Annotated in this window: 51 protein-coding genes (1 of these 51 cut by a window edge); 38 read left to right on the forward strand and 13 right to left on the reverse strand. The window is 67.0% G+C overall.

Features of this window, described 5'->3' with window-relative positions; genetic code table 11:
• The 7 genes in view from NX068_RS01685 to iscX are tightly spaced (at most 38 nt apart) and all read left to right on the forward strand, a layout consistent with a single transcriptional unit that may run on beyond the window.
• Positions 1-876 carry the 3' portion of an IscS subfamily cysteine desulfurase gene (locus tag NX068_RS01685; RefSeq protein WP_442806668.1) on the forward strand. Its footprint begins 336 nt before the window's first position, so 876 of the gene's 1,212 nt are visible here — the last part of the coding sequence; its start codon lies off the left edge, out of view; it ends in the stop codon at positions 874-876.
• Positions 877-914: 38 nt separating this feature from the next.
• Positions 915-1,298: a Fe-S cluster assembly scaffold IscU gene (gene iscU, locus NX068_RS01690; RefSeq protein WP_263459556.1), complete on the forward strand. Its 384-nt coding sequence runs from the start codon at positions 915-917 to the stop codon at positions 1,296-1,298.
• A gap of 25 nt (positions 1,299-1,323) precedes the next feature.
• Positions 1,324-1,647, forward strand: coding sequence for an iron-sulfur cluster assembly protein IscA (iscA, locus tag NX068_RS01695; RefSeq protein ID WP_263459557.1), 324 nt, complete (start codon positions 1,324-1,326; stop codon positions 1,645-1,647).
• A 4-nt stretch (positions 1,648-1,651) separates the two neighbouring features.
• On the forward strand, positions 1,652-2,185 hold the full coding sequence (hscB, locus tag NX068_RS01700) for a Fe-S protein assembly co-chaperone HscB (RefSeq protein WP_263459558.1): 534 nt from the start codon (positions 1,652-1,654) through the stop codon (positions 2,183-2,185).
• A 23-nt stretch (positions 2,186-2,208) separates the two neighbouring features.
• Positions 2,209-4,077, forward strand: coding sequence for a Fe-S protein assembly chaperone HscA (gene hscA / locus NX068_RS01705; RefSeq protein ID WP_263459559.1), 1,869 nt, complete (start codon positions 2,209-2,211; stop codon positions 4,075-4,077).
• A 6-nt stretch (positions 4,078-4,083) separates the two neighbouring features.
• Positions 4,084-4,425, forward strand: a complete 342-nt coding sequence (fdx, locus tag NX068_RS01710; RefSeq protein ID WP_263459560.1) for an ISC system 2Fe-2S type ferredoxin — start codon at positions 4,084-4,086, stop codon at positions 4,423-4,425.
• A 1-nt stretch (position 4,426) separates the two neighbouring features.
• Positions 4,427-4,621, forward strand: a complete 195-nt coding sequence (gene iscX, locus NX068_RS01715; protein ID WP_263459561.1) for a Fe-S cluster assembly protein IscX — start codon at positions 4,427-4,429, stop codon at positions 4,619-4,621.
• Between the two features lie 66 nt (positions 4,622-4,687).
• On the opposite strand, the gene NX068_RS01720 is transcribed toward iscX, so the two are convergent.
• The 6 genes from NX068_RS01720 to dapC are packed head-to-tail and all read right to left on the reverse strand — an operon-like array spanning position 4,688 to position 10,608.
• Positions 4,688-5,143, reverse strand: a complete 456-nt coding sequence (locus NX068_RS01720; RefSeq protein ID WP_263459562.1) for a response regulator — start codon at positions 5,141-5,143, stop codon at positions 4,688-4,690.
• A gap of 34 nt (positions 5,144-5,177) precedes the next feature.
• Positions 5,178-6,152, reverse strand: a complete 975-nt coding sequence (gene prmB, locus NX068_RS01725) for a 50S ribosomal protein L3 N(5)-glutamine methyltransferase (protein WP_263459563.1) — start codon at positions 6,150-6,152, stop codon at positions 5,178-5,180.
• Positions 6,153-6,189: 37 nt separating this feature from the next.
• On the reverse strand, positions 6,190-7,332 hold the full coding sequence (gene dapE, locus NX068_RS01730; RefSeq protein ID WP_263459564.1) for a succinyl-diaminopimelate desuccinylase: 1,143 nt from the start codon (positions 7,330-7,332) through the stop codon (positions 6,190-6,192).
• Between the two features lie 35 nt (positions 7,333-7,367).
• Complete coding sequence (locus tag NX068_RS01735; protein WP_263459565.1) at positions 7,368-8,540, reverse strand: PilT/PilU family type 4a pilus ATPase; 1,173 nt, start codon at positions 8,538-8,540, stop codon at positions 7,368-7,370.
• A 31-nt stretch (positions 8,541-8,571) separates the two neighbouring features.
• Positions 8,572-9,393: a 2,3,4,5-tetrahydropyridine-2,6-dicarboxylate N-succinyltransferase gene (gene dapD / locus NX068_RS01740; RefSeq protein ID WP_263459566.1), complete on the reverse strand. Its 822-nt coding sequence runs from the start codon at positions 9,391-9,393 to the stop codon at positions 8,572-8,574.
• Positions 9,394-9,414: 21 nt separating this feature from the next.
• Positions 9,415-10,608, reverse strand: a complete 1,194-nt coding sequence (gene dapC, locus NX068_RS01745) for a succinyldiaminopimelate transaminase (protein ID WP_263459567.1) — start codon at positions 10,606-10,608, stop codon at positions 9,415-9,417.
• A gap of 221 nt (positions 10,609-10,829) precedes the next feature.
• Here dapC and smc point away from each other — a divergent pair, with 221 nt between their 5' ends.
• From smc to galU, 4 genes are all read left to right on the forward strand, one after another.
• Positions 10,830-14,366: a chromosome segregation protein SMC gene (gene smc / locus NX068_RS01750; RefSeq protein WP_263459568.1), complete on the forward strand. Its 3,537-nt coding sequence runs from the start codon at positions 10,830-10,832 to the stop codon at positions 14,364-14,366.
• Positions 14,367-14,400: 34 nt separating this feature from the next.
• The gene (locus tag NX068_RS01755; RefSeq protein WP_263459569.1) at positions 14,401-15,507 is read left to right on the forward strand and encodes a cell division protein ZipA; all 1,107 of its coding nucleotides are present in this window, start codon (positions 14,401-14,403) and stop codon (positions 15,505-15,507) included.
• Positions 15,507-17,561: an NAD-dependent DNA ligase LigA gene (gene ligA, locus NX068_RS01760; RefSeq protein ID WP_263459570.1), complete on the forward strand. Its 2,055-nt coding sequence runs from the start codon at positions 15,507-15,509 to the stop codon at positions 17,559-17,561. The genes NX068_RS01755 and ligA overlap by 1 nt, the downstream gene beginning before the upstream one ends.
• Before the next feature lie 96 nt (positions 17,562-17,657).
• Entirely contained in the window at positions 17,658-18,563 is a 906-nt protein-coding gene (galU, locus tag NX068_RS01765) for a UTP--glucose-1-phosphate uridylyltransferase GalU (protein ID WP_263459571.1), read from the forward strand.
• A 77-nt stretch (positions 18,564-18,640) separates the two neighbouring features.
• Here the strand turns inward: galU and NX068_RS01770 are convergent, their stop codons facing one another.
• Together NX068_RS01770 and typA are read right to left on the reverse strand one after the other, a co-directional pair.
• Positions 18,641-21,385 carry a cation-transporting P-type ATPase gene (locus NX068_RS01770; protein WP_263459572.1) on the reverse strand — a complete coding sequence of 915 codons (2,745 nt, stop codon included), beginning with the start codon at positions 21,383-21,385 and terminating at the stop codon, positions 18,641-18,643.
• Positions 21,386-21,539: 154 nt separating this feature from the next.
• A complete protein-coding gene (gene typA / locus NX068_RS01775; RefSeq protein WP_263459573.1) occupies positions 21,540-23,357 on the reverse strand; it encodes a translational GTPase TypA in 1,818 nt (605 codons plus the stop codon).
• A gap of 115 nt (positions 23,358-23,472) precedes the next feature.
• Between typA and NX068_RS01780 the strand changes: the two genes are divergently transcribed.
• Both NX068_RS01780 and NX068_RS01785 read left to right on the forward strand, forming a co-directional pair.
• Positions 23,473-24,210 carry an S-methyl-5'-thioinosine phosphorylase gene (locus NX068_RS01780; protein ID WP_263459574.1) on the forward strand — a complete coding sequence of 246 codons (738 nt, stop codon included), beginning with the start codon at positions 23,473-23,475 and terminating at the stop codon, positions 24,208-24,210.
• A gap of 32 nt (positions 24,211-24,242) precedes the next feature.
• A complete protein-coding gene (locus NX068_RS01785; RefSeq protein ID WP_263459575.1) occupies positions 24,243-24,749 on the forward strand; it encodes a TIGR00645 family protein in 507 nt (168 codons plus the stop codon).
• Between the two features lie 41 nt (positions 24,750-24,790).
• Here the strand turns inward: NX068_RS01785 and NX068_RS01790 are convergent, their stop codons facing one another.
• Positions 24,791-27,367 carry a [protein-PII] uridylyltransferase gene (locus NX068_RS01790; RefSeq protein ID WP_263459576.1) on the reverse strand — a complete coding sequence of 859 codons (2,577 nt, stop codon included), beginning with the start codon at positions 27,365-27,367 and terminating at the stop codon, positions 24,791-24,793.
• A 30-nt stretch (positions 27,368-27,397) separates the two neighbouring features.
• The gene (gene map, locus NX068_RS01795; protein WP_263459577.1) at positions 27,398-28,219 is read right to left on the reverse strand and encodes a type I methionyl aminopeptidase; all 822 of its coding nucleotides are present in this window, start codon (positions 28,217-28,219) and stop codon (positions 27,398-27,400) included.
• A gap of 297 nt (positions 28,220-28,516) precedes the next feature.
• On the opposite strand from map, the gene rpsB reads away from it, so the two are divergent.
• The 19 genes from rpsB (at position 28,517) to NX068_RS01890 (ending at position 46,175) form a co-directional block, all read left to right on the forward strand.
• Entirely contained in the window at positions 28,517-29,272 is a 756-nt protein-coding gene (gene rpsB / locus NX068_RS01800) for a 30S ribosomal protein S2 (protein ID WP_263459578.1), read from the forward strand.
• 106 nt (positions 29,273-29,378) lie between these two features.
• Positions 29,379-30,290, forward strand: coding sequence for a translation elongation factor Ts (gene tsf / locus NX068_RS01805; protein ID WP_263459579.1), 912 nt, complete (start codon positions 29,379-29,381; stop codon positions 30,288-30,290).
• A gap of 10 nt (positions 30,291-30,300) precedes the next feature.
• A complete protein-coding gene (gene pyrH / locus NX068_RS01810; protein WP_263459580.1) occupies positions 30,301-31,014 on the forward strand; it encodes a UMP kinase in 714 nt (237 codons plus the stop codon).
• A 20-nt stretch (positions 31,015-31,034) separates the two neighbouring features.
• A complete protein-coding gene (gene frr, locus NX068_RS01815; protein WP_068637315.1) occupies positions 31,035-31,592 on the forward strand; it encodes a ribosome recycling factor in 558 nt (185 codons plus the stop codon).
• Between the two features lie 46 nt (positions 31,593-31,638).
• Positions 31,639-32,427, forward strand: coding sequence for a polyprenyl diphosphate synthase (gene uppS / locus NX068_RS01820; RefSeq protein ID WP_263459581.1), 789 nt, complete (start codon positions 31,639-31,641; stop codon positions 32,425-32,427).
• Positions 32,420-33,244, forward strand: a complete 825-nt coding sequence (locus NX068_RS01825; RefSeq protein WP_263459582.1) for a phosphatidate cytidylyltransferase — start codon at positions 32,420-32,422, stop codon at positions 33,242-33,244. The genes uppS and NX068_RS01825 overlap by 8 nt, the downstream gene beginning before the upstream one ends.
• Before the next feature lie 51 nt (positions 33,245-33,295).
• Positions 33,296-34,495, forward strand: a complete 1,200-nt coding sequence (gene ispC, locus NX068_RS01830) for a 1-deoxy-D-xylulose-5-phosphate reductoisomerase (protein ID WP_263459583.1) — start codon at positions 33,296-33,298, stop codon at positions 34,493-34,495.
• Positions 34,495-35,859: an RIP metalloprotease RseP gene (rseP, locus tag NX068_RS01835; RefSeq protein WP_263459584.1), complete on the forward strand. Its 1,365-nt coding sequence runs from the start codon at positions 34,495-34,497 to the stop codon at positions 35,857-35,859. The genes ispC and rseP overlap by 1 nt, the downstream gene beginning before the upstream one ends.
• Before the next feature lie 8 nt (positions 35,860-35,867).
• Complete coding sequence (bamA, locus tag NX068_RS01840) at positions 35,868-38,216, forward strand: outer membrane protein assembly factor BamA (RefSeq protein WP_263459585.1); 2,349 nt, start codon at positions 35,868-35,870, stop codon at positions 38,214-38,216.
• A 35-nt stretch (positions 38,217-38,251) separates the two neighbouring features.
• Positions 38,252-38,752 (forward strand): OmpH/Skp family outer membrane protein, encoded by a 501-nt coding sequence (locus NX068_RS01845; protein ID WP_263459586.1) that lies wholly within the window; start codon positions 38,252-38,254, stop codon positions 38,750-38,752.
• A 13-nt stretch (positions 38,753-38,765) separates the two neighbouring features.
• On the forward strand, positions 38,766-39,770 hold the full coding sequence (gene lpxD / locus NX068_RS01850; RefSeq protein WP_263459587.1) for a UDP-3-O-(3-hydroxymyristoyl)glucosamine N-acyltransferase: 1,005 nt from the start codon (positions 38,766-38,768) through the stop codon (positions 39,768-39,770).
• A gap of 38 nt (positions 39,771-39,808) precedes the next feature.
• Positions 39,809-40,243, forward strand: coding sequence for a 3-hydroxyacyl-ACP dehydratase FabZ (fabZ, locus tag NX068_RS01855; RefSeq protein WP_268740014.1), 435 nt, complete (start codon positions 39,809-39,811; stop codon positions 40,241-40,243).
• Complete coding sequence (gene lpxA / locus NX068_RS01860) at positions 40,240-41,010, forward strand: acyl-ACP--UDP-N-acetylglucosamine O-acyltransferase (protein WP_263459589.1); 771 nt, start codon at positions 40,240-40,242, stop codon at positions 41,008-41,010. Before fabZ ends, lpxA begins: the two co-directional genes overlap by 4 nt.
• A 5-nt stretch (positions 41,011-41,015) precedes the next feature.
• Entirely contained in the window at positions 41,016-42,167 is a 1,152-nt protein-coding gene (gene lpxB / locus NX068_RS01865; protein WP_263459590.1) for a lipid-A-disaccharide synthase, read from the forward strand.
• A complete protein-coding gene (rnhB, locus tag NX068_RS01870) occupies positions 42,164-42,781 on the forward strand; it encodes a ribonuclease HII (protein ID WP_442806669.1) in 618 nt (205 codons plus the stop codon). The genes lpxB and rnhB overlap by 4 nt, the downstream gene beginning before the upstream one ends.
• The gene (locus NX068_RS01875; RefSeq protein WP_263459591.1) at positions 42,778-43,596 is read left to right on the forward strand and encodes a TrmH family RNA methyltransferase; all 819 of its coding nucleotides are present in this window, start codon (positions 42,778-42,780) and stop codon (positions 43,594-43,596) included. The genes rnhB and NX068_RS01875 overlap by 4 nt, the downstream gene beginning before the upstream one ends.
• 108 nt (positions 43,597-43,704) lie before the next feature.
• The gene (locus tag NX068_RS01880; protein ID WP_263459592.1) at positions 43,705-44,178 is read left to right on the forward strand and encodes a hypothetical protein; all 474 of its coding nucleotides are present in this window, start codon (positions 43,705-43,707) and stop codon (positions 44,176-44,178) included.
• A 51-nt stretch (positions 44,179-44,229) separates the two neighbouring features.
• Positions 44,230-45,015: a peroxide stress protein YaaA gene (yaaA, locus tag NX068_RS01885; RefSeq protein ID WP_263459593.1), complete on the forward strand. Its 786-nt coding sequence runs from the start codon at positions 44,230-44,232 to the stop codon at positions 45,013-45,015.
• Positions 45,016-45,038: 23 nt separating this feature from the next.
• Positions 45,039-46,175 (forward strand): M14 family metallopeptidase, encoded by a 1,137-nt coding sequence (locus NX068_RS01890; protein ID WP_263459594.1) that lies wholly within the window; start codon positions 45,039-45,041, stop codon positions 46,173-46,175.
• A 48-nt stretch (positions 46,176-46,223) separates the two neighbouring features.
• Here the strand turns inward: NX068_RS01890 and hpnE are convergent, their stop codons facing one another.
• The 3 genes from hpnE to hpnC are packed head-to-tail and all read right to left on the reverse strand — an operon-like array spanning position 46,224 to position 49,232.
• A complete protein-coding gene (gene hpnE / locus NX068_RS01895) occupies positions 46,224-47,564 on the reverse strand; it encodes a hydroxysqualene dehydroxylase HpnE (RefSeq protein WP_263459595.1) in 1,341 nt (446 codons plus the stop codon).
• Positions 47,565-47,568: 4 nt separating this feature from the next.
• Positions 47,569-48,402, reverse strand: coding sequence for a presqualene diphosphate synthase HpnD (gene hpnD / locus NX068_RS01900; RefSeq protein WP_263459596.1), 834 nt, complete (start codon positions 48,400-48,402; stop codon positions 47,569-47,571).
• Complete coding sequence (gene hpnC / locus NX068_RS01905; RefSeq protein ID WP_263459597.1) at positions 48,399-49,232, reverse strand: squalene synthase HpnC; 834 nt, start codon at positions 49,230-49,232, stop codon at positions 48,399-48,401. Before hpnC ends, hpnD begins: the two co-directional genes overlap by 4 nt.
• Positions 49,233-49,488: 256 nt before the next feature.
• On the opposite strand from hpnC, the gene NX068_RS01910 reads away from it, so the two are divergent.
• From NX068_RS01910 to NX068_RS01935, 6 genes are all read left to right on the forward strand, one after another.
• Positions 49,489-50,166: an ABC transporter ATP-binding protein gene (locus NX068_RS01910; RefSeq protein WP_263459727.1), complete on the forward strand. Its 678-nt coding sequence runs from the start codon at positions 49,489-49,491 to the stop codon at positions 50,164-50,166.
• 79 nt (positions 50,167-50,245) lie between these two features.
• The gene (locus tag NX068_RS01915; protein ID WP_263459598.1) at positions 50,246-52,834 is read left to right on the forward strand and encodes an ABC transporter permease; all 2,589 of its coding nucleotides are present in this window, start codon (positions 50,246-50,248) and stop codon (positions 52,832-52,834) included.
• Between the two features lie 66 nt (positions 52,835-52,900).
• A complete protein-coding gene (locus NX068_RS01920; protein WP_263459599.1) occupies positions 52,901-54,121 on the forward strand; it encodes a lipocalin-like domain-containing protein in 1,221 nt (406 codons plus the stop codon).
• Positions 54,122-54,175: 54 nt separating this feature from the next.
• The gene (gene rfbB, locus NX068_RS01925) at positions 54,176-55,246 is read left to right on the forward strand and encodes a dTDP-glucose 4,6-dehydratase (protein WP_263459600.1); all 1,071 of its coding nucleotides are present in this window, start codon (positions 54,176-54,178) and stop codon (positions 55,244-55,246) included.
• A complete protein-coding gene (gene rfbD / locus NX068_RS01930) occupies positions 55,243-56,130 on the forward strand; it encodes a dTDP-4-dehydrorhamnose reductase (protein ID WP_263459601.1) in 888 nt (295 codons plus the stop codon). Before rfbB ends, rfbD begins: the two co-directional genes overlap by 4 nt.
• A 52-nt stretch (positions 56,131-56,182) precedes the next feature.
• Positions 56,183-57,622, forward strand: coding sequence for a mannose-1-phosphate guanylyltransferase/mannose-6-phosphate isomerase (locus tag NX068_RS01935; RefSeq protein ID WP_263459602.1), 1,440 nt, complete (start codon positions 56,183-56,185; stop codon positions 57,620-57,622).
• Positions 57,623-57,671 lie beyond the last annotated feature (49 nt).

Here is a 57,671-nt window from a genome sequence, read left to right on the forward strand (position 1 = left end):
CTCGAACGCGAAGGCTTCGAAGCAACCTACCTCGACGTGCAGGAAAACGGCCTGATCGACCTCGAGGTGCTGAAGGCGGCGATCCGTCCGGACACCATCCTGGTGTCGGTGATGTTCGTCAACAACGAAGTCGGCGTGGTGCAGCCGATCGCCGAAATCGGCGAAATCTGTCGCAGCAAGGGCATCGTCTTCCACGTCGATGCCGCGCAGGCCACCGGCAAGGTCGCCATCGATCTCGGCAGTCTGAAGGTCGACCTGATGAGCTTCTCCGCGCACAAGACTTATGGGCCGAAGGGCGTCGGTGCGCTGTACGTGCGCCGCAAGCCGCGTGTGCGCCTCGAGGCGCAGATGCATGGTGGCGGCCACGAGCGCGGCATGCGCTCGGGCACGCTGGCGACGCACCAGATCGTCGGCATGGGCGAAGCCTTCCGCCTCGCGCGCGAGGAAATGGCGGGCGAGAACGAACGCATCCTCAGGCTGCGTGACAAACTGATGAACGGCCTGACCGGGATCGAGGCGACCTACGTCAATGGCGACCTCGAGCAGCGCGTGCCGCACAACCTGAACATTTCCTTCGCCTACGTCGAAGGCGAGTCGCTGATCATGGCGATCAAGGACATCGCGGTATCCAGCGGCTCGGCCTGCACCTCGGCCAGCCTGGAGCCGTCCTATGTGCTGCGAGCCCTGGGCCGCAACGACGAACTGGCGCACAGCTCGATCCGTTTCTCGATCGGCCGCTTCACCACCGAGGAAGAAGTCGATTTCACCATCGATCTGCTGCGGAACAAGATCGGCAAGCTGCGCGAACTGTCGCCGCTGTGGGAGATGTACAAGGAAGGCATCGACCTCGACACGGTGCAGTGGGCCGCGCACTGAGCGCCAACGAATAAAGACGAAAATCCCTGGAGAAACACATGGCTTACAGCGACAAGGTCCTGGACCACTACGAAAACCCCCGCAACGTCGGCTCCTTCGGCAAGGACGAGGAAGGCGTGGCCACCGGCATGGTCGGCGCGCCCGCCTGTGGCGACGTCATGAAGCTGCAGATCAAGGTCGGCAAGGACGGCGTGATTGAGGACGCGAAGTTCAAGACCTACGGCTGCGGCTCGGCGATCGCGTCGAGCTCGCTGGTGACCGAATGGGTCAAGGGCAAGACGATCGACCAGGCGCTGGACATCAAGAACACCCAGATCGCCGAGGAGCTGGCGCTGCCGCCGGTCAAGATCCATTGCTCGATCCTGGCCGAGGATGCGATCAAGGCCGCCGTGGCCGACTATCGCAAGAAGCATCTGGCCTGAGCGGCCGCGAACAGGAGGCAAGATCATGAGCGTGACTCTGTCCGAAAACGCTGCGCGTCATGTGTCGAATTTCATCGCCAAGCGCGGCAAGGGCTTCGGCATCCGCCTCGGGGTGAAGACCTCGGGATGCTCGGGCATGGCCTACAAGCTCGAATTCGTCGACGACACCCACGATGAGGACCTGGTGTTCGACAGCCACGGCGTCAAGGTCGTGGTCGATCCGAAGAGCCTGGCCTATCTCGACGGCACCGAGCTGGATTTCGTCAAGGAAGGGCTGAACGAAGGCTTCAGGTTCAACAACCCGAACGTCAAGGATCAGTGCGGCTGCGGCGAGAGCTTCAACGTCTGACGGCATGAGCATCGATCTGAAGCAGGATCATTTCAGCCTGTTCGGCCTGCCGCGCCGCTATGCCCTGGACGAGACGGCGCTCGAGGCCGCCTGGCATGGCCTGCAGTCGCAGGTCCATCCCGATCGCCATGCCCACCTGCCGGACGTCGACAAGCGGCGGGCGATGCAGTGGGCAACACGCGTCAACGAAGGTTTCCAGACGCTGAAGAAGCCACTCGCCCGCGCCCGCTACCTGCTGGAGCTGGCCGGAGTGGATGTCGGCGCCGAAACCAACACCGCGATGTCGCCCGAGTTCCTGATGGAACAGATGGAGTGGCGCGAAGCGGTCGAGGAGGCGCGTGACGCAGGCGAAGTCGAGGCGCTGGAACACTTGCACATGCGCCTGCTGCGCCATGCGCGTGACGTGCGCGGCGAACTGGCGCGCCAGCTCGACACCGACCACGACTACTCCCAGGCAGCCGACACCGTGCGCCGGCTGATGTTCATCGAAAAACTCCAGCACGAGATCGACGAAGCGCTGCTCGCACTCGAAGGCTGAAAACAAGAGGCACGGATTCCCTGATGGCCCTGTTGCAGATCGCCGAACCCGGCATGTCCACCGAGCCGCACAAGCACCGGCTTGCGGTGGGCATCGACCTGGGGACCACCAATTCGCTCGTCGCCAGCGTGCGCAACGGCATCGCCGTGTGCCTGCCGGACGAATCCGGCCGCAGCATGCTGCCGTCCGTGGTGCGCTACCACGCCGATGGCAGCGTCGAAGTCGGGCAGGGCGCGTTGAAGGCGCAGGCGACCGATCCGCGCAATGCCATCGTCTCGGTCAAGCGCTTCATGGGGCGCGGCCTGAAGGACGTGGCCCATGTCGAGACCATGCCCTACGACTTCGAGGACGGTCCGGGCATGCTGCGGCTGCGCACTGTGCAAGGCGTCAAGAGCCCGGTCGAAGTGTCGGCCGAGATCCTGCGCGAGCTGCGCATGCGCGCCGAAGCCAGCCTGGGCGGTGCGCTGGTCGGCGCGGTCATCACGGTGCCGGCCTATTTCGACGACGCCCAGCGCCAGGCGACCAAGGATGCGGCGCGCCTGGCCGGGCTGGACGTGCTGCGCCTGCTCAACGAACCCACCGCGGCGGCGGTCGCCTATGGCCTCGACAACGCCGCCGAAGGCGTCTATGCCGTCTACGACCTCGGCGGCGGCACTTTCGACCTGTCGATCCTGAAGCTGTCGCGCGGCGTGTTCGAAGTGCTGTCGACCAACGGCGATGCTGCATTGGGCGGCGACGACTTCGACCACCGCCTGTTCTGCGCCATCCTCGAACGTGCCGCGATCGCACCGCCTTCGCTCGAGGACGCCCGCCGCCTGCAGATGAAGGCGCGCGAAGCCAAGGAACTACTGACTTCCTGCGAGGAAGCGCCGGTCCACCTGCGCCTGGGTTCGGGCGAACTGGTCGATCTCGTCCTCACCCGCGACGAATTCGCCGACATGACCCGCCACCTGGTGCAGAAGACGTTGACGCCGGTGCGCAAGGCCTTGCGCGACGCCGGACTGACGCCCGACGAAATCAAGGGCGTGGTGATGGTCGGCGGCGCCACGCGGATGCCCCACATCCAGCGCGCGGTCGCCGCCTTCTTCGGCCAGGAGCCGCTGACCAACCTCGATCCCGACAAGGTGGTCGCGCTCGGCGCCGCGATGCAGGCCAACATGCTGGCCGGCAACCGCGCCGAACAGGACGACTGGCTGCTGCTCGACGTCATCCCGCTGTCGCTCGGCCTGGAGACCATGGGCGGGCTGGTGGAGAAGGTCGTGCCGCGCAACTCCACGCTGCCGATCGCGCGCGCGCAGGAATTCACCACCTTCAAGGACGGCCAGACGGCGATGGCTGTCCACGTCGTCCAGGGCGAGCGCGAACTGGTGGCGGACTGCCGCTCGCTGGCGCGTTTCGAACTGCGCGGCATCCCGCCGATGGTGGCGGGCGCGGCACGCATCCGCGTGAGCTTCCAGGTCGATGCCGACGGCCTGCTGTCGGTGTCGGCGCGCGAGATGTCCTCGGGCGTCGAAGCGAGCGTGCTGGTGAAGCCGTCCTACGGCCTGTCCGACGACGAGATCGCCGAAATGCTGAAATCCGGCGTCGAACACGCCGGCGACGACATGATGCTGCGCGCGCTGCGCGAACAGCAGGTCGAAGCCGAGCGCGTGATCGAGGCCACCGAGCAAGCGCTGGCCAAGGACGGCCATCTGCTCGACGCCGGCGAGCGTGCCGCGATCGACGCCGCGATCGAACATCTGCGCACGCTGCGCACCGGCAGCGACCACCGTGCCATCAAGACCGGCATCGACGCCTTCGCGCGTGCCACCGACGAATTCGCCGCCCGCCGCATGGACAACAGCATCCGCAGCGCGCTGGCCGGCCACAAGGTAGACGAGTTGGAACTCTGACCCATCATGACCCAGATCATTGTCCTTCCCCATGTCGAACTCTGCCCCGACGGCAGCGTGATCGAAGCCAAACCGGGCCAGTCGGTCTGCGAGAGCCTGATCGAGAACGACATCTACATCGAGCATGCCTGTGAGATGTCCTGCGCGTGCACGACCTGCCATGTCATCGTGCGCGAGGGTTTCGACGCGTTGCCGCCCGCCGAGGAAGAGGAAGAGGACCTGCTCGACAAGGCCTGGGGGCTGGAACCGCAGTCCCGGCTGTCGTGCCAGGTCCAGGTCGGCGACACGCCGCTGGTGGTGGAAATCCCGCGCTACACGATCAACATGGCCCGCGAAGGAAAGCACTGAAATGAAATGGACCGACGTGCAGGAAATCGCCATCCAGTTGTCGGAAGCCCGGCCGGACGTCGACCCGACCAGGGTGAATTTCGTCGACCTGATGAACTGGGTGATCGTGCTGCCCGAATTCGACGACGATCCCAAGCGCTGCGGCGAGCGCATCCTGGAAGGCATCCAGCAGGCCTGGATCGACGAGGTCGACTGAATTCGTAGCTGCTCCGGGCGTCGGTGCGGCGTCCGGTTGCTGCAAGTTCCGCCTCTCCGGCTCGGCTCAATAGCCGTTGCGGGTGCTGGCGTCGCTGCTTTCGTTGACCTCCAGCCAGTAGCGGCCGAGCAGGCCGATGACCTGCACGAAGCGCTCGAAGTCCACCGGCTTGCGCACGTAGCTGTTCGCGCCGAGATTGTAGGCCTGCTGCAGATCGAGCGATTCGCGCGAAGTGGTCAGCACCACCACCGGCAGCAGCGTGGTGCGCGAATCGGCGCGGATGTGGCGCAGCACTTCCAGGCCGTCGATGCGCGGCAGCTTCAGGTCCAGCATCACCACGGCGGGCAGCGGGCCGTTGTTGCCGGCATAGCTGCCGGTGCCGAACAGGTAGTCCAGCGCTTCGGCGCCGTCATGCACCACGATCACCGGGTTGGTGATCTGGTTCTTGCTGAAGGCGTGAAGTGCGAGCGCTTCGTCGTCGGGATTGTCCTCGACGAGCAGGATCGGACGGTTGTTGCTCATCGCTCTAAGCCCTCCTGGATCGGTCTCGTGGTGCTCAGGGCTGGCCGCCGGGAAGATCTTCCCTTCTCAGCACGAACACCATGTCGTCGCCACCGCGGGTGGAGAGCCAGGTGAAGGGCAGGTCGGGGAAAGCATCTTCGACGATGTCGCGGTTATGACCGACCTCGACGGCCAGCAGACCGTTCGGGTTCAGGTGTTCGGCGCCTTCGGCAATCAGCTTGCGCACGACGTCGAGCCCATCGTCGCCGGCAGCGAGTGCCATGTGCGGCTCGTGCAGGTATTCGGGCGGCAGGGTGTCCATCGCGTCGCCGGTGACATAGGGCGGATTGCTCAGGATCAGGTCGTAGCGGCGCCCGTCGAGGGCCGAGAACACGTCAGACTGCACCAGCTCGATGCGTGCATCCAGGCCGTAGTCGCTCACGTTCTGAAGCGCGACGTCGAGCGCATCCTCGGACAGGTCCGCGGCAGTGACCTCGGCATTGGGGAAGGCGTGCGCCATCAATACGGCGAGACAGCCCGAGCCGGTGCACATGTCCAGCGCGCTGGTGATTTCTTCAGGCTCGTCGATCCATCCTGCAAGGCCGTCTTCCAACAGCTCGGCGAAGAAGGAGCGCGGCACGATGACGCGCTCATCCACGGTGAAGCGGAAATCGCCCAGCCATGCTTCCCCTAGAATGTAGGCGGTCGGCACGCGCTCGTCGGTGCGGCGTTCGATCGCTTCGAACAGGGCGATGCGCTCCTCGGCCGGAATGCAGGCGTCGAGGAAGGGCTCGAGCCGGTCAAGCGGCAGCGCCAGCGAACCCAGCAGCAGCCACACGGCTTCGTCGTAGCTGTCGTTGGTGCCATGGCCGCAGAAGATGCCGGCGCGGTTGAAGCGGGTGACGGCGTAGCGCAGCCAGTCGCGCACCGTGACCAGCTCGGCCAGCGGGCCGTGATCGTGTTCATGATCATGGTCGCAATCGCACTGCTCGTGATCGCAAGGTGCGTGATCGGTCGAATGTTGGTTCATGGATGTGTCGATTCCTTGTTTTCGTCGCTGGGCGGCTTCATGCTGCCAGCAGGGCGCGCAGGGTGCGTTCGTAGACCTGGGACAGCGGCTCGATCGCTGCGGCGTCGATGCGCTCGTCGACCTGGTGGATGGTGGCGTTGACCGGGCCGAATTCGACGACTTCGGCGCAGATGTCGGCAATGAAGCGCCCGTCCGAGGTGCCGCCGGTGGTGGAAAGTTCGGTCTCGATGCCCAGGGTGTCGGCGATGGCGCCGGACAGGGCGGCGACCAACCTGCCGCGGCCGGTGATGAAAGGCTTGCCCGACAGGTGCCAGTCGATCTCGTAGTCCAGGCCGTGGCGGTCGAGCACTTCATGCGTGCGCGCCTTGAGGCTGTGGGCCGAGGACACCGAGCCGAAGCGGAAGTTGAACATCACTTCGCAGACGCCCGGGATGATGTTGTTGGCGCCGGTGCCGGCATGGATGTTGGACACCTGCCAGGTGGTCGGCGGGAAGAACTCGTTGCCCCGGTCCCATTCGATCGCCGCCAGCTCCGCCAGCGCGGGTGCGAAGGCATGGATCGGATTGCGTGCAAGATGAGGGTAGGCGACGTGGCCCTGCCGGCCCTTGACCCTCAGCGTGCCGGACAGCGAGCCGCGGCGGCCGTTCTTGATCATATCGCCGAGCGTGCGCACCGAGGTCGGTTCGCCGACGATGCAGTAGTCGAGCCGTTCGCCGCGTGCCGCCAGGGCCTCGACCACCTTGACCGTGCCGTGCGTGGCGATGCCTTCCTCGTCCGAAGTCAGCAGCAGGGCGATGCTGCCGTCGTGGTCCGGATGGGTGACGACGAAGCGCTCGATCGCGGTGACGAAGGCGGCGAGCGAGGATTTCATGTCGGCTGCGCCGCGGCCGTGGAGCATGCCGTCGATGATGGTCGGCTCGAACGGCGGGGTCTTCCAGGCCTCCGCCGGCCCGGGCGGGACGACGTCGGTGTGGCCGGCGAAGCACAGCACCGGCTGCGTCTTGCCGCGGCGCGCCCACAGGTTTGAGACGCCGCCGGTGTCGATGCGCTCGCAGTCGAAGCCGGCGGTGCGCAAACGTTCGGCGAGGAGGTCCAGGCAGCCCGCGTCGTCGGGCGTGACCGAGGGGCGGGCGATGAGTTCGCAGGCGAGGGCCAGCGTGGGGGAGTCGGCGTGAGGCATTCAGCGTGTTCTTGGAGTGGGGTGGAAAATCGCGCTCAGTCCCGGTCGGCGTGCAGCGTGAATTCCTGGAACGAGGCGCCGCCGCCATCCGGGTCGAAATCGAGCAGGCTCGGCGAGTCGGGCGGCGGCGGGGCGGCGGGCGCAGCGTCGATCTGCGCGTTGTTGATCAGCCAGTGCAGGTTGGTCGGGGAGTCGGCATTGGCCAGTGCCTCCTCGAGCGAGATGATCTTGTCATTGTACAGCTCGTACAGGCATTGCTCGAAAGTCTGGCAGCCCGGTGCCAGGCTCTGCTCCATGGCCTGCTTGATTTCGTTGATTTCACCGCGTTCGATCAGTTCGGCGATATGGCGGGTGTTCATCAGGATCTCGACCGCGGGCATGCGGCTGCCGTCCGGTTTGCGCACCAGCCGTTGGGAGACGATGCTGCGCAGGGCGACGGCCAGGTCGAGATACAGCAGTTGCCGGTTCTCGAGCGGGAAGAAGTTGATGATGCGGTTGAGCGCGTGATAGGCGTTGTTGGCATGCAGCGTGGCTAGGCACAGGTGGCCCGACTGTGCGTACGAAACCGCCGCCTGCATGGTTTCCCGGTCGCGGATCTCGCCGATCAGGATGCAGTCGGGTGCCTGGCGCATCGCGTTGCGCAGGGCTTCCCGCCAGCTCAGCGTGTCGATGCCGACTTCACGCTGGTTGACCACCGACTTGCGGTGGGTGAACAGGTATTCGATCGGATCTTCCACCGTCAGGATGTGGCCGCTGCGGTTACGGTTGCGGTGGTCGAGCATCGACGCCAGCGTGGTGGATTTGCCCGAGCCGGTGGCACCGACCACCAGCACCAGCCCGCGCTTTTCCATCACCACCTCCGCCAGCACCTCGGGCAGGCCGAGATCGTGGATGGAGGGGATGTTGCTCTGGATGTAGCGGGCGACGACCGCGATCGAGTTGCGCTGCCAGAAGACGTTGACGCGGAAGTTGCCCAGGTCGCGGCGGCCGAAGGACAGGTTCAGTTCGCGCTCGCGCTCGAACTGGGCGAGCTTCTCGGCAGGCACCGCCTCTTCGACGATCCTGCGGATCATGGCCGGCTCCATGACCTGCTGGTTGATCGGCATCGTGTTGCCCTGGATCTTGATGTGGATCGGGGCGCCGGCGGTGATGAAGATGTCCGAGGCTTTCTTGTCCGCCATCAACTGGAAAAGGCTGTCGAAAATCATGCCCCGGTCATGCTCCGTCAATAAGGGTTCATCAGGCGCCGCGCAGCAGCTCGTTGATACCGGTCTTGGCGCGGGTCTGCGCATCGACCTTCTTCACGATCACCGCGCAGTACAGGCTGTACTTGCCGCAGGCCGAGGGCAGGCTGCCCGGCACCACGACGGCGCCGGCAGGCACGCGGCCGTATGTGACCTCGCCGGTCTCGCGGTCGTAGATCTTGGTGCTCTGGCCGATATACACGCCCATCGACAGCACGGCGTTTTCCTCGATGACGACGCCTTCGACGACTTCCGAACGGGCGCCGACGAAGACGTTGTCCTCGATGATCACCGGACCGGCCTGCACCGGCTCGAGCACCCCGCCGATGCCGACGCCGCCGGACAGATGCACGTTCTTGCCGATCTGGGCGCAGGAGCCGACCGTGGCCCAGGTGTCGACCATCGAGCCTTCATCCACGTAGGCACCGATATTCACATAGGACGGCATCAGCACCACGTTCCTGCCGATGAAGCTGCCCTTGCGGGCGACGGCCGGTGGTACGACGCGGAAGCCGCCTTCGCGGAACTGCTCGGGCGTGTAGTCGCCGAACTTGGTGTCGACCTTGTCGTAGAAATTGAGGCCGCCGGCCGACACGATTTCGTTGTCGCGCAGGCGGAAGGAGATCAGCACGGCTTTCTTGATCCACTGGTTGACCACCCACTGGCCGTCCTTCTTCTCGGCCACGCGCAGCGTGCCGGCGTCCAGTCCGGCGATGACGGCCTCGACCGCGTCGCGGATTTCGGCGGGCGCGGAGCTGGGCGACAGGCTGGCGCGGTTCTCGAAGGCGTCGTCGATGATCTTTTGCAGTGCTTGCATATGGTTTTCTCTCTTGGAGTTTCAGAGACTTCGGCAGAAGTCGATGATGCGCTCGGCCGCTTCGACACACTCGTGAGTGTCGGCAACCAGCGCGATGCGGATGAATCCGGCGCCCGGGTTGACGCCGCCCGACTCCCGGGCGAGATAGCTGCCCGGCAGAACCGTCACATTATATTCAGCCTGCAGACGGCGGGCGAACTCGGTGTCCGGCAGAGGCGTGCGTACCCAGTAGTAGAAGCCCGCATCCGGCAGCCGCACGGGCAGCCAGGGCGCCAGCATCGGCGTGATGCGGGCGAACTTGTCGCGGTACAGGCGGCGGTTCTCGGCGACGTGCTGCTCGTCGTTCCAGGCCACGACCGAGGCTGCCTGCACCGCCGGACTCATCTGGCAGCCGTGATAGGTGCGGTAGAGCACGAAGTCCTTCAGGATCTTCGCGTCGCCGGCGACGAAGCCCGAGCGCATGCCCGGCACATTGGAGCGCTTGGACAGGCTGGAGAACATCACGATATTGCGGAAATCGGTGCGCCCCAGCTGCCAGGCGGCCTCGAGTCCGCCGATCGGCTTCGCTTCGTCGTCGAAGTAGATCTCGGAATAGCACTCGTCGGCGGCGATGACGAAGCCGTGGCGGTCGGACAGCTCGAACAGCTGCTTCCATTCGTCCAGCGACAGCACGCGGCCGGTCGGGTTGCCCGGCGAGCAGACATAGACCAGTTGCACGTCGCGCCAGACGGCCTCTTCGATCGCATCGAAAGCGGAGCTGAAGCCGTTCTCCGGCAGGTGATTCAGGAACACCGGTTCGGCGCCGACCAGGTAGGCCGCGCCTTCGTAGATCTGGTAGAAGGGATTCGGGCACAGCACCTTGGCGCCCGGCCGGGTGCCGTCGACCACGCACTGGCCGAAGGCGAACAAGGCTTCGCGCGTGCCATTGACCGGCACCACCTGGGTGGCGGGATCGATCTTCGGCAGGCCGTAGCGACGCTCGAGCCAGTGGGCGATGGCGCCGCGCAGCGCATCGCTGCCCAGCGTCAGCGGATAGCTGGACAGGCCGTCCAGGCTGTCGGCCAGGGTCCGGCGGATGAAATCGGGCGTCGGGTGCTGGGGTTCGCCGATCGACAGGCGGATCGGGTTCAAGTCCGCAGGCGGCGTGATGCCGGCGAACAGCGTGCGCAGCTTCTCGAAAGGATAGGTCTGCAGGCGGGTGAGGTAAGGATTCACTTTGGCACAAAATCCACGCGGCAGCAGCTTGCCGCAACTGAGTCGGAAAGGCCGGAAATGGTATCATGGCGGGCCTTTCCGGCACTTCGCCGGGATGGCCCGTCCCGGCTCCGTAGCCGTTTTCGTTCCGTTCAATCCGCCGCCTCGTACCGCTTGCCGCCATGCTGGCGACGGCTGCGGCCCGGCTTCCTGCTCCCAGGCATCGATCCTCTCCTTCCGACGTGCGTCTGTCCAAGCTCAAACTTGCCGGTTTCAAGACTTTCGTCGATCCGACCACGGTACAGACACCGGGCAATCTGGTCGGCGTGGTCGGCCCCAACGGCTGCGGCAAGTCCAACATCATCGACGCCGTGCGCTGGGTGCTGGGCGAGACGCGCGCCTCGGCCCTGCGCGGCGAGTCGATGCAGGACGTGATCTTCAACGGCTCGACCACGCGCAAGCCGGTGTCTCGCGCCAGCGTCGAACTGGTCTTCGACAACGCCGAAGGCCGTGCTGCCGGGCAGTGGTCGCGCTACAACGAGATTTCGGTCAAGCGCGTGCTCGACCGCTCGGGCGAGTCGACCTACTACATCAACAACGTGCACGTCCGGCGCAAGGACGTCATCGACCTGTTCCTCGGCACCGGGCTGGGGCCGCGCGCCTACGCAATCATCGAGCAGGGCATGATCTCGCGCATCATCGAGGCCAGGCCCGAAGAGATCCGCGGCTTTCTCGAAGAAGCCGCCGGCGTCACCAAGTATCGCGAGCGGCGCAAGGAGACCGAGGGCCGGCTGCGCGACGCGCGCGACAACCTCGCCCGTCTCGACGACATCCGCATGGAGCTGGGCGAGCGCATCGGCCACCTCGAAGCCCAGGCCGAAGTCGCGGCGCGCTTCAACACCCTGAGCGCGGCCCATGTGCAGAAACAGCAACTGCTGTGGCTGCTCAAGCGCAACGAGGCCCAGGCCGAGCAGGCCCGCCTGAGCGAAGAGCTGAACGCCGCCACCTTGCGCATCGAGTCGGACAGCGCACGGCTGCAGGAGCTCGAGGCCGCCGTCGAGACCGCGCGCGAAGCGCATTTCGAAGCGTCCGAATCGGTGCATGTGGCGCAGAGCGACCTGTTCGCCGCCAGTGCCGAAGTGGCCCGGCTGGAAACCGAGCTGCAGCACCTCGGCGAAGCGCGCAAGCGGCTGGAGGCCCGTCTGGCACAGCTCGATCTCGACCGCGGCCACTGGCAGGCGCGGCGCGAGGCGCTGATCGAAGACCGCGAGCGCTGGCTGGGGCTGGCGGACAATGCCGCGATGCGTGCCGAGCAGGCCGAGGCGCGGCACAACGAGATCGCCGGGCGCGTGCCGGAACTGGAAGCGGACCGCCAGGCGGCGGACACCACCGTCGTGTCGGCGCGGCGCGAGCTGGCGCAGACCGAACAGCAGTTGCGAGTCGAGGAGGCCAACCGCGCCAGCGCGATGCGGGCGCTCGATGCCTTGCAGCAGCGCCGCGGCCGCATCGACGGTGAACGCGCCGCGATCGTCGGCCCCGACGAGCGCGAGCTGGCCGAACGCGAAGCCCGTCTCGAAGCCTTGCAGACTTCGCTCGACGAACAGCAGCAGACCCTGGCCGGGTTGCAGCAGGGGATGCCGGACGCGCAGGCGGCGCTGAAGGCGGCACTGGAGCACGAACGCGCGGTGCAGCGCCGCCTGACCGAACTGCGTGCGCGCCGCGACGCGCTGGTGCAGTTGCAGGCCAAGGTGCAGTCGCAGGGCAAGCTCGGCGACTGGCTCAAGCGCCACGGGCTGGACGGCCTGCCGCCGCTGTGGCGCAGCCTGCGCGTCGCCGAAGGCTGGGATGCGGCGGTGCAGGCGGTGCTGCGCGAGCGCCTGGCCGCGTTGCTGGCGCCCGATGCGGCAGCAGCGCACGCATTGCTGGATGAGGTGCCGCCCGAATCGCTCGCGGTCGTGCTCGGCACCGAGCATGCTGCGCCAGCGGCTGCTGCCGCCGGCGCAGAGTATGCCGGGCTGGAACCGCTGCTGGCGAAAATCGAAGTGCTCGACGCCGGCCTGCGTCCGCTGCTGGCCGGCTTCCTGCGTGGGGTCCATTGCGTCGAGCGCCTCGACGATTGGCTGCCGCGCCACCGCGAGCTGCCGGCGGAGGTGCTGCTGGTCGGCGCCCATGGCCAGATGCTGGGCAGGGGACTGCTGTCGCACTCGGCGCCCGACAGCCGCACCCATGGCGTCATCGAGCGCCAGCGCGAAATCGACCATCTCGCCGACGAGCAGGGTGTGCTGGAAGAAGAGGCCGCCATCGCCCATGAGGCCTTGCAGGCCGCCGAAGCAGCAGCGACAGCCTTGCAGGAACGGATCAACACATTGAGGCGCGACGGCCAGGGCATGCAGGCGCAGGTCCACGCGGAGCAGGTCGAAGTGCTCAAGCTCGCGCAGGCGCGCAGCCGCGCGGAAGAGCGCCACGACCAACTGGCGCGCGATCTGGAAGACCTGGTCCATCTCGAACAGACCGAGCACGAGCATCTGGCCCGCGCCGAGCGCGACCTGGCACGGGCGGAAGAGCTTGCCGAGCTGCAGCGCGAGCGCCTCGATGCCGGCATGGACGTACTGCGCGAGCGCGAGCAGGCCTTGCAGGAAGCACGGGCGCTGGAACAGGCGGCGGCGCGTGAGCTGCAGGAAGCGAAGTTCTCCGAGCGCGAATGCGCGGGCAAGCTCGACGACATCGGCCGCAACCTGCAGCTGGCCGCCGAACAGTTCGAGCGCGCCGCCGCCGAGACGCAGACGCGGACGGCCGAGCTGGAGGCGACCGACGACAGCCGCAGCTTCGATGCCTTGCAGACTGCACTCGCCCTGCGTTCCAGCCGTGAGGCTGCGTTGGCTGCCTGCCGCGACGCGCTGGAAGATGCCGCGGCCCGGCTTCGCCACGCCGAGGAAACGCGGCTGCGCACCGAACAGGAAGCCGCGCCGATGCGCAACCGTGTCGCCGAGCTGCGGCTGGCGGTGCAGGCCAGTGAACTGGCGGTCAACCAGTTCGTCGAGCGCCTGCTCGAAGTCGACGCCGACGAGGCCGCGCTGCAGCCCTTGGTGGATACAGACGTCAAGGAAAGCACCTTGCAGCGCGAAGTCTCCCGGCTGGCGCGGGAGATCGCCGAACTGGGCGCGGTCAACCTCGCCGCGCTCGACGAGCTGCGCAGCGCGTCCGAGCGCAAGGGCTATCTCGATGCCCAGACCGAGGATCTGCTGCAGGCGATCGACACGCTGGAAGACGCGATCCGCCGCATCGACCGCGAGACGCGCGAGCAACTGCAGGAGACCTACGACACCGTCAACCGCCAGTTCGGCAGCCTGTTCCCGCAGTTGTTCGGCGGCGGCCGGGCGGAGCTGGTGCTGACCGGCGAGGAGATCCTGGATGCCGGCATCCAGATCGTCGCCCAGCCGCCGGGCAAGAAGAACACCTCCATCCACCTGCTGTCCGGCGGCGAGAAGGCACTAACCGCGATTGCGCTGGTCTTTTCGATGTTCCAGCTCAATCCGGCGCCGTTCTGCATGCTTGACGAGGTGGATGCACCGCTGGACGATACGAACACCGAACGCTACGCCAACATGGTCAAGCGCATGTCCTCGCAAACCCAGTTCATTTTCATCAGCCACAGCAAGATCACGATGGAGTTCGCGCAGCAGCTGGTGGGGGTGACGATGCAGGAGCAGGGCGTGTCGCGCGTGGTGGAAGTGGACATGGAAGAAGCGCTGCGCCTGGCCGAGCCGGCGGCAGCCTGAAGAACAGCAAGGAATTCGGGAACCTCTCTTATATATGGACAGCGAACTTCAGATCGCCCTCATCGGTGCGGGTCTCGGCGTCGTGGTGCTGATTGTTGCTTATAACAAGTGGCAGGAACGCAAGCACCGCAGCAAGGCCGAAAAGGTTTTCAAATCCGAACACCGCGACGTGCTGCTCGAGCCGCGCGGCGGCGGGCAGAGCGAAGAGGCCGGAGAACGCTTCGAACGGCGCGAACCGGGCTTCGGCAACGGCGACGACGAAGCCGGGCCGCGCCCGGTGAGTGAAGCGTCGATCAAGCGTTCGGCACCCGAGCTGCCCGCGCTGCTCGACGCCCGCACCGACTGCGTGATCCGCCTCGAGGCGATCGAACCGCTCGACGTGCAGCGTGTCTGGCTGGCGCAGCTGGGGCAGCTGGAAGGCCTGTCCAAACCGGTCCGCTGGTTCGGCTTCAACGATGCCGAGAACCTGTGGTTCCCGCTCGGTCCCGAAGTCGGCGGCGCCTGCCACTGGTTCTGCGCCGCGCTGCAACTGGTCGATCGCCGCGGTTCGATCGGCGAAGCGGACTTCATGCGTTTTTCGGGTGGCGTGCAGCGTGTCGCCGACCTCGTCATGGCGCTGCCGCCGGGCTTGCCGGCGCGCGGCGAAACCTTGCACGGCGCGGCCCAGCTCGATGGCTTCTGCGCCGAAGTGGATGTACAGATCGGCGTCAATGTGATCGCCGGCGAGCGCCCCCTCGACGGCGGGGAAATCGCCCAGTTCGCCGGGCGCTACGATCTGAGCCTGGCCGGGGACGGCAGCTTTCATGCGTTGGCCGACGACGGCAGCACGCTGTTCACGCTGGCCAACCTGGAAGCGGGTGCGTTCTCCGAGGACATGGCTTCGCTGGCGACCATGGGGGTCACGCTGGTCATCGACGTTCCCTGCGTACGCGACGGCGTTGCGGCCTTCGATCGCATGATGGAGCTCGCCGGCGCGCTGGCGCAGCAGAGCAGGGGCACGGTGGTGGATGACAATCGTGCGCCTTTCGGCGCCGAAGCAGCCGGGATGATCCGCAGCCAGATCCGCCAGTTCCAGGATCGCATGGCCGAAAGCGGCATCCCCGCAGGCGGCCCGCTGGCAAGACGCCTGTTCGCGCTGTGATGGATTCGCCCGTTTCCGCGGCGCAGCGCACGCAGGCGCTGCGCGACGAGATCGCTCGCCACGACCACGCCTACTACGTCCTCGACGCACCGACGGTGCCGGACGCCGAATACGACCGCCTGTTCCGTGAACTGCAGGCGCTGGAAAAGGCACATCCCGAGCTCTGCACCCCCGATTCGCCGACCCGGCGCGTCGGCGGCAGGCCGCTCGAGCAGTTCCCGCCGGTGCGCCACCGGGTGCCGATGCTGTCGATCCGCACCGAGACCGACACCGAGGCCAGCGGCGCCCATGCCTTCGATGCCCGCGTGCGGCGCGAGCTCGGGCTGGGCGAAGGCGATGCCGAAGTCGAGTACCTTGCCGAGCTGAAATTCGACGGCCTCGCCATCAGCCTGCGCTACGAGCATGGTCTGCTGGTGCAGGCAGCCACCCGCGGCGACGGCGAAACCGGCGAGGACGTCAGCAGCAACATCCGCACGATGCGCGCGGTGCCGCTGCGCCTGCGCGGCGAGGCGCCCGCAGTGCTGGAGATCCGCGGCGAAGTCTATATGCGCCGCGACGACTTCGAGGCGCTGAACCTGCGCCAGGCCGAGGCCGGCGAAAAGAGCTTCGTCAATCCACGCAACGCCGCGGCCGGCAGCATCCGCCAGCTCGATCCGGCGATTGCCGCGCGCCGGCCGCTGTCCTTCTTCGCTTATGGCCTGGGCGAAACCGAAGGCTGGGCGCTGCCGGCGACCCATGCCGAGGTGCTCGACGCCATCGCCGCCTTCGGCCTGCCGGTGTGTCAGCACCGCGCGGTGGTGCAGGGCGCGGATGGGCTGGCGGCTTTCCACGCGCGCATCGCCGGCCTGCGCGAGACGCTGCCCTTCGACATCGACGGCGTGGTGTACAAGGTCAATTCGCTCGAACTGCAGCGCCAGCTCGGCTTCGTCACGCGCGAGCCGCGCTGGGCGGTGGCGCACAAGTACCCGGCGCAGGAGGCGGTGACGCTGCTGCGCGGCATCGAAGTGCAGGTCGGCCGCACCGGCGCGCTGACGCCGGTGGCACGGCTGGAGCCGGTGTTCGTCGGCGGCGTCACCGTCACCAATGCCACGCTGCACAACCAGGACGAGATCGACCGCAAGGACGTGCGCATCGGCGACTGGGTGATCGTGCGCCGCGCCGGCGACGTCATTCCCGAAGTGGTCGCGCCGGTCGCCGAGAGGCGGCAGGGCGAGCTGCCGCGTTTCAACCTGCTCGAACGTTTCCCCGCCTGTCCGGTGTGCGGCTCGCATGTGGTGCGCGGCGAGGACGAAGTCGTGGCGCGCTGCACCGGCGGCCTGTTCTGCCCGGCCCAGCGCAAGCAGGCGCTGCTGCATTTCGCCGGGCGGCGGGCGATGGACATCGAAGGCCTGGGCGACAAGCTGGTCGAGCAACTGGTCGATGCCGCCATCGTCAAGACGCCGGTCGATATCTACCGGCTCGGCATCCTCGCGCTGGCGAACCTCGAGCGCATGGGCGAGAAGTCGGCACAGAACCTGCTCGCCGCGATCGAGAAGAGCCGGTCGACGACGCTGGCGCGCTTCATCTTCGCGCTCGGCATCCGCAACGTCGGCGAAGCCACCGCGCGCGATCTCGCGCGCCATTTCGGCAAGCTCGATGCGCTGATGGACGCCGACGCCGAGGCCTTGCAACTGGTGCCGGACGTCGGCCCGATCGTCGCCCGCTCCATCGTCGAATTCTTCGGCGAACCCCACAACCGCGAAGTCATCGAGCAACTGCGTGCCGCCGGCGTGCATTGGCCGGAGAGCGAGCCGCTGCGAACGCCCCTGGGCGGACTGGCAGGGCAGACCTTCGTGCTCACCGGCACCCTGCCCACGCTGACGCGCGACGAGGCCAAGGCGCTGATCGAGGCTCGGGGCGGCAAGGTCGCGGGCTCGGTGTCGAAGAAGACCACCTGGCTGGTCGCCGGCGCCGAAGCCGGCTCCAAGCTGGTCAAGGCGCAGGAGCTGGGCGTGGACATCCTCGACGAGGATGGACTGCGCGAGCTGCTGCGCAAAACGGATACAAATGCCTGATGCAAGTGGATGCGGCTTCGCGCATCATGCCGGGCGCGCCGTCCGGGCCGGGCATGGACGGTTTTCTCGAACGATCGAACAAGGAGTGAAGCAGGCATGAAGAAGATCACCAAGGCAATATTTCCGGTCGCAGGCATGGGGACGCGCTTCCTGCCGGCGACCAAGGCCAGTCCCAAGGAAATGCTGCCGATCGTCGACAAGCCCCTGATCCAGTACGCAGTCGAAGAAGCGGTGGCGGCGGGTATCACCGACATGATCTTCATCACCGGCCGCACCAAGCGTTCGATCGAGGATCACTTCGACAAGGCCTACGAACTCGAGACCGAGCTGGAAGCCCGCGGCAAGAAGGAACTGCTCGAGATCGTGCGCAAGACGGTGCCGAAGGGCGTCAACTGCATCTACACCCGCCAGTCCGAAGCGCTGGGCCTGGGCCATGCCGTGCTGTGTGCCGACAACATCATCAATGACGAAGCTTTCGCGGTGATCCTCGCCGACGACCTGCTCGACAACAAGGATGGCACGCCGGTGCTCAAGCAGATGGTCGACGTCTTCAGCTACCACCGCTGTTCGGTGCTGGGCACGATGAACGTGCCGCGCGCGGAAACGCGCAGCTACGGCATCGTCAGCACCGAAAGCGAGTCGGGCAAGGTGCAGCGCATGACCGGCATCGTCGAAAAGCCCAAGCCCGAGGAAGCGCCCACCACCCAGGCGGTCGTCGGCCGCTACATCCTGACGCCGCGCATCTTCGACCACATCCGCGCCCTCAAACCCGGCGCCGGCGGCGAGTACCAGCTCACCGACGCCATCGCCTCGCTGCTGAAGGAAGAGGCGGTGCTGGCCTACCAGTTCGACGGCGTGCGCTACGACTGCGGCTCCAAGCTCGGCTACCTGAAGGCCACCATCGAGTTCGGCCTGCGCCACCCGGAAACCGGCGCCGAATTCGCCGACTATCTCGGCGAGCGCTTCGGTGCGCAGCAGAAGAGCGCCAAGGCCGCCAAGTAAGAAACCGTCGATCCGGTGTTGTACGCGGGGCGGAGAGGAAGCCGGCAGGCTGCTTCCTCTCCGCCCCGCGTCGTATTTCAGGCGTGGTGCAGCCGCTTCGCCAGCGGCGTGCGGCGGATGATGAACTTCTCGATCTCCGCGACGCAGAACACCAGCAGGCCGGCAGCCAGCACCTTGGCCCACTCCAGCAGCGTCAGGTCGTCCGAGCCGAAGATGCCCTGCATCACCGGCAGATGGGTGAAGGCCAGTTGCAGCGGGATGCAGGCGGCGATCGCCAGCAGTACGTAGCGGTTGCCGCTCAGGCGGGCGGGGGCGAAGATGAAGCGGCTGTTGACCAGGTAGAACATTTCCGCCGCCACCACTGCGTTCACCGCCATCGTGCGTGCGGTCTCGATGCTGGTGCCCTGGTCCAGTTCGTACAGGAACAGACCGAGCGCCCCGGTCATCATCAGCACCGACACCATCAGCACGCGCCAGACGAAGAAGCCCGACAGCAGCGCTTCGCCGGGCGGCCGCGGCGGCCGGTTCATGATGCCGCGCTCGGCCGGCTCGAAGGCCAGCGCGAGGCCGAGCGTGCTCGAAGTCACCATGTTGATCCACAAGACCTGGGCCGCCGTCAGCGGCAGGATCAGCTCGAACAGGATCGCGGCGATCACCACCAGCGCCTCGCCGCCGTTGGTCGGCAGCATGAACAGGATGAACTTCTTGAGGTTGTCGTAGACCGCCCGGCCTTCGCGCACCGCGGTGGCGATGGTGGCGAAGTTGTCGTCGGCCAGCACCATGTCGCTCGCCTCCTTGGCGGCTTCGGTGCCTTTCATGCCCATCGCCACGCCGACGTCGGCGCGCTTCAGCGCCGGGGCGTCATTGACGCCGTCGCCGGTCATCGCCACCACCTGGCCGTGCTCCTGCAGCGCCTGGACGAGGCGCAGCTTGTGCTCGGGGCTGGCGCGGGCGAAGACGTCCACGTCCATCGCCACCTCGCGCAGCGTGGCATCGTCCATCACCGCGACCTCGGCGCCGGTCAGAGCCGGCTTGCCGACGCCGATGGCAAGCTGGGCGCCGATCGCGCGCGCCGTCTCGGCATGGTCGCCGGTGATCATCTTGACGCGGATGCCGGCATGGTGGCATTCGCCCACCGCGCGGATGGCTTCCTCGCGCGGCGGATCGATGATGCCGACCAGGGCCAGCAGCACGAAGCCGGCGTCCACGTCGGCGAAATCCAGCGACTCGCCCTGCGGCGCGGCGCGCTTGCAGGCCAGTGCCAGCAGCCGCAGCCCCTGCGCGGCGACATTGGTCGCCATGCGCCGCCAGGTGTCGATGTCCAGCGGCTCCTCGCCGTCGGCGCCCCATTGTGCGCTGCACATGTCGAAGATGCGCTCCGGCGCGCCCTTGGTGAAGATCCACGGCATGTCGTCGCTGTCGCGATGCCAGGTGGCCATGAAGCGGTGCTGGGACTCGAAGGGGATCGAATCGAGGCGGGGCCAGGCTTCGTCGCCGAGGTGCTGCGAGAAGCCGGTCTTGCCGCCCAGCACCAGCAGCGCGCCTTCGGTGGGGTCGCCTTCGACCCGCCACAGATCGTCCTCCTCGCACAGGCGGGCGTCGTTGCACAGCACGCCGGCGCGGATCGCCATCGCCAGCGCGGGGTAGTGCTCGGGGTCGATGATGCGGCCGTCCAGGCTCAGGTCGCCCACCGGCGCGTAGCCGACGCCGCCGACGTCGAAGACGTGGCCGGCGCAGACCACTTTCTGCACCGTCATTTCGTTGCGTGTCAGCGTGCCTGTCTTGTCGGAGCAGATCACCGTCACCGAGCCGAGCGTCTCGACCGCCGGCAGGCGGCGGATGATCGCGTTGCGCCGCGCCATGCGCTGCACGCCGAGGGCCAGCGTGACGGTCATGATCGCCGGCAGGCCTTCGGGAATCGCCGAAGCGGCCAGCGCCACCACCATCATGAACATGTCCGCCGGCGCGTGGCCGCGCCACAGCGTGCCGAGCACGAAGGTCGCGGCCGACAGCGCCAGGATGGTCAGCGCAAGGGCGTGGCCGAAGCGGTCGACCTGGCGCAGCAGCGGCGTCGTCAGGCTGCGGATGTCGGCCAGCATCTGGTTGATCTTGCCGAGCTCGGTGGCCGCGCCGGTCCTGACCACGATGCCGCCGGCCTGGCCGTACACCACCAGGGTGCCGGAGTAGGCCATGCCGTGGCGGTCGCCCAGCGGCGCATCGGCGGCGACGGTGGCGCCGCTCTTTTCCACCGGCAGCGATTCGCCGGTCAGCGCGGCTTCCTCGACCCGCAGTTCCTTGACCGCGACCAGGCGCAGATCGGCCGGCACGCGGTCGCCGGAGGCCAGCACGACGAGATCGCCGGGCACCAGCTCGCCGGCGTCGATTTCCCGCCGCACGCCGTCGCGCACGACCATCGCATGGGGTGAGAGCATGCCGCGGATGGCGTCGAGCGCGGACTCGGCCTTGCCTTCCTGGATGAAGCCGATGATGGCGTTGATGATCACCGCCGCCATCAGCACGCCGGTATCGACCCAGTGGCCGAGCAATGCGGTGATCAGGGCGGCGCCCATCATCACGTACAGCAGGATGTTGTGGAACTGCATCAGCAGGCGCAGCAGCGGGCCGCGCCGCTTGGGCGGCGCCAGGCGGTTCGGGCCGTAGACATCCAGGCGCCTGGCGGCTTCGGTTTCGGTCAGTCCATGCTTTCCGGTGTCCAGGACCTCTTCCACCTGCGTGCGGCTCAGCGTGTGCCAGTCGGTGGAGGACTGGAGCGCGGAAGGAGAGGGGTCGCCGGGGTGGGTGGGGCGGGAGTCTTTCGTCATGGGCGGGTCTCGATGTCCGGTCGCTTGTTGCATATTCTGACAGGCGATGTTCGACTCTTCCTGACAACGGCAGGATTGCCGTAGTTCATGCCGAAAAAGGGAAAACGCCCTTCGCGGCGATCGGGAAGGGCGTTCATGTGACGGCGGCGGCGGCTCAGACGTCGGCGGCTTTCGCCGCGCGCTTGCGCTCGTGCTCCTGCAGGTGGCGCTTGCGCAGGCGGATCGACTTCGGCGTGATCTCGACCAGTTCGTCGTCGGCGATGAACTCGATCGCCGATTCGAGCGTGAGCTGGATCGGCGGCGTCAGGTTGACCGCCTCGTCCTTGCCCGAGGCACGCACGTTGGTGAGCTGCTTGCCCTTGATCGGGTTGACGACGAGGTCGTTGTCGCGCGAATGCACGCCGATGATCATGCCTTCGTACAGTGCGTCGCCGGGGCTGACGAACATGCGGCCGCGGTCCTGCAGGTTCCACAGCGCGTAGGCGACGGCGTCGCCGTTGTTCTGCGAGATCAGCACGCCGTTGCGGCGCTCGGCCATGGCGCCGGCCAGCGGGCCGTAGTCGTCGAAGACGTGGCTGGCCAGGCCGGTGCCGCGGGTCAGGGTCAGGAATTCGCCCTGGAAGCCGATCAGGCCGCGGGCCGGGATGCGGTATTCGAGGCGCACGCGGCCCTTGCCGTCCGGCTGCATGTCCTGCAGCTCGCCGCGGCGGCGGCCGAGTTCTTCCATGACGCCGCCCTGGTGCTCTTCCTCGACGTCGACGGTCAGCAGCTCATAGGGCTCGCACCTGGTGCCGTCGATCTCCTTGAACACCACGCGCGGGCGGCCGACGGCCATTTCGTAGCCTTCGCGGCGCATGTTCTCCAGCAGGATGGTCAGGTGCAGTTCGCCGCGGCCCGACACTTCGAAGACGTCGGCGTCCTGGGTGTAGTTGACGCGCAGGGCGACGTTCTTCAGCAGCTCCTTCTCCAGGCGCTCGCGGATCTGGCGGCTGGTGACGTATTTGCCTTCGCGGCCGGCCAGCGGCGAGGTGTTGACCATGAAGTTCATCGTCAGCGTCGGTTCATCGACGGCGATCGGCGGCAGCGGATCGAGCTTGTCCGGATCGCACAGCGTGACGCCGATGTTGACCTGGTCGATGCCGGCGATCAGCACGATGTCGCCGGCTTCGGCGACCTCGGCGGCCGAGCGTTCCAGGCCCTTGAAGGTCAGCACCTGGCTGACCTTGCCCTTGCCGCGATTCTCGTCGCCGTACATCACGACCACTTCCTGGTTGGGGCGGATGCGGCCGCGCTGGATGCGGCCGATGCCGAGCTGGCCCATGTAGGTGGAGTAGTCGAGCGAGCAGATCTGCAGCCGCAGCGGGCCGTCGACGTCGATCTCGGGCGGCGGCACGTACTTGAGGATCGCCTCGAACAGCGGACGCATGTCCTTGCGTTCGTCATCCAGGCTCTCGACCGCGAAGCCGTTCAGGCCGGAAGCGTAGATGACCGGGAAGTCGAGCTGTTCCTCGGTGGCGCCGAGCTTGTCGAACAGGTCGAAGGTGTGGTTGATGACCCAGTCCGGACGGGCGCCCGGGCGGTCGATCTTGTTGATGACGACGATCGGCTTCAGCCCCAGCGCCAGCGCCTTGCGGGTGACGAAGCGGGTCTGCGGCATCGGGCCTTCCTGGGCATCGACCAGCAGCAGCACGCTGTCGACCATCGACAGCACGCGCTCGACCTCGCCGCCGAAGTCGGCGTGGCCCGGGGTGTCGACGATGTTGATGTGGGTGTCGCCGTACTGGATCGCACAGTTCTTGGCGAGGATGGTGATGCCGCGTTCCTTCTCGATGTCTCCCGAGTCCATGACGCGTTCGGCGACCTGCTGGTTTTCGCGGAAGGTGCCGGACTGGCGCAGCAATTGGTCGACGAGGGTGGTCTTGCCGTGGTCGACGTGGGCGATGATGGCGATGTTGCGGATGGCGCGGGACATGGAGGCGGGAAGTCTTTGAAAGGGCGAGGATTCTAACATGCGTTGCGGCAGCGCAGCATCCTTTGTCGAGGCCGCGTGCTAAAATCCGCGCCCATTTTTTCAGCGGAGCAAGCGGATGCTCGCGATCATCGGCGGCAGCGGCCTGACCCAGCTTTCCTCCCTCGCCATCGTGCGGCGCGAGGTCGTGCGTACCCCCTACGGCGAGCCGTCCGGCGCGCTGACCTACGGCAGCCTGTGCTCGGAGCCGGTGGTGTTCCTCGCCCGCCACGGCTATGGCCATACCATTCCGCCGCACCGGGTCAATTACCGCGCCAACATCTGGGCGCTGAAGCAGGCGAAGGTCAAGGGCATCATCTCGGTGGCCTCGGTGGGCGGCATCCGTGCCGATCTCGGCCCGGGCACGCTGGTCGTGCCGGACCAGATCATCGACTACACCTGGGGGCGCGACAGCAGCTTCTTCGAAGGCGGCGAGATGCCGGTCAAGCACGTCGATTTCACCCACCCCTACGACGCGGTGCTGCGTCGGCGGCTGCTGGCGGCGACGGCGGCGGCCGGCGAGTGCGCGGTGGACGGCGGCGTCTATGCCGCCACCCAGGGGCCGCGGCTGGAAACGGCGGCGGAGATCGACCGGCTGGAGCGCGACGGCGCCGACGTCGTCGGCATGACCGGCATGCCGGAAGCTGCGCTGGCGCGCGAACTGGAACTGCCGTATGCGGCGCTAAACGTCGTGGTCAATCACGCCGCGGGGCGCTCGGACAGCGCGCGCGGGATCGTCTTCGACGACATCGAGGCCACGCTGCAGACGGCGATGGCCCGGGTGCGCGCCATCCTCGAAATGATCTGCCAGGTATGAAACGGGAAGCGATGAATCAGGAACCGCAAGACATGAAACGGCTGGAAAACAACTTCGAGCACCTGCTGTTCTCCAGCCGCTGGCTGATGGCGCCGGTCTATTTCGGCCTGGTGCTGGCGATGGTGGTGCTGCTGGTCAAGTTCGCCAAGGAAGTCTGGGGCCTGTTCGCCCACATCATGACCGCGACCGGCGGCGAACTGATCATCGGCGTGCTGTCACTGGTCGACATCGCGCTGATCATGAACCTGCTGATCATCATCATGTTCAGTGGCTACGAGAACTTCGTCTCGAAGATGGACGACCTGCACAGCCACCAGGACCGGCCGGAGTGGATGGGGCACATCGGTTTCTCCGACCTCAAGATCAAGCTGATCGGCTCGATCGTGGCGATCTCGGGGATCGAGCTCCTGAAGGCCTTCATGAACGTGGACAACCTCAGCGACCGCCATCTGGCCTGGATGGTCGGCATCCACATCACTTTCCTGTGTTCCGGCGTGCTCTACGCGCTGATGGACCGCCTCGGCGGCAAGGGCCACTGAGGGCCAGGCTCCCCGCGACCTGGCCCTCAGAGTGGCGCGCCTCAGACCTGCAGGCGCTGCAGCAGTTCGCGCTCGATGCGCAGCAGCTGGGCGTCCTGTGCAAGCGCGGCGCCGCTGAGCAGGAAAGTATCCTCGACGCGTTCGCCAAGCGTGGCGATCTTCGCCGTGAGCAGGCGGATGCCGTGGTTGGCGAGTATTTCGGCGACGTCGAACAGCAGTCCCGGCCGGTCGGCCGCGGTCAGCGACAGGATGTAGTGCCGGCCCGCCTCGTCGGCGCGGATGCTGACCTGCGGCGTGATCGGGAAGTGCTTGACGTGGCGCGACATGCGGCCGCGCGACGGGCGGTCGAGCGCGTCCGGGCGGGCCAGGTACGCGGTAAGCTCGTGCTCGATCAGCGTGATCACGTCGCGGTAGCGGGCTTCGCCACCCGGATCCCGCAGGATGAAGCTGTCGAGCGCGTGGCCGTGGCGGGTGGTGTGCACCTTGGCGTCGAGGATGGTGAAGCCGAGGCGGCTGAAGAAGCCGGTCAGGCGGACGAAGAGCTCCCGCTGGTCGGGGGTGAATACCATCACCTGCACGCCGTCCTCGTCCTCGGTCACCCGTGCCTTGACCACCGGTTCATCGGAATCCGGGCGGAAATACAGCACGCGGGTGTGCCAGGCGATCTCCTCGGCCGAATGGCGCATGAAATACACCGCGTCCAGCTCGGACCACAGCCGCTCCTCGATGCCGGGACGCAGGCCGTGGTAGCGCAGCAGCCGGCGCGCATCCTCGAGGCGGTCGTCCATGCCCAGCGCCTGCTGGGGGGTGGCGCCGCGCAGCAGGCGCTGGGCGGCGAAGAAGAGATCCTCGAGCAATCTGCCTTTCCAGCCGTTCCAGACCTTGGGGCCGGTGCCGCGGATGTCGGCATGGGTGAGCAGGTAGAGGGCGACGAGGCGGCGTTCGCTGCCGACGATGGCGGAGAAACGCTGGATCACCTCGGGGTCGGAGATGTCTTCCTTCTGGGCGAAGTGGGACATGGTCAGGTGCTGCCCGACCAGCCAGACGACGAGTTCGGTGTCCTCGTCGTCCAGGCCGTGCAGCACGCAGAAATCGCGTGCGTCGATCATGCCCAGCCTGGAGTGGTCGCCGCCGCGGCCCTTGGCGATGTCGTGGAACAGCGCCGCGACGTAGAGCAGCCAGTGGCGGTCGAAGACCTGGATCAGGCGCGTCATCAGCGGATATTCGTGTGCATGCTCGCCCATCGTGAAGCGCCGGATGTTGCGCAGCACCGTCAGGATGTGCTGGTCGACGGTGTAGGCATGGAACAGGTCGTGCTGCATCTGGCCGACGATCCGCCGCCAGGCCGGCAGGTAGCGCGACAGGATGCCGTATTCGTTCAGGCGCCGGAATGCATGCACGATGCCGCGCTTCTGCTGCAGGATCTGCAGGAACAGGGCGCGGTGCGCGGGGTCGGCGCGGAAGGCGGCATTGATGCGGTTGCGGTTGATCCACAGCGCCCGCAGCGTGCGTGCGGTCATGCCCTTGAGTTCAGAGCGCTGCTGCAGCAGCAGGAAGCATTCCAGCAGCGCCGAGGGCTGGCGCTCGAAGAGGTCCTCGTGGCGGATGTCGAGCAGTTCGCGCACGGCCTGGAAGCGCGGGTTGATGACGATGGCGGCGCCGCGGCCAGGTAAGATCACCGTGCCGTAGTTTTGCAGCAGGATGGTGTTGAGCTGCGTCACCATCTTGGCATTGACGTAGTAGCGCTGCATCAGCACTTCGGAGGCGCGCCGGCTGGCCGTGGCCTCGATGCCCATGATGCGCGCCAGCTTTTCCTGGTGGTCGAACAGCAGGCGGTCCTCGGCGCGTCCGGCCAGGTAATGCAGGCGGATCCGCAGGTGCTGCAGGAAGCGCTCGACGCTGCGCAATTCGCTGGCTTCGCCGCCGGTGATCAGGCGGCGGCGGGCCAGATCGCGCCAGTTGCGGCCGAGCCCGGTGGCCTGTGCGATCCAGCCGAGCATCTGCAGGTCGCGCAGGCCGCCGGGGCTGTCCTTGCAGGTCGGTTCGAGCGAGTAGGGGCTGTCGTCGAAGCGCGCATAGCGCTGCTCCTGTTCGAGCAGCTTGGCCTTGTAGAAGGCGCTCACGTCCAGCGCCGCACGGTAGCGCTGTTCCAGCTCGGCGAAGAGCCGCGCATCGCCGGCGAGGAAACGGGCTTCGAGCAGGCTGGTCTGCACGGTGATGTCGTCGTCCGCGGCCTCGATGCATTCATCGACGGTGCGCGCGGCATGGCCGATTTCGAGCCCGACGTCCCACAGCGCGCCGACCATCGCGCACAGCCGGATGCGCGTCTCCACGTCCGCCGCGCCCGGCAGAAGGATCAGCAGGTCGACGTCCGAGGCGGGAAACAGCTCGCCGCGCCCGTAGCCGCCGACCGCCACCAGCGCCGCGTTGGCCGGCATGCCGCAAGCCTGCCAGAGGCCGACGACCTCGGCATCGACGAGCCGCGTGCGCCCCTTCAGCACCGTCGAGGTGCGGGGATGGGTTTCATAGGCGGCGCGCAGTCCGGCCGAACCATCGGCCAGCCGCTGCCGGGCTTCCGCGATCAGGGGTTGAAGGCGGGCGTTGAGGGCGTCTTGCATGATGGTTCGGGCCTTGCGCGAAAAGCGGGTTCAGGCGAAGCGCGAGGCGACGATGGCCGGCGGGGGCGGGCAGTGCTCGGACAGGGTCAGGACTTCGACGCCGGTCTCGGTGACCAGCACGGTGTGCTCCCACTGCGCCGACAGGCTGCGATCCTTGGTGACGATGGTCCAGCCGTCGGGCAGTTCGGAAATGGCGGCCTTGCCGGCGTTGATCATCGGCTCGACGGTGAAGATCATGCCCGGCAGGAATTCAGGCCCGGTGCCGGCCTTGCCGTAGTGCAGCACCTGCGGCTCCTCGTGGAACTTGCGGCCGATGCCGTGGCCGCAGAATTCGCGCACCACCGAGTAGCCGTTGCCTTCGGCGTGCTTCTGGATCACCGCGCCGATGTCGCCCAGATGGCCGCCCGGCTTCACCGCGGCGATGCCCAGCCACATGCATTCATAAGTGATCTGGGCCAGCCGCCGGGAAGCAATGCTGGCCGCGGCCTCGCCGCCGACCAGGAACATGCGGCTGGTGTCGCCGTGGAAACCGTCCTTGATCACGGTGATGTCGATGTTGAGGCTGTCGCCTTTCTTCAGCGCCTTGTCGCCCGGGATGCCGTGGCAGACCTGGTGGTTGATCGAGGTACAGATCGACTTGGGGAAGGGCGTGTAGCCCGGCGGCGCGTAGTTCAGCGGCGCCGGAATCGTCTGCTGCACATCGACCATGTAATCGTGGCACAGGCGGTCGAGTTCGCCGGTGGTGACCCCCGGCTTGACGAAGGGGGCGATGTAGTCGAGAACCTCGGCGGCGAGGCGGCAGGCCACGCGCATCTTTTCGATCTCTTCCGGGGTCTTGAGGACGATGCTCATGTCGGTTTCTGTCTGCTGGGGCTGGAAAGAGCCTAAAGGTATCGCAAGCGGGCAGCGGCGAGCAAACGTGAAGCGCGTCCACCCTTGAGCAGGGTAACGCCCGCATGCTAAGATCGCAGGCTTGTCTGCATGGGCAGGCAAAAATCCACACGTCCTGCGGAATGGGGTCCGGCGCGCGTACCGAAGGTGCGCAGGCCGGCAAGGTGCAAAGGGCGCGTGCGGGCCAGGTGATGGTCGGTGCGCGTGGCGGAGCACTCCCGGGGCGGAGGTCTAACCCTTTCAAATCTGGAGTTTCACATGTCAGTCACGATGCGTCAGATGCTCGAAGCGGGCGTCCACTTTGGCCACCAGACCCGTTTCTGGAATCCGCGCATGGCCCCCTACATCTTCGGCCAGCGCAACAAGATCCACATCGTCAACCTCGAGAAGACGATGGTGAAGTACAACGAAGCGATGGACTTCGTGCGCAAGCTGGCCGCCAACCGCGGCAACATCCTGTTCGTCAGCACCAAGCGCCAGGCGCGCGAGATCATCGCCGAGGAAGCCCGCCGTGCCGGCATGCCTTTCGTCGATGAGCGCTGGCTCGGCGGCATGCTGACCAACTTCAAGACCGTCAAGCAGTCGATCAAGCGCCTGAAGGAAGTCGAGGCCATGGTCGAAGACGGTTCCATCGAGCGCCTGTCGAAGCGCGAAGCGCTGACCGTGCGCCGCGAAATGGAGAAGCTGCAGAAGTCGATCGGCGGCATCAAGGACATGGGCGGCCTGCCCGACGCGCTGTTCGTCATCGACGTCGGCTACCACAAGATCGCCATCACCGAAGCCCAGAAGCTGGGCATCCCGGTCGTTGCCGTGGTCGATACCAATCACACGCCCGAAGGCGTGGATTACGTGATCCCGGGTAACGACGACTCCTCGCGCGCGATCCGCCTGTACGCCCGTGGCGTGGCCGATGCCGTGCTGCAGGGCCGCAGCCAGGTGCTGCAGGAAATCGTCGATGCCGGCGGCGACGAGTTCGTCGAAGTCGAGGAAGAGAACACCCAAGAGCAGGCCTGATCTGCGGCTTGCGAGGGCCTTGAGGGGCCCTTTTTTTGTCATCATGAATACCCGTTCCGCATCGGCCGGGCCGATGCGGGCGATAGCCGAAATTCGAGGAGTTAGCATGGCGGAAATCACCGCGAGCATGGTCAAGGAACTGCGCGAGAAGACCGACGCGCCGATGATGGAGTGCAAGAAGGCGCTGACCGAAGCGGCCGGCGACATGGGCAAGGCCGAAGAGATCCTGCGCGTCAAGCTCGGCAACAAGGCAACCAAGGCGGCAACCCGCGTGGCGGCCGAAGGCGTGGTCGGCATCGAAATCTCGGCCGACGGCAAGCTGGGCGCCATCGTCGAAGTCAACTGCGAAACCGACTTCGTCGCCAAGAACGACGAATTCCTCGCCCTGGTGCAGAACTGCGCCAAGCTCGTCGCCGACAAGAATCCGGCCGACGTCGCCGCGCTGTCGGCGCTGCCGCTGGCCGACGGCACGGTCGAATCCGTGCGCGCCGCGCTGGTCGGCAAGATCGGCGAGAACATGTCGATCCGCCGCTTCGTCCGCGTCGAAGCCAAGGGCCAGCTGTTCAGCTACATCCACGGCGGCGCCAAGATCGGCGTGCTGCTGGATCTGGTCGGCGGCGACGAGCAACTGGGCCGCGACATCGCGATGCACATCGCCGCGTCCAAGCCGAAGGCGTTGGATGCCTCGGGGGTCGCGCAGGAGCTGATCGACGCCGAGCGCCGCATCGCCATCGAAAAGGCGCGTGCCGACAACAAGCCCGAAGCGATGCTGGAGAAGATCGCCGACGGCACCGTGCAGAAGTTCCTGAAGGAAGTCACGCTGCTGGCCCAGGTCTTCGTCAAGGCCGAGGACGGCAAGCAGACCATCGAGCAACTGCTGAAGGCCAGGGGCGCTTCGGTTGGCGGCTTCACGCTGTACATCGTCGGCGAAGGCATCGAGAAGAAGGTGACCGACTTCGCCGCCGAAGTGGCCGAGCAACAGGCTGCCGCAGCGGCTGCCGCCGCAGCCAAGCAGTAAGGAGAAGCACATGTCCGCCGCCTACAAGCGCATCCTGCTGAAACTGTCCGGCGAAGCCCTGATGGGGGACGACGCCTATGGCATCAACGAGGACGTGGTGACCCGCATCGTCTCCGAGATCGCCGAGATCTCGCGCCTGGGCGTCCAGGTGGGTGTGGTGATCGGCGGCGGCAACATCTTCCGCGGCATGAAAGGCGCGGCATCCGGCATGGACCGCGCCACGGCCGACTACATGGGCATGCTGGCGACGGTGATGAACGCGATGGCGCTCGCCGACGCGATGCGCCGCATCGACGTCGAGGCGCGCGTGCAGTCGGCGCTGCGCATCGACCAGGTCGTCGAACCCTACATCCGCGGCCGGGCGATTCGCCACCTGGAAGAGGGGCGCGTGGTGATCTTCGCCGCCGGTACCGGCAACCCCTTCTTCACCACCGACACTGCGGCGGCGCTGCGCGGCTCCGAGATCGGTGCCCAGATCGTACTGAAGGCGACCAAGGTGGACGGCGTCTATACCGCCGACCCGAAGAAGGACCCGGATGCCCAGCGCTACCATCGCATCAGCTTCGACGAGGCGATCGGCCGCAACCTGGCGGTGCTCGATGCGACCGCGTTCGCGCTGTGCCGCGACCAGAAGCTGCCCATCAACGTGTTTTCGATCTTCAAGCCGGGTGCGCTCAGGCGCGTCGTCATGGGCGAGGACGAAGGCACGCTGGTTCATTCCTGACGCCCTTGGAGAATGCGCTGATGATTTCCGAACTGAAGAAGACCGCTGAACAGAAGATGCAGAAATCGGTCGAGGCGCTGAAGACCGATCTGGCCAAGATCCGTACCGGCCGCGCCCACGTCGGCCTGCTCGACCACGTCATGGTCGAGTACTACGGCTCGATGGTGCCGGTGAACCAGGTGGCCAACATAACCCTGATCGATGCCCGCACGATCGGTGTGCAGACCTGGGAAAAGCCGATGCTGCCGAAGGTCGAGCGCGCCATCCGCGACAGCGATCTCGGCCTGAACCCGGCGAACATGGGCGAGATGCTGCGCGTGCCGATGCCTGCGCTGACCGAAGAGCGCCGCCGCGACCTGACCAAGATCGTCAGGCAGGAAGGCGAGGGCGCCAAGATCGCGATCCGCAACCTGCGACGCGACGCCAACCAGCAGCTCAAGGATGCGGTCAAGGACAAGGAAATCTCCGAGGACGACGAGCGCCGTGCCGAGGAGGACGTCCAGAAGCTGACCGACAAGTACGTCGCCGAGGTCGACAAGCTGCTTGCCGCGAAAGAACAGGAACTGATGCAGATCTGATCCGCCGGATCGGCTCTTCCCTCATGGGCAGGACAGGAGGCGGACAATGACGGACAGACGATTCACGAGCTCCACGCGGGACATCCCCGAGGTGCCCGCGGTACCGCGGCACATCGCGATCATCATGGACGGCAACGGGCGCTGGGCGCGCAAGCGCTTCATGCCGCGCGTCGCCGGGCATGCGCGGGGGCTCGAAGCCGTTCGCACGGTGGTCAAGGCCTGCGTCGAGCGCGAGGTCGAATACCTGACCCTGTTCGCCTTCAGCTCCGAGAACTGGCGCCGGCCGGCGGACGAGGTCTCCTTCCTGATGCAGCTCTTCATGCGCGCGCTGCACAAGGAAGTGGCGCGCCTCGATCACAACGGCATCCGCCTGCGAGTCATCGGCGACATGTCCCGCTTCGACCCGGAGCTGGTGCGCGTCATCCGCGAATCCGAGGAGAAGACCGCCGGCAATGCCAAGCTCAATCTGTGCGTGGCGGCGAACTACGGCGGCCGCTGGGATATCGCCAATGCGGTGTCGCAACTGATGCGCGCGCATCCCGAACGCCGTGACGGCTTCAGCGAGGAAGAGCTGACGGGCGCCCTGTCGATGAGCTTTGCGCCCGAGCCCGACCTCTTCATCCGCACCGGCGGCGAGAAGCGCATCAGCAATTTCATGCTCTGGCAGCTCGCTTATACCGAGCTGTATTTCACCGACGCGCTGTGGCCGGATTTCGATGCGGCCGCGCTCGACGAGGCGATTGATTCCTACCAGGGGCGCGAGCGCCGCTTCGGCCGGACCAGCGAGCAACTCGTCGTCCGTGGCGTTCCGCAGAGCGAGAGGCCTCATGCTTAAGGCGCGGATCATCACCGCGATCGCGCTTCTCGTCGGCCTGCTCGCGGCCGTCTTCCTCCTTCCCCCGGCGGGCTGGCTGGTGTTCTGCGCGCTGCTGTGCAGTGCTGCGGCCTGGGAGTGGGGCGCGCTGGCCGGGTTCGCGCGCACGCTGCGGGTCGCGACGACGCTGGGCTTCGGCGCGCTCTGCCTGCTGCTCGGCCATCTCGCCGGCCTGAGCTCGCCTTTCCCGACCGGATACGAGTTCGGGCTGACGCCGCTCTATGTCGTCAGCGCGGCGTTCTGGCTGGTGCTGGCGCCGTCGTGGCTGGTACGCAAGTGGCAGCTGTCGGACCCGGTGCTGGCCGTGCTCACCGGTTTCGTCGTGCTCGTGCCGACCGCGCTCGCGCTGATCCAGCTTCGCGCGATGGGTCCGGGGACGATGCTCATCGCGATGGCGACGGTATGGGTCGCGGACATTGCCGCGTATTTTGCCGGCCGCGCTTTCGGCAAGCACAAGCTCGCACCCGCGATCAGTCCGGGCAAGACCTGGGAAGGAGCTGCGGGCGCGGTACTCGCGGTCATGTGTTTTGGCCTGATCGTGCACACCGTGCGGATGGGCAGTCTCCCCGACAGCATGTTTGCCGCCGTTCTCGTCCTCGTGCTGTGGACGGCGATCAGCATCGTCGGCGACCTGTACGAGTCGCTGCTCAAGCGCCAGGCCGGCCTGAAGGACAGCGGCAGCATCCTGCCCGGCCATGGAGGTCTCCTCGATCGCATCGACAGCCTCACTTCGACCTTGCCGACGGTTACCCTTCTTCTGGTGCTGATTGCCCAATGATCGGGGCGGCTCGCGCCGTTTCCGTTTTCCCCCCGTTTTTTCACGACGACAATGTCCCAACACGCCATCCAGCGCATCACCGTCCTGGGGGCGACCGGTTCGATCGGCCAGAGCACGCTCGACGTGGTTGCCCGCCACCCGGATAGATTCTCGGTCTTCGCGCTGAGTGCGCACCGCCAGGACGACAAGCTGTTCGAACAGGTGCTGCGCTTTGCACCGGAATTCGCCGTGCTGGTCGATACCGATGCCGCCGCACGCCTGCGGACGGCGCTGCGTGCGGCGGGCAGCCGCACCGAAGTGCTGTGCGGCAGCGAGGCGCTGGCCGAAATCGCTGCCGCGCCCGAAGCCGACATGGTCATGGCGGCGATCGTCGGCGCCGCCGGGCTGCGTCCCGCGCTTGCCGCCGCGCGCGCCGGCAAGAAGGTGCTGCTGGCCAACAAGGAGGCGCTGGTGCTGTCGGGGCGGCTGTTCATGGATGCGGTGGCCGCGAGCGGTGCCACCCTGCTGCCGATTGACAGCGAACACAACGCCGTCTTCCAGGCCTTGCCCGCCGGTTATGCGCGCGACCCGCAGCGCGCCGGCGTGCGCAGGGTGCTGCTGACCGCATCGGGCGGGCCTTTCCGCGCCAGTCCGCTGGAAACGCTCGCCGGCGTCACGCCGGAGCAGGCCTGTGCCCACCCCAACTGGGTGATGGGCCGCAAGATCTCGGTGGATTCGGCAACGATGATGAACAAGGGCCTCGAAGTCATCGAGGCGCACTGGCTGTTCGGCGCGTCCGCCGACATCATCGAAGTCGTCGTCCATCGCCAGAGCGTGATCCATTCGATGGTGGAGTACGTCGACGGTTCGGTGATCGCCCAGCTCGGCAACCCCGACATGCGCACGCCGATCGCCCATGCCATGGCCTGGCCCGAGCGCATCGATGCCGGCGTGCGTGCGCTCGACCTGTTCGACGTCGCCCGGCTCGATTTCGAGCGCCCGGATCTGGCCCGCTTCCCTTGTCTGGCGCTGGCATTCGCGGCACTGCGAGCCGGCGGCGCCGCGCCGGCGATGCTCAATGCGGCCAACGAGGAAGCGGTCGAGGCCTTTCTCGGCCATCGCATCGGCTTTCTCGACATCGCCCGCGTCATCGAACCCTGCCTGGAACGTACCGGCGACTTCGCTGTCGATTCGCTGGAGGCCGTGCTGGCCGCCGACGCGCAGGCGAGGGAGCGGGCACGGCTGGAAATAAACAAGCTGGCGGCAGCCTGATGAATTTGTTCGACTACCTCGTGCCTTTCGCGCTTGCGCTGGGCCTGCTGATCCTGATCCACGAGCTGGGCCACTACCTCGTCGCGCGCTGGTGCGGCGTCAAGGTGCTGCGTTTCTCGATCGGTTTCGGCAAGCCGCTGCTGTCGTGCAAGGCCGGTCGTGACCGCACCGAATGGGCGCTTGCGGCCTTTCCGCTGGGCGGCTACGTCAAGATGCTCGACGAGCGCGAAGGCCCCGTCGCGCCGGAGGAACTGCACCGGGCTTTCAACCGCCAGAGCGTCTGGCGCCGCTTCGCGATCGTCGCCGCCGGCCCGCTGGCGAATCTGCTGCTGGCGGTGGCGCTGTACTGGGGCTTGTTCGTCACCGGCAGCAACGAGCTGCGGCCGCGCCTGGCCTTGTCGGACACGCCGGCCATCGCCCAGGCGGCCGGCGTGCAGGACGGCGACCTCGTGCTCGCGGTGGACGACGAAGCCGTGCGCTCGTGGCAGGACTTGCGCTGGGTCCTGCTGCGCCATGCGCTCGACAGCCGCGAGGTGCTGCTCCATGTGCGTACGCTGGATGACAGGGAGGCCGTCCGCCGGCTGGATCTCAGAGGCGTGCCGATCGACGACGAACGGCAGGACCTGATCGTTCGCCTCGGCCTGCAGCCCTGGCGCCCGCTGATTCCCGCGGTCATCGGGCGGGTCGCCGAGGACGGCGCGGCGGCCCGTGCCGGCATGCGAAGCGGCGACGAAGTCCTGGCGATCGACGACGCGCCGATCGCTTCCTGGGGCGAACTGGTTGCCAAGGTCAGGGACGCGGCCGGGCAGGATTTGCGTTTCGAAGTGCAACGTGGCGGCGAGCGATTCGTGCTGGACATCGTGCCGGACGAACTGGTCGAGGGCGGAGCGCGCATCGGACGGATCGGCGTGGGCGTGGCCGAACCGCTGCAGGACGGGCTGTCGATGTTCGCCGAAGTGCGCTACGGCATCGGCGAAGGGCTGGTCAAGGCGGTGCGCCAGACCTGGGAAACCAGCGTGCTGAGCCTGAAGATGATCGGCCGCATGTTCACCGGCGAAGTGTCGTGGAAGAACCTTTCCGGTCCGGTCACGATCGCCGACTATGCGGGCCAGACCGCGCAGCTCGGGCTGGACCACTACCTCAAGTTCGTGGCGCTGATCAGCATCAGCCTCGGGGTGCTGAACCTGCTGCCGATCCCGGTGCTTGATGGCGGGCACTTGTTGTACTATACGGTCGAAATCATCAAGGGCGGTCCGATTCCGGAACGCGTCATGGAGATCGGTCAGCAGATCGGTCTCGTTCTCCTGGCGATGCTCATGGCCTTCGCCTTCTACAACGACATCAACCGACTCATTTCCGGCTGAACTCCTGCATGAATCGCAAGCTCCTGCCCGGGCTCATCATGGCCCTATTCGCCGCTGCGCCGGCGTTCGCATTCGAACCTTTCGTGGTCAAGGACATCCGGGTCGAGGGCATCCAGCGTACCGAAGCCGGTACGGTGTTCAACTACCTGCCCGTGCGCGTCGGCGAGCGCTTCGACGAAGCCCAGGCCGCCGAAGCCATCCGCGCGCTGTTCGCCACCGGCTTCTTCAGCGACGTCCGCATCGAGACCGAAGGCGACGTGATCGTCGTCGCCGTCGATGAGCGCCCGGCGATCGCGCAGATCGACTTCGTCGGCGTCAAGGAATTCGACAAGGACGCACTGAAGGCCGGCCTGCGCGAAGTGGGGCTGGCCGAGTCGCGCATCTTCGACCGCTCGCTGCTCGAGCGTGCCGAACAGGAACTGAAGCGCCAGTACCTGTCGCGCGGCAAGTATTCGGCCCAGGTCACGACCACGGTGACGCCGCTCGAACGCAACCGCGTCGGCATCAACTTCAATGTCGATGAAGGCGACGTCGCCAAGATCCGCCAGATCAGCATCATCGGTGCCCAGGCCTTCGACGAGGACGACCTGCTCGAGCAGATGCAGCTGACCACGCCGGGCTGGCTGACCTGGTACACCAAGAACGACCAGTACTCGCGCCAGAAGCTGTCGGCCGACCTCGAGACCCTGCGCTCCTTCTACCTGAACCAGGGCTATCTCGACTTCAACATCGACTCCACCCAGGTGTCGATCACGCCCGACAAGAAGGACATCTACATCACGGTGAACATCACCGAGGGCGAGCAGTACAAGGTGACCGGCGTGCGCTACACCGGCGACCTCATCATCCCGGAATCCGAGTACCTTGCGCTGACCACGCTGAAGCCGGGCGAGACCTTCTCGCGCGAACGCCTCACCGAAACGACCAAGGCGATCACCGACCGCCTGGGCAACGAAGGCTACGCCTTCGCCAACGTCAATGCCGCACCCGAGGTTGACAAGGAGAAGCGCGAAGTCGCGTTCACGATCTTCGTCGATCCGGGCCGCCGCGTGTACGTGCGCCGCATCAACGTCGGCGGCAACACCAAGACGCGCGACGAAGTGGTTCGCCGCGAGATGCGCCAGATGGAAGGCGGCTGGTACGATGCCGCGGCGATCAACCGCTCGAAGACGCGCATCGACCGGCTCGGCTACTTCGACGAGGTCAACGTCGAGACGCCGCCGGTACCGGGCACGACCGACCAGGTGGACGTCAACTTCTCGGTCAAGGAGCGGCCGACCGGCAACCTGATGCTGGGGGCGGGTTTCTCGAGTTCCGAAAGCATCGTGCTGTCGGCCTCGATCTCGCAGCAGAACCTGTTCGGCAGCGGCAACGCGCTGAGCCTGGGCCTCAACACCAGCAAGTCGAGCCGCACGCTGTCGCTGTCCTTCACCAATCCTTATTACACCGTGGATGGCGTCAGCCTCGGCTGGGACCTGTACCACCGCACCTACGACCCGACCGACTACGACACCTTGTCGCCGTACAAGACGGTGTCGACCGGCGCGGGCCTGCGCCTGGGCTGGCCGATCGCCGAAGACGACCAGATCAACTTCGGCCTGACGGCGGACCACACCAAGATCACCACCTACTCGGACAGTCCGCGCCTGTACAAGGACTTCTGCAAGGATTTCGGCTGCAGCGGCTCCGGGGCGGCCGAGGGTGTCGGCGAAGTCAGCGTCAGCAGCCTGCTGCTGTCCGTCGGTTGGTCGCGCGACAGCCGCGACAGCTTCATCTACCCGCGCAAGGGCGTCTACCAGCGCGTGTATGGCGAAATCACCGTGCCGGTGGGCGACCTGCGCTACGGCAAGCTGGGCTACCAGTACCAGCACTGGTTCCCGATCGGGCGCGACTACGCGCTGATGCTCAATGCCGACCTCGGCTATGCCAAGGGTTTCGGCGGCAAGGATGTGCCTTTCTACAAGAACTACTACGTCGGCGGCATCGGCTCGGTGCGCGGCTTCGACCAGGGCACGCTGGGGCCGAAGTTCATGGATACCGATGGCGACATCACCTCGACCGGCGGTACCCGCAAGCTGGTGACCAACGCCGAGTTCTTCTTCCCGATGCCGGGTTCGGGCACCGACCGCTCGTTCCGCATCTCCGCCTTCTTCGATGCCGGCTATGTCTGGGGCGAAGACCCCGATACCGGCAAGGAGCAGAAGATGAAGTTCGACGACCTGCGCTACAGTACCGGCCTGGCTTTCTCCTGGAGTTCGCCGATCGGCCCGCTGAAGTTCAGCTTCGGCCATCCGCTGAAGAAAGAGAAGGACGACGAGATCCAGCGTTTCCAATTCCAGCTCGGCAGCGTGTTCTGAGCGCTGCGCCAAACAAGTTTCATTCGGAGGCATAAGTGAAAGTTAGTACCCTGTCCCTGGTGGGCGCTGCACTGATCGGCTTGTCGCAGGCCGCCGTGGCCGACACCAAGATCGGTTTCGTCAACTCCGACCGCGTGATGCGCGAGGCGGCGCCCGCGGTGCGGGCCCAGCAGCGCCTCGAGAAGGAGTTCGAGAAGCGCGACCAGGAACTCCAGCGCATGGCCCGTGACCTGAAGGCCATGCAGGACGAACTCGAGCGCGACGGCGCGACGATGAACGAGAACGACCGCCGCAACAAGGAACGCGCGCTGAACGATCTCAACCGCGACTTCCAGCGCAAGCAGCGCGAGTTCCGCGAGGATCTGAACCAGCGCCGCAACGAGGAACTGGCTTCGGTGCTCGACAAGGCCAACCGCTCGGTCAAGGACATCGCCGAGAAGGAAAACTTCGACATCATCTTCCAGGAAGCGGTGTACGCGAACCCGCGCATCGACATCACCGACAAGGTCATCAAGGCCCTGTCCGACGCCAAGTAAGCCTTCCGTCCGCATGTTCCGTCTCGACGAACTGGTCGCGCGGCTCGGAGGAGAAGTTTCCGGCGACGCCGGCGTGGCCGTCCGCCGGGTGGCCACGCTCGACCAGGCCGGGGAAGGCGATCTCGCTTTTCTGGCCAACCGCAAGTACCTGCCGAAGCTGCGCGAAAGTGCGGCGTCGGCGGTCATCGTCGCGCCGGATGCGAAGGCCTTGCTGAACGGCCGCAGCGCCATCGTCGCTGCCGATCCCTATCTGTACTTCGCGCGCGTCGCCCAGCTCTTCAACCCGCTGCCGGCGGTGCGCCCCGGCGTCCATGCGCTTGCCGCGCTGGCCTCCAGCGTGCCCTTGTCGGCCGAGATCGGGCCGGGCGCGTCGATCGAGGAGGACGTCGAAATCGGCGAGGGCGTCGTCGTCGGCGCCGGCTGTCACATCGGCCGCGGCGCACGCATCGGCCGCGGCACGCGGCTTGCCGCGCGGGTCACGATCCAGCATGGCTGCGTGGTCGGGGAGAACTGCATTCTCCATTCCGGCGTGGTCGTCGGCAGCGACGGCTTCGGCTTCGCCCGTGAAAAGGATGGGCGCTGGATCAAGATCCCGCAGATCGGCCGCGTCGTCATCGGCAACGACGTCGAGATCGGCGCCAACACCACGATCGATCGCGGCGCGCTCGACGACACCGTGATCGGCGACGGCTGCAAGCTCGACAACCAGATCCAGATCGCGCACAACGTGCGCATCGGCGAGAACACCGCGATCGCGGGCTGCGTCGGCATCGCCGGCAGCACCAGCATCGGCGCGCGCTGCATGATCGGCGGCCAGGCAGGCATCATCGGCCATCTGACGATCTGCGACGACGTCGTCGTTTCCGCCGGTACGCTGGTCAGCAAGTCGATCACCCGGCCCGGCGTCTACACCGCCAGCCTGCCGGTGCAGCCGCACGCCGACTGGGTGCGCAATTTTTCCCATCTGCGCCACCTCGATGCGCTGGCCGGGCGCGTCCGCTCACTCGAAAACCAATGAAGGCCGCCGCGACGGCCGGCCCCGGGACAATCCTCATGATGAACATCAACGAAATCGTCGAATACCTGCCGCATCGTTATCCATTCCTGCTGATCGACCGCGTGCTCGAGATGGAGGAGGGCAAGCGCATCGTCGCGCTGAAGAACGTGACGATGAACGAGCCTTTCTTTCCCGGCCATTTTCCGCACCATCCGGTGATGCCCGGTGTGCTGATCGTCGAGGCGATGGCCCAGGCGGCGGCGGTGCTGTCGTTCAAGAGCATGGGCGTCAAGCCTGACGAGAACTCGGTGGTGTATTTCGCCGGCATCGACAACGTGCGCTTCAAGCGCCCGGTGGTGCCGGGCGACCAGTTGATCTTCGAAGTCGAGATCACCCAGAACAAGCGCAACATCTACAAGTACAAGGGGGTCGCCCGCGTCGACGGCGAAGTGGCGACCGAAGCCGATCTGATGTGCGCGCTGAAGACCCTATGATCCATCCGACCGCCATCGTCCATCCGGGCGCCAGGCTCGGTGAGAAGGTCTCGATCGGAGCCTATTCGATCATCGGCGAGCACGTCGAGATCGGCGACGGCAGCCGGATCGGGCCGCACGTCGTCGTCGAAGGCCATACCCGCATCGGCCGCGACAACGAAATCTTCCAGTTCTGCTCGCTCGGCGCCAAGCCGCAGGACAAGAAGTACGACGACGAGCCTACCCGGCTCGAGATCGGCGACCGCAACACCATCCGCGAGTACTGCTCGTTCAACGTCGGCACCAGCCAGGACGGGGGAGTCACCCGGGTCGGTGACGACAACTGGATCATGGCCTACGTGCATGTGGCGCACGACTGCCAGGTCGGCAACCACACGATCTTCGCCAACAACGCGACGCTGGCCGGCCACGTCCATGTCGGCGACTGGGCGATCCTCGGCGGCTTCACCGGCGTGCATCAGTTCTGCCGCGTCGGCGCACACAGCTTCTGCGGCGTCGGCACCGTGCTGCTGCAGGATCTGCCGCCCTTCGTCACCGTCGCCGGCAATCCCGCCAAGCCGCACGGCATCAACAGCGAAGGCCTCAAGCGCCGCGGCTACGGCAGCGAAGGCATCGCCGCGATCAAGCGTGCCTACCGGGCACTGTACCGCAGCGGCCTGACGCTGGACGAAGCGCGCCAGCGCGTCGCCGAGATCGTGGCCGAGCATGCCGAGGCCGGCCCGCTGTCCGAGTTCATCGCCGACTCCGGCCGCGGCATCGTCCGCTGAGCGCCATGACCGTTCGCATCGCGATGGTGGCCGGAGAAGCATCCGGCGACCTGCTCGCCAGCCATCTGATCCGGGCCATTCGTCGGTACCTGCCCGATGCCGAGTTCTTCGGCATCGGCGGGCCGAAGATGCAGGCCGAAGGCTTCGACGTGCGCTGGCCCTGCGAACTGCTGGCGGTGCATGGCTATGTCGATGCGCTGAAGCGCTACCGCGAGCTGTCGGGCATTCGCCGCAGCCTGCTGGCGCAGGTTCGCAAGGAGCGGCCGGCAGCCTTCATCGGCGTCGATGCGCCCGACTTCAACCTGTGGCTGGAAGGCAAGGTCAAGGACACGGGCATTCCGGCGATCCACTTCGTCAGCCCGTCGATCTGGGCCTGGCGCGGCGGGCGCATCAAGCGCATCGCGCGCTCGGTCAGCCGCATGCTGTGCCTGTTCCCGTTCGAGCCGGCGCTGTACGAACAGGCCGGCGTGCCGGTCAGCTACGTCGGCCATCCGCTGGCGGACGTCTTTCCGCTGTGCCCCGACCGCGCCGCGGCGCGTGAACTGCTGGGTTTGTACCCCGACAGCAGGATCGTCGCGATGCTGCCGGGCAGCCGCCAGTCCGAAGTGCGCAACCTGGCCGACATCTACATCGCCACCGCGATCCGCATGCTCGAACGCGACCCCGGCCTGGGTTTCCTGGTGCCGCTGGCGACGCGCGAGACCCGCCTGATTTTCGAAGAGGCGCTGCACCGCAATCAGGCGACGGAACTGCCCATCCGCATGCTGTTCGGCCATGCGGTCGAGGCCATGACCGCCGCCGACGCGGTGCTGGTCGCGAGCGGCACCGCAAGCCTCGAAGCCGCGCTGCTGAAGCGGCCGATGGTGATCACCTACCGCATCGGCGACTGGCAGTACCGGCTGATGAAGCGCATGGCCTACCTGCCGTGGGTCGGCCTGCCGAACATCCTGTGCAACGAAGGCCTGGTCCCGGAACTGCTGCAGGACGATGCGACGCCGGAGAATCTCGCCGCGGCGCTGGAGGCCTGGCTCGGCGACGCCGACCGCTGCGCGGCGCTCGAGCTGCGCTTCACCGAGCTGCATCTGACCCTGCGGCAGGACACGGCGCAGAAGGCGGCGGAGGCCATCCTGCCTTACCTGAACGGCAGGACGACGTGAGCGCAGACCTTTTCATGCCTGCTGCGGCATGTCCGGGGCAGGTGCTGGTATGCGGTGTGGACGAGGCCGGGCGCGGCCCCTTGTGCGGGCCGGTCGTCGCCGCGGCGGTGATCCTCGATCCCGCACGCCCGATCGACGGCCTGGCGGATTCCAAGAAGCTCGGCGAGCGTGCGCGCGAGCGCCTGGCGGTGCTGATCCGCGAGCGTGCGCTGGCCTGGGCGGTCGCCGAAGCCAATGTCGAGGAAATCGACCGCCTCAACATCCTGCACGCCAGCATGCTGGCCATGCAGCGCGCGGTCGCGGGGCTGGGCGTGGCGCCGGCCGAAGTGCTGATCGACGGCAACCGCTGCCCCCGCCTGCCTTATCCTGCGCGCGCCATCGTCAAGGGCGACGCCACCGAACCTTCGATCTCGGCTGCGTCCATCCTCGCCAAGACTGTCCGTGACGCCGGCATGCGTGAACTCGACGCGTCATGGCCGCAATACGGGCTCGCCGCGCACAAGGGCTATCCCACTGCCGCCCACCTGCAGGCGTTGCAACAGCATGGCGTCGCCGATTTCTACCGCCGCAGCTTCGCGCCCGTTCGGCGCCTGCTCGACGCCGCTGCCCGATGAAAGCGATCGCTTCACGCGAGAACCCGCTGGTCAAGCGCCTGCATGCGCTGGCCGGCTCCGCCCGCGAACGGCGCAAACATGGCGAGACGCTGCTCGATGGTGCGCACCTGCTGGATGCCGCGCTGCAGCGCCGATGGCCGCTGAAGGGCCTCGTCGTCGCCGAGAGCGGCCTTGCCAGTGCGGAAATCCAGGACCTGCTCGCACGCTGCCCGGCCGAGATACCGCACTACCAGTTTCCCGACGCCTTGTTCGCCCACATCAGCCCGGTCGACACACCTTCCGGCATCCTTGCCATCATCGACCTGCCGGCAGAGCCGGCGCCGGAGAAACTGGCGGGCGACGTCATCGTGCTCGATGCGGTGCAGGACCCCGGCAATCTCGGCACCATCCTCCGTACTGCGGCGGCGGCCGGGGTGCGCGACGTACTGCTCACCGAAGGCTGTGCCGGCGCCTGGTCGCCCAGGGTGCTGCGTGCCGGCATGGGGGCGCACTTCGGCCTGTGCATCCGGGAACGCGTCGACGCGTTGCAGGTGCTGTGGGATTTTCCCGGTCCGGTGCTGGCCACCGCGCTGACGTCCGATGCGCGCGAGCTGTACGACATCGAGCTGTGCCGCCCCGCGGCCTGGCTGTTCGGTGCCGAAGGCCAGGGCCTGTCGCCCAGCCTGCTTGCCCTTGCCACCGAGCGTGTGGTGATTCCGATCGCCGACTCGATCGAATCGCTCAACGTCGCCGCTGCAGTCGCAGTCTGCCTGTTCGAGCAGGCCAGGCAACGGCGCATGTCAAATACGTCACATTCTTCCAGAAAAGGCGATTGACAGCCTTTTTCCTCGCACAGGATGCTAGCCGCGGGTACATGTTCGCGGCACGCGTCGCAGCATGCGCGGCCAGACGGCGGAAAGCCGCATTTGCCGAGGAGACGAGGAGTGACGATCTATTTCAAGACCCCGCGGGGGATGGGCGAAATCGCCAATCGCAGCGGGGCCATCGGCCAGCGTGCGCGGCGGCTGCTGATCCTGATCGATGGGCAGCGCTCGAAAGGGGAATTGCATGCCCTGGCGGGCGATCCCGACATCGAAAGCACGCTCGGCCAACTGATCGACGCCGGCTTCGTCACCGAGGCGTCGCCACAAGCCGAAGCGCCACCACCGTCCGAAGCATCGCGGATGAACGAAGCCGCAACTCAGGATCTGCAGAAGGCGCGCAACTTCATGATCAACACCTTGCGCGCCTATCACGGCCACTACAACAAGATGAATCTGATCAAGCGCATCGAGGGCTCGCAGCAGCGCGCGGAGCTGGAGGCCTTGTTCGAGGAATGGCGTGCGTCCATCGCCGAAAACCGTACCGGCCTCAAGCGCGTCGATGAACTCGCCAGCCAACTGCGCGCGGTGATGTAGCGCGCCGTTTGCTAACATTGGGCGCTTCTTCCTGCCGGCCGTGACCCGCCCATGATCTTCGTCATTTCCCCCGCCAAGGCGCTCGACTACGAGACGCCGCCCGCCACGCCGCGCTTCACCCAGCCGGATTTCCTCGATCGATCCGCCGAACTCGTCGCCATCCTGCGCGAGCGCTCGCCGGCGCAGATCGCGGAGCTGATGTCGCTGTCGGATGCGCTCGCCAGCCTCAATGCCGCGCGCTACGAACAATGGTCAACGCCGTTCTCGCCGGACAACGCCAAGCAGGCGGTATTCGCCTTCAACGGCGACGTGTACGAGGGGCTGGACGCATACAGCCTGACGCCGCAGGAGCTCGACTGGGCACAGGACCATCTGCGCATCCTGTCCGGCCTGTACGGCGTGCTGCGCCCGCTCGACCTGATGCAGCCTTACCGCCTGGAAATGGGCACCCGGCTGGAGAATGCCCGCGGCAGGAATCTGTACGCCTTCTGGGGCGATCGCATCACCGACGAACTCAACCGCCTGCTCGCCGCCGAGGCCGATGCCGGACGCGAGCCGATTCTGTTCAACCTCGCCTCCGACGAGTATTTCAAGTCGGTCAAGCCGGCGAAACTCAAGGGCAGGCTGGTCAGCGCCGCCTTCGAGGACTGGAAGGGAGGCCGCTACAAGATCGTCAGCTTCTACGCCAAGCGCGCGCGTGGCCTGATGAGCCGCTACCTGATCCAGCACCGCATCGACGACGTCGACGGGGTCAAGGGTTTCGCGGCCGAAGGCTATGCCTTCGCGGCCGAAGCCTCGGACGACGACCGGCTGGTGTTCCGCCGCCGCGAGGCCTGAACGTAATGGCTGAGGTGGCCTCCATGTGCATCAGTTCATGCTTCGATTCCGGCGCGATCGAGGTGGCCTGCGCCGACGACCCGCAGAACATCCGGCTGCGCCTGCGTGCCGACAATGCGGCCGAATTCCGCCAGTGGTTCCATTTCCGCCTGACGGGTGCCGCGGGCAGGGCAGTGCGCATGGTGTTCGAGAACGCCTCGCAGGCCGCCTACCCGGACGGCTGGCCGGCTTACCGCTGCGTGGCGTCCTACGATCGCCGCGACTGGTTCCGCGTCTCCGGCACCCGCTACGAGAACGGCCAGTTGGTCGTCGAGCACACGCCCGAGCGCAACAGCGTCTACTACGCCTATTTCGAGCCGTATTCGCACGAGCGCCATCTCGATCTGCTCGCCCGTGCCGAAGCTTCGCCTTTCGCCAGCGTGAGCAACCTCGGTGCGAGCGTCGATGGCCGCGATATCGACCTCGTCACCGTCGGCCGGCCCGACACGGTGCCGGTGTGGATCATCGCCCGCCAGCATCCCGGGGAGACGATGGCCGAATGGTTCGTCGAAGGGCTGCTCGAGCGCCTGCTCGATCCTTTCGACGCCGTCGCCCGCCGTCTGCGCGAGCAGGCGCGCTTCTGCATCGTGCCCAACATGAACCCCGACGGCGCGGTCCGCGGCAATCTGCGCACCAATGCGGCCGGGCGCAATCTCAATCGCGAGTGGCGCGAGCCCGACCCCGCCGCCAGTCCGGAGGTCTTTCTGGTGCGACGGGAAATGCAGCGCACCGGCTGCGGGCTTTTCCTCGACATCCACGGCGACGAGGCGCTGCCCTACGTCTTTTTCTCGACCGCCGAGGAAGTACCCGGCTTCACCGCACAGGCAGTCCAGCAGCAGGCACGCTTCATCGAGGCCTTCGCCGTCGCGGCCCCCGATTTCCAGACCGAGGAGGGCTACAAACCCGGCCGCTTCGGCGAGGAACTGCTGACGCTCGCCAGCAAGTGGGTCGCCAATCACTTCGGTTGCGTGTCGTTGACGCTGGAAATGCCGTTCAAGGACAACGCGAACCTGCCCGATGAACAGGCTGGCTGGAACGGCGCGCGCAGCAAGCGGCTGGGTGCGTCGATGCTCGATGCAATCCTGTGCCACGTCTCCAGGGACGATGAAAGCCCCGGTTGACGGGTCAGTGCCGCGACGGAGCGCGACCTGATCCCTGGCTCCGGGGTGTTACAGCCAGGTCGCCTTGATTCCCAGCTCGGCCAGGATGGCCGCCGCGCAGGCCGTGCCCGAGCGCACGGCGGATTCGAGGGTGGCGGGGTAGGGGGAGTCGAGATAGTCCCCGGCCAGCCACAGGCCGCGCAGTGGCGTACGCATGCCGGGGCGGAAGACGCCGGGCCGGCAGGCGATGGTGGCGCGTTTCTCGACGATGACTTGCGACCACTCGGGCGCGGGCAGCCTGCGGCTCAATTGCCGTTCGAGTTGCGCATGCGTGGCCAGGATCAGTTCGTCGCGGGGCAGCGCCTCGTGCGGCCCGTGGGCGCTGATGACGCAGGCGATCAGGCCTTCCGGCCCACCCAGCTGGCCACGGTCGAAAGCCCATTGTGCCGGGCTGGCCGTCAGCGTGGCGGTGGTGCCGCTGTCGAGGCCGATCATCGGTTCGGACAGCTTCTGCCCTTTCCCGAGCGCCAGATAGACTGTAACGATCGGCTCGTGCGGCAGGGCGTCGATCTGCGCGGCGAGGCGCTCGCACTGGCCGGTGGAGGCGAGCAGGGCGCCGGCGTGATAGGGCGCGGTGGCAAGCACGACATGCGGCCAGGGCCGGCTGCCGGGGTCGCCTTCGAGGCGGAAGCCGCCGTCGACCGGCTGAATCGCCTCGATCGCGTTGCCGGTGCGCAGCTTGCCGCGCCGGGTGGCGAGATAGCGGGCCGCCGGCACCGGGAACAGTTCGGACAGGTCGACGCGCGGGATCAGCAGTTCGCTGTCGCTGGCCGAGGCGGCCAGGCTGTCGCGCAGCACGTTGGCGAAGACCTGGGCCGAAGCTTCGGCGGCCGGTGTGTTCAGCGCGGCGACGCACAGCGGCTCCCACACCAGTTCGACCAGCACGGGCGTCTGTCGAGTCTCATGCAGCAGGCCGCTGACCGTCATCTCGGGCGGCAAGCGGAAACCCTGCTTCTTGAGCCAGCGCATCAGGCGCAGCATCGCCAGCCGGTCGGCCCAGTTCAGGCCTTCGGCGCGCAGCAGGCCGACGGCCAGGTGGAAAGGCGCGGGCAGCGCCGCTGCCTTCAGCCTCATCCTGCCCGGCACGTGCAGGGTCAGCGGCAGGTGGGCGAGCTGCTTGGGCGAGCAGCCGGTGGTGCGCAGCAGGCGGGTGAGTTCGGTGTAGGCGCCGATCAGGATGTGCTGGCCGTTGTCGACCCGCCAGCCGTCCTTGGCCACCACCCGCGCCCGCCCACCCAGCGTGTGCGAGCGCTCGAACACCGTGACATGCACGCCGGCGCGCGCCAGTTCGACCGCGCAGGCGAGGCCTGCGTAGCCGGCACCGATCACCGCGACGGTCGGCACGCTCATCCGCTCAGCCCTTGAACCAGGTGGTGCCGGCCAGCCAGACCTTGCGCAGCGGCGTCAGCGAGGTGCGGCGGTCCAGCACCTGGAAGCCGTCGGCGGCGATCTCGCGCAGCAGCGTGCGGTAGATCGCCGCCATCACCAGGCCGGGGCGCTGCGTCTTGCGGTCGATGTCCGGCAGCTGGGCGAAAGCCTGGTCGTAGAAGCCTTCCGCACGCTCGGCCTGGAAAGCCATCAATGCGCGGAAGGCGTCGGAGTGGCGTGCCTCGAGGATGTCCTTGGCCGGCACGTCGAAGCGCTGCAGGTCCTCGATCGGCAGGTAGATGCGGCCGCGGCGGGCGTCCTCGCCGACGTCGCGGATGATGTTGGTGAGCTGGAAGGCGATGCCGAGGTCGTGGGCGTATTTCAGCGTCTGGCGGTCCTGGTAGCCGAAGATCTCGGCCGCCAGCAGGCCGACCACGCTGGCGACCCGGTAACAGTAGAGCTGCAGGCCCTTGAAATCGAGGTAGCGCGTCTGCGACAGATCCATCGCCATGCCGTCGATGATCTCCAGCAACTGCTCCTGCGGCAGCGCGAAACGCGGCAGCACGTCCTTCAGCGCATGGCCGACCGGATGGGTCGGGTTGCCGGCCCAGGTGCGCGCGACCTCCTTGCGCCACCATTCGAGCTTGGTCTGGGCCAGCGACAGGTCGTGGCATTCGTCGACGACGTCGTCGACCTCGCGGCAGAAGGCATACAGCGCGGTGATCGCCTGGCGTTTGTCGGGCGGCAGGAACATGAAGCTGTAGTAGAAGCTCGATCCGCTCTTGGCGGCCTTGTCCTGGCAGTAGTCGTGCGGATTCATGCGATGTTCCGGTAGTTCAGGGCGCGCCAGCCGAGGCGCAGCCAATCGGGCCGGGCGAGTACCGGCCGGCGGCGGAAGACGTCGTAGCCGGCGGCTTCGATGCGTTCGAGGATGCGCAGGCCGCCGAGCACGATCAGGCGCAGCTCCCAGCCGATGCGGCCGGGCAGGGCCAGCGCCAGCGGCGCGCCGTCGAGCATCATGGCACGGGCGCGCTGCACTTCGAAAGCCATCAGCGCCTGCCAGCGGGCATCGCAGCGGCCGGCGTCGATGTCGCCCTCGGTGATCTCGAAGCGCGCCATGTCGTCCTGCGGCAGGTAGATGCGCTGCTTCCGCCAGTCGACGTCCACGTCCTGGCAGAAGTTGATCAACTGCAGGCTGGTGCAGACGGCGTCCGAGCGGCGGATATTCTCCGGCGTGGCGGCGGCGTAAAGGTGCAGCAGCAGGCGGCCGACCGGGTCGGCCGAGCGCCGGCAATAGTCGCGCAGCTCGGCGAAGTCGCGGTAGCGCGTCTTGCCGACGTCCTGGGCGAAGGCGTCGAGCAGGTCGCGAAAAGGCTGCACAGGCAGCGCATGTGTCGCGATCGCACGTCCCAGGCGGGCGAACATCGGCGCCAGGCTCTCGTCGCGCACGACCTCGCCGCGCGCACAGGCTTCGAGCGCCAGACGATAGTCGTGCAGCCGGGCCAGTCTGGCGACGGCCGGCGCATCGCCTTCGTCGGCAACGTCGTCGGCGCTGCGGGCGAAGGCGTAGATGGCCTCGACCGGCTCGCGCAGGCGCGGCGGCAGCAGAAGCGAAGCGACAGGAAAATTCTCGTAGTGGTCGACCGGCATGCCTGGCGATGAAGATGCGATGCCACGTTGTGGGCAGGCAGCCCTGCGCGGCTCGGCGGGCGGAGTATATACGTGATTCGCCCCTATCCCGGATCGAGCAGGGATGGCGGCAGCCGGTATGGTGGTCCCGCCGGGCTTCGGCGCGGTCCGGCAGTCGATTTGGCAGGCATCGCAGCAATTTCAACGCTGCGATGACACAATTGGGCTTTACGGCCCCTTCTTTACCTCTCTTTCCACTCCTGCCCTGACCGACCTCATGCTGACTGCCCGCGCCTTGCGCAAGACGCTTCCCGGTACCCCGCCACGCCTTCTGTTCGAAGGGCTGGAACTGCAGGTCGCGGGTGGCGAATGCGTGGCGATCGTCGGTGAATCCGGGGCGGGGAAATCGACGCTGCTCAATTGCCTTGCGGGGCTGGAGCCGTTCGACGGCGGACACGTCGAACTGGGCGGGCAACTCATCGGCGGGCTGGACGACGATGCGATGGCCAGGCTGCGGCGGGAGGCCTACGGCTTCGTCTTCCAGGCTTTTCACATCCTGCCGCATCTGTCGCTGGCGCAGAACGTGGCGCTGCCGCTGTGGCTGCTGAAAGTCGACGAACGCCAAGCCGATCAGCGCGCCCGCGCCATGCTGGCGCGCGTGGGCCTGGAAGGACGGGCCGACGATGCGCCGCACACCCTGTCGGGCGGCGAGATGCAGCGCGTGGCGATTGCGCGGGCGCTGATCCATGCCCCGAAGCTGGTGCTGGCCGACGAGCCGACCGGCAACCTCGACCCGGCACGGGCCGGCGAAGTGCTCGATCTGCTGCTCGGGCAGATCCGGGCCGGCGGCGCCGCCGGCGTGCTGGTGACGCATTCCCGCCTGGCCGCGAAGCGTGCCGACCGGGTGCTGGAATTGGGGCCGCAGGGGTTGGCGGACGTCACGGAGCGCGTGTGAGCGTCGCCGCCCGGCCGCCCGAAGGGGGCGCTCATCCTCCCGCGGGGAGGATGTCGCACAGCGACAGGAGGGCAGTCCAGTGAGCCCAGTGAGCCTGGTGGGCGCGACTTCGCGCCGGCTCTTCCTCGCCAGCCTGCTGCGCCATCGCCTGGCGACTGCGCTGTCGCTGCTGGCGATCGCGCTCGGCGTGGCGCTGGGTCTGGCGGTGCAACTGATCCACGGCGCGGCCATCGACGAATTCGGCCGCGGCCTGCGCACGCTGGCGGGCGAAGCCGACCTGCAACTGGTGGGGCCGCGTGAGGGCTTCGACGAGGCCATTTATCCGGTGCTCGCCAGGCACCCGGAGATCGCCGAAGCCAGCCCGGTGCTGCGCATCGAGGCACGGCTGCCGGGGCGGGAGGACACGCTGGAGATTCTCGGTGTCGACATGTTCCGCGTCGCCCGCATGCAGGCCTTGCTGCGGCCGCGGGCCGACCCGGCGCTGGTGGACGGCGACGGCCGTCTTGCCGGGCTGCAGCCGCGCAACATCTTCATCAGCGCGGATGCCCGCGCCCGCCTGGAGCTGCCGTCGCGCCTGGGCAACGGGGAGATGGCCGGGCCCGCGCTGCGGGATGGCGTGTTGACCGTCCAGTCCGGTGTCAGCGGGATCGAGCTGCGTCTGGCCGGCGAACTGCCCTTGAGCGGCACCGAACTGGCGGTGATGGACATCGGTGGCGCGCAGCAGGTGTTCGGCCGCCTCGGCGTGTTGAGCCGCATCGATCTCAAGCTCGCCCCGGGCCTGAGTGCCGAAGCCGCAAGTCTGGCGCTGTCGCCGCTGCTGCCGCCCGGACTGGCACTGCAGGTACCGGAAGCCGTGGCCGGCGAGGCGAGTGCGCTGTCGCGCGCCTATCGGGTCAATCTCACGATGCTGGCGGCCATTGCGTTGCTGACCGGCGCGTTCCTGGTGTTTTCCACCCAGGTGCTGTCGGTGGCGCGGCGACGGCGGGAATTCGCCCTGCTGCGTGCGCTCGGCATGGAAAGGCGCGAATTGCTGCGCGGGCTGCTGGCCGAAGGGGTGGTACTGGGGCTGGTGGGCGGTGCGATCGGTGTGATGCTCGGCCATGCGCTTGCTGCGCTGGCCTTCAGGCTGGTCGGCGGCGACCTGGGCGCAGGCTTTTTCCGCGGTAGCCGACCCGAGCTGCAGTTCGATGCCATGCTTGCCGCGGGATATCTGCTGCTGGGCGGCGTGGCCGGTGTGCTCGGTAGCTGGCTGCCGGCCCGGGCAGCGTCGCAGGTCGCGCCGGCCCGGGCGCTGAGGGCCGGCGAGGCGCAGTATGCCGGTTTGCCGCATACGCAGGGGCGCCTGCCGCTGGCGCTGCTGCTGGCGGCAGGTGCCGGGCTCGCCTGCATGCTGCCGCCGGCCGGCGGCATTCCGCTCGGCGGCTATGCTGCGGTGGCGCTGAGCCTGATGGCGGCAGTGCTGTCCCTGCCTGCGCTGGCGCGGAGCCTGCTGCCGCTGCTGGGGCGGACGCGCTCGGTGATCTGGCGCCTGGCCCATGCCCGCCTGTCGGCCACGCCCGGCCAGGCCGTGGTGGCCGCTGCCGGCGTGGTCGCCAGCGTGGCGCTGGCATCGGCGATGGCGATCATGGTCAGCTCCTTCCGGGTGTCGGTGGATGACTGGCTGGCCCAGGTGCTGCCGGCCGACCTGTATGTGCGGGCTTCGAGCTCGGCGGCCAGCGGCTATCTGGATGACGATGCGCTGGCACGCATTGCCGCGGTGCCGGGCGTGGCTTCGGTGGATACGACACGGCTGCTGAATTTGCGGCTGTCGGACGAGGAGCCGGTGTTCAGCCTGCTGGCGCGCCCGGTCGACGGCAACTGGGGCTTGCCGCTGGTCGCGGGCTCGAGCGGACGCCCGGACGGCGGCAAGCCGGGGCAGAGCGGCTTGCCGCCGGCGTGGATTTCCGAAGCCGCCGTCGATCGCCTGGGACTGGGCGTCGGCGACCGTCTGACGCTGCCGCTGGCCGGCCGCCAGCAGAGTTTCGTCGTTGCCGGCGTCTGGCGGGATTATTCGCGCCAGTACGGTGCGGCGCTGATCGAGCCGGCGGACTACCGCGCCCTGACCGGCGACGATCGCGTCAACGACGCCGCGATCCGGCTCGAGGAAGGCGCCGATGCCGGCGCGGTGGCCGATGCGCTGAACGCCCGCTTCGGCCCCGGGCGCCTGATCATCGCACTGCCGGGCGAAATCCGCGCCACCACGCTGCAGATCTTCGACCGGACTTTCCTGATCACCTATCTGATGGAAGCGGTGACGGTGATGATCGGCCTGTTCGGCATCGCCACCACCTTCGCCGCGCTGGCCGGCACGCGCGAAGGCGAGTTCGGCATGCTGCGCCATCTGGGTTTCACGCGCGGGGAGGTCGGGCGCCTGATCGCAACCGAAGGGGCGCTGACCGCCGGCTTTGGCGTGGCCTGCGGCTTGCTGGCGGGCGGGGCGATGGCATGGATCCTGATCGAGGTGGTCAACCGGCAGAGTTTCCATTGGAGCATGGACCTGGCCGTGCCGTGGGCTGCGCTGGCGCTGTTTGCCGCCGTGCTGGTGTCGCTGGCCGCACTGGTTGCGCGGCTGGCCGGGGCGCGGGCGATGCGAGGCTCCGCGGTGCAGGCGGTGAAGGCCGACTGGTGAATGCGGCGGTGCAGGCGGGCGGAGCGGCTGGATGATGCGTGCGAAGGCGGCTGCAGGAGAGGGCAGATGTCGATGGTGATACGACGTGCTGGGCAATGGCGCGAAATCTGGAGGCGCTTCGGAGCGGACATCGCCCGACGCTCGCTGTGTGCGTTCGCTGTCGCCATCGCCTTGCTGTCGTGTCTGCCACCGGAGATTCATGCACAGGATTCAGGATCCGCGTCGGCAGCCGATGGCTACCCGGCCGTGGTGCCGGGCAGGCCGCTGGTCTTCCCCGATGATTTCGGCGCCCACCCGGACTACCGTACCGAGTGGTGGTACATCACCGGCTGGCTGCGCGATGGCGCAGGCGCAGAGCGCGGCTTCCAGCTCACCTTCTTCCGGGTGCGCACCCTGATCGGCGAGGACAACCCCAGCCGTTTCGCGCCGCGCCAGCTCATCCTCGCCCATGCCGCGGTGGCCGATCCGGCGAATGGCCGCCTGCTCCATGCCGAGCGTTCGGCACGGGCCTGGCCCGGCCTGGCAGGCGCCGCAACCGGCCGGACGGACGTCGAGATCGATGGCTGGTCGCTGTCGATGGAACCGGAGGAGGGGGGCGAGACGGACGGGAGCAGTGGCGATCGCTACCACAGCCGCATCGAGACGGAGGAATTCGGCTTCGAACTGCGCTTCGACACCCGCCGGCCGCCCTTGTTGAATGGCCGCCAGGGTTTCAGCCAGAAGGCACCGGACCCGCTCAACGCCAGCCATTACTACAGCCGGCCGCAGCTCGGCGTGTCGGGTAGGTTGCGCCTGGGCAGCGAGGTTCTGGACGTGGACGGCCATGCCTGGCTGGATCACGAATGGTCCTCGGAGATCCTGCCGCAGGGCGCGCGCGGCTGGGACTGGATCGGCATCAACCTGCATGACGGCGGTTCGCTGATGCTGTTCCAGATGCGCGATGGCGGAGGCGGCGCGATGTGGGCCGCGGGGACGCTGGCCGATGCGGCGGGCCGGGCGCGGACCTTTGCGCCCGACGAAGTGCGCTTCGAGCCGCTGCGGTACTGGACATCCGCACGCACCGGCACACGCTACCCAGTGGAGTGGCGCCTGCACCTGGCCGACGGACGCACGCTCAGCCTGCGCCCGCTGATGGACGACCAGGAGCTCGACAGCAGCGCATCGACCGGCGCCGTGTACTGGGAAGGCGCGGTGCGCCTGTCCGAGCAGGCGGAGGACGGCGGTGAACGTGAAATCGGTCAGGGTTATCTCGAAATGACCGGCTATGCGGAACGCCTGGAGATGTAGCCGCCGCTTCGATGATGCGATAATCCCGCCATTCGATCCAAGCGGAGCTTGATCTTGATTCTCGTGTCCGGCGGTGCGGGCTTCATCGGCGCCAACTTCATCCTCGACTGGCTTGCAGGTGATGACGAAATCATCCTGAACCTGGACCTGCTGACTTATGCCGGCAACCTCGAGACGCTGGCGAGCCTGCGGGACGATCCGCGTCATGTTTTCGTGCAGGGCGACATCTGCGACCGTGCATTGGTCGATCGCCTGCTGGCGACCTACCGGCCCCGTGCGATCGTGCATTTCGCCGCCGAGAGCCACGTCGACCGCTCGATCCATGGCCCGGGTGATTTCGTCCGCACCAACGTCGAAGGCACGTTCACGCTGCTCGAGGCGGCGCGTGCCCATCACGCGTCGCTCGATGCCGCGGAGCAGGCCGCTTTCCGTTTCCTGCACGTCAGCACCGACGAAGTCTACGGCTCGCTGGGCACCGACGACCCGGCTTTCGCCGAGACCAAGGCCTACGAGCCCAACAGCCCGTATTCGGCCAGCAAGGCGGCCAGCGATCATCTGGTGCGCGCCTGGCACCACACTTACGGCCTGCCGGTGCTGACCACCAACTGCTCGAACAACTACGGTCCGCGCCAGTTTCCGGAGAAGCTGATTCCGCTGATGATCGTCAATGCGCTGGCGGGCAAGCCGCTGCCGGTGTATGGCGACGGCCTCAACGTGCGCGACTGGCTGTACGTCACCGATCATTGCGCCGCGATCCGCGAAGTGCTGGCGCGCGGCACGCCGGGCGAGATCTACAACATCGGCGGCTGGAACGAAAAGACCAATATCGACATCGTCCGCGGCGTCTGCGCATTGCTCGACGAGTTGCGCCCCTCGGCCGACGGCAGCCATGCACGGCTCATCACCCATGTCACCGACCGCCCGGGGCACGATCGGCGCTACGCCATCGATGCCCGCAAGATCGAGCGCGAGCTGGGCTGGCGGCCGGCCGAGACCTTCGACAGCGGCATCCGCAAGACGGTGCAGTGGTATCTCGACAATCCGCAATGGGTCGCGGACGTGCAGAGCGGAGCCTACCGCGACTGGGTGGCGGCCAACTACGGCACACGAGGGCAGGCAGCATGAAGATCCTGCTGCTGGGCAAGAACGGCCAGGTGGGCTGGGAGTTGCAGCGTGCGCTGGCGCCATTGGGCGAGCTGATTGCGCTCGATCGCCATGGCAGCGACGGCCTGTGCGGCGACCTGGAACGACTCGATGCACTGGCCGACAGCGTGCAGCGCCTGGCGCCGGATCTCGTCGTCAATGCCGCGGCCTACACGGCCGTCGATCAGGCGGAAAACGACGCGGAACGTGCCCACCGAATCAACGCCGACGCAGTGGGTGTGCTTGCCAGGCAGGCGGCTGCGCTCGGTGCATTGCTGGTGCACTATTCGACCGATTACGTCTTCGATGGCAGCGGCGAACGACCGTGGCGCGAAAACGACCTGCCTTCGCCCTTGTCCGTTTACGGTGCGAGCAAACTCGCCGGCGAGGACGCGATCCGGACCAGCGGCTGCGACCACCTGATCTTCCGTACCTCGTGGGTCCATGCCGCGCGGGGCGGCAACTTTGCCCGCACCATGCTCCGCCTGGCCGCCGAACGGGAACGCCTGACCGTCATCGACGACCAGATCGGCGCACCGACCGGTGCAGACCTGATCGCCGATGTCAGCGCCCATGCCATCCGCCGCACGATGAGCGACCGCGGCTACGGGGGCACTTACCACCTGGCCGCAGGCGGGCAGACGAGCTGGCGCGGCTACGCCAGCTTCGTCATCGACCGCGCCCGCTCTGGCGGCAGGACACTGGCGGTGCGTGAGATCGTGCCGATACCGGCCTCGAGCTATCCGACGCCGGCGACGCGGCCGCTGAACTCCCGTCTCGACACCCGGCGCCTGCGCGAGCGTTTCGACCTGCACCTGGCCGACTGGCGCGACGGCGTGGCGCGCATGCTGGACGAACTCGGCTGAGGGCGGCCGTACAGCCAATCAGCTTCGGACAATCGACTGGAACCCTATCGACATGATCATCAAGAGCGTCATTCTTTCCGGTGGCTCGGGCACCCGGCTGTGGCCTGCCTCGCGCGAGAACCATCCCAAGCAGTTGCTGCCGCTGACCAGCGAGCGCTCGCTGTTGCAGGAAACCGCTGTCCGCCTCGACGACTTTGCCGGCGGCGAAGTCGATCGACGCCCGCTCGTCGTGACCAATGAGGAATATCGCTTCATCATTGCCGAGCAACTGCGCCAGATCGGCGTGCGTTCGCCCCAGATCGTGCTCGAACCTTTCGGCCGCAACACTGCGCCGGCGCTGACCCTGGCAGCGCTCGCGGCGCTGGAGGAGGGCGATCCGGTGCTGCTGGTGATGCCGGCCGACCACGTCATCACCGATCTCGCCGCGTTCCAGCAAGCCATCGCACAGGGCAGCAGCCTGGCCGCGGACGGCATGCTGGTCACCTTCGGCATCGTGCCCGATCGCGCAGAGACGGGCTACGGCTACATCCGCGCCGGCGTGGCAATCGGCGGTGGGCGCGAGCTGGCCGAGTTCGTCGAGAAGCCGGATCTCGACACCGCCCAGCGCTATCTCGAAAGCGGTGGGTATTTCTGGAACAGCGGCATCTTCATGATGAAGGCCTCGGTCTGGCTGCGCGCCATCGAGCGTTTCAGGACCGACATCGCCGAGGCCTGCAGGGCCGCTTACGAAGGCCGCAAGCCTGATGCCGATTTCATCCGCCTGGAGCAGGGCGCATTCGAGCGCTGCCCGAGCGACTCGATCGACTATGCCGTCATGGAGCGCCTGGCCAACGCACCGGAAGCGGGCAAGGGGGTCGTCGTGCCGATGTCGGCAGGCTGGTCGGACGTCGGCGCCTGGGATGCGCTGTGGGCGGTATCCGGCAAGGACGAGGCGGGCAATGCCGGCCGTGGCGAAGTGCTGTTCGAGGGCTGCCGCAATACCCTGGTGCATGCCAACGACAGGCTGGTGGCTGCGGTCGGCTGCGAGGACATGATCGTCGTCGAGACGCCCGATGCGGTGATGGTGGCGCACAAGGACCGCACCCAGGACGTGAAGAAGGTCGTCGCCCGCCTGAAGGCCGAAGGCCGGAGCCTGACGCAGAGCCACCGGAAGGTCTATCGCCCCTGGGGCTGGTATGACTCGATCGACGAAGGCGAGCGCTTCCAGGTCAAGCGCATCGTCGTCAACCCGGGCGCCAAACTCAGCCTGCAGATGCACCACCACCGCGCCGAGCACTGGATCGTGGTCAAGGGCACGGCCGAGGTCACCAACGGCGAGCGCGTCTTCCTGCTGGCCGAGAACGAGTCGACCTACATTCCGCTGGGGCATACGCACCGGCTGGCGAATCCGGGCAAGGTGCCGCTGGAGATCATCGAGGTGCAGTCCGGGAGCTATCTCGGCGAGGACGACATCGTGCGCTTCGAGGATACCTACGGGCGCAGTTCGAACTGAGGCCGGAAGGGGGAGGGCTGCTGCGAGCGTGGCGGCCCTTCCCGGGGCG

Origin of the sequence: Thauera carbonicopians, from assembly GCF_025699485.1 — a bacterium.
Lineage (GTDB): Bacteria > Pseudomonadota > Gammaproteobacteria > Burkholderiales > Rhodocyclaceae > Thauera.

Coding starts and splice junctions, on each gene's coding strand:
- iscA (WP_263459557.1), top strand. CDS start 1,324: ATGAGCGTGACTCTGTCCGAAAACGCTGCGCGTCATGTGTCGAATTTC.
- NX068_RS01825 (WP_263459582.1), top strand. CDS start 32,420: ATGCTTAAGGCGCGGATCATCACCGCGATCGCGCTTCTCGTCGGCCTG.
- lpxA (WP_263459589.1), top strand. CDS start 40,240: ATGATCCATCCGACCGCCATCGTCCATCCGGGCGCCAGGCTCGGTGAG.
- rseP (WP_263459584.1), top strand. CDS start 34,495: ATGAATTTGTTCGACTACCTCGTGCCTTTCGCGCTTGCGCTGGGCCTG.
- NX068_RS01910 (WP_263459727.1), top strand. CDS start 49,489: ATGCTGACTGCCCGCGCCTTGCGCAAGACGCTTCCCGGTACCCCGCCA.
- hpnC (WP_263459597.1), bottom strand. CDS start 49,232: ATGCCGGTCGACCACTACGAGAATTTTCCTGTCGCTTCGCTTCTGCTG.
- NX068_RS01780 (WP_263459574.1), top strand. CDS start 23,473: ATGCTCGCGATCATCGGCGGCAGCGGCCTGACCCAGCTTTCCTCCCTC.
- NX068_RS01790 (WP_263459576.1), bottom strand. CDS start 27,367: ATGCAAGACGCCCTCAACGCCCGCCTTCAACCCCTGATCGCGGAAGCC.
- iscX (WP_263459561.1), top strand. CDS start 4,427: ATGAAATGGACCGACGTGCAGGAAATCGCCATCCAGTTGTCGGAAGCC.
- NX068_RS01890 (WP_263459594.1), top strand. CDS start 45,039: ATGTGCATCAGTTCATGCTTCGATTCCGGCGCGATCGAGGTGGCCTGC.
- typA (WP_263459573.1), bottom strand. CDS start 23,357: ATGTCCCGCGCCATCCGCAACATCGCCATCATCGCCCACGTCGACCAC.
- NX068_RS01735 (WP_263459565.1), bottom strand. CDS start 8,540: ATGATTTTCGACAGCCTTTTCCAGTTGATGGCGGACAAGAAAGCCTCG.
- dapE (WP_263459564.1), bottom strand. CDS start 7,332: ATGCCTCACGCCGACTCCCCCACGCTGGCCCTCGCCTGCGAACTCATC.
- prmB (WP_263459563.1), bottom strand. CDS start 6,152: ATGAACCAACATTCGACCGATCACGCACCTTGCGATCACGAGCAGTGC.
- NX068_RS01720 (WP_263459562.1), bottom strand. CDS start 5,143: ATGAGCAACAACCGTCCGATCCTGCTCGTCGAGGACAATCCCGACGAC.
- hscA (WP_263459559.1), top strand. CDS start 2,209: ATGGCCCTGTTGCAGATCGCCGAACCCGGCATGTCCACCGAGCCGCAC.
- NX068_RS01935 (WP_263459602.1), top strand. CDS start 56,183: ATGATCATCAAGAGCGTCATTCTTTCCGGTGGCTCGGGCACCCGGCTG.
- NX068_RS01770 (WP_263459572.1), bottom strand. CDS start 21,385: ATGACGAAAGACTCCCGCCCCACCCACCCCGGCGACCCCTCTCCTTCC.
- rpsB (WP_263459578.1), top strand. CDS start 28,517: ATGTCAGTCACGATGCGTCAGATGCTCGAAGCGGGCGTCCACTTTGGC.
- NX068_RS01875 (WP_263459591.1), top strand. CDS start 42,778: ATGAAAGCGATCGCTTCACGCGAGAACCCGCTGGTCAAGCGCCTGCAT.
- lpxD (WP_263459587.1), top strand. CDS start 38,766: ATGTTCCGTCTCGACGAACTGGTCGCGCGGCTCGGAGGAGAAGTTTCC.
- map (WP_263459577.1), bottom strand. CDS start 28,219: ATGAGCATCGTCCTCAAGACCCCGGAAGAGATCGAAAAGATGCGCGTG.
- NX068_RS01920 (WP_263459599.1), top strand. CDS start 52,901: ATGTCGATGGTGATACGACGTGCTGGGCAATGGCGCGAAATCTGGAGG.
- fdx (WP_263459560.1), top strand. CDS start 4,084: ATGACCCAGATCATTGTCCTTCCCCATGTCGAACTCTGCCCCGACGGC.
- NX068_RS01755 (WP_263459569.1), top strand. CDS start 14,401: ATGGACAGCGAACTTCAGATCGCCCTCATCGGTGCGGGTCTCGGCGTC.
- hpnE (WP_263459595.1), bottom strand. CDS start 47,564: ATGAGCGTGCCGACCGTCGCGGTGATCGGTGCCGGCTACGCAGGCCTC.
- hpnD (WP_263459596.1), bottom strand. CDS start 48,402: ATGAATCCGCACGACTACTGCCAGGACAAGGCCGCCAAGAGCGGATCG.
- frr (WP_068637315.1), top strand. CDS start 31,035: ATGATTTCCGAACTGAAGAAGACCGCTGAACAGAAGATGCAGAAATCG.
- yaaA (WP_263459593.1), top strand. CDS start 44,230: ATGATCTTCGTCATTTCCCCCGCCAAGGCGCTCGACTACGAGACGCCG.
- iscU (WP_263459556.1), top strand. CDS start 915: ATGGCTTACAGCGACAAGGTCCTGGACCACTACGAAAACCCCCGCAAC.
- NX068_RS01785 (WP_263459575.1), top strand. CDS start 24,243: ATGAAACGGCTGGAAAACAACTTCGAGCACCTGCTGTTCTCCAGCCGC.
- uppS (WP_263459581.1), top strand. CDS start 31,639: ATGACGGACAGACGATTCACGAGCTCCACGCGGGACATCCCCGAGGTG.
- dapD (WP_263459566.1), bottom strand. CDS start 9,393: ATGCAAGCACTGCAAAAGATCATCGACGACGCCTTCGAGAACCGCGCC.
- ligA (WP_263459570.1), top strand. CDS start 15,507: ATGGATTCGCCCGTTTCCGCGGCGCAGCGCACGCAGGCGCTGCGCGAC.
- bamA (WP_263459585.1), top strand. CDS start 35,868: ATGAATCGCAAGCTCCTGCCCGGGCTCATCATGGCCCTATTCGCCGCT.
- tsf (WP_263459579.1), top strand. CDS start 29,379: ATGGCGGAAATCACCGCGAGCATGGTCAAGGAACTGCGCGAGAAGACC.
- ispC (WP_263459583.1), top strand. CDS start 33,296: ATGTCCCAACACGCCATCCAGCGCATCACCGTCCTGGGGGCGACCGGT.
- rfbD (WP_263459601.1), top strand. CDS start 55,243: ATGAAGATCCTGCTGCTGGGCAAGAACGGCCAGGTGGGCTGGGAGTTG.
- pyrH (WP_263459580.1), top strand. CDS start 30,301: ATGTCCGCCGCCTACAAGCGCATCCTGCTGAAACTGTCCGGCGAAGCC.
- lpxB (WP_263459590.1), top strand. CDS start 41,016: ATGACCGTTCGCATCGCGATGGTGGCCGGAGAAGCATCCGGCGACCTG.
- hscB (WP_263459558.1), top strand. CDS start 1,652: ATGAGCATCGATCTGAAGCAGGATCATTTCAGCCTGTTCGGCCTGCCG.
- fabZ (WP_268740014.1), top strand. CDS start 39,809: ATGAACATCAACGAAATCGTCGAATACCTGCCGCATCGTTATCCATTC.
- galU (WP_263459571.1), top strand. CDS start 17,658: ATGAAGAAGATCACCAAGGCAATATTTCCGGTCGCAGGCATGGGGACG.